Here is a 55,087-nt window from a genome sequence, read left to right as displayed (position 1 = left end):
GCCGCGCAGGGTTTCCAGGAAGCGGTCGGCGCGTTCGCGCTCGCGGAACAGGCCGAGCGAGACCGTGAATGACTCCGGATCGTCGCTGTTGACCACCGAGACGTCCGTCACCTTGCGGCGGCGCAGTTCGGCGAGCTTGCGGTCGGCGTTCTCGCGCGTGGCCTGGGCGGGCAGGTGCACCCACCAGCGCACCTGTTCGCTGCGTTCGAACTGGTCCACCGGCAGCGCGTTGCCGGCCGCGATGGCGGCCAGGTCGTCGCGGGCGCGCAGCACGGTCTGGGCCGTGAAGCCGCCCATTTCCATGCAGGTGCCGGCCGGCGCCGAAGCCAGCGTCACGGTACCCGGGGCGGCACTGCGCGGCGCCGGAGCGGCCGGCGCCGGAGCGCCCTCGCGCGGCAGCAGCTCCATGCGCTCGCCGCGCACCTGCTGGTCCACGCGCTGGGGCTCGCGCTGGCTCTCGAACAGGCCCGACAGCGGCTCGGGGCCGTACGCGCCCAGCAGGCCCGCCAGCAGCAGGACATTGGCGATCAGCAGGGCGATCAACAGGATCTTCGAGCCTCTGGGGGACATGAGGTTTGCGCAGGTTGGTCAGAGTGTTCAGGCGGGCTGCGCCATCGCATGCAACCCAAGCAACACAAGATTATCGTGCATCTCGTACGGCATCGCGAGCGCTCCGGCCACCGCGTGGCGCGCTCCGCCCGACAGCAGGCAGCGCACCGGCCCCCGTTCGGCCAGCACACGCCAGCTGCGCTCGATGGCACCGGCCTGCGCGGCGAGGCAACCGGCGGCAATCGCGTCGTGAGTGTTGTCGGCGCCCAACGCCCGCACGGCCCGGGCGGCCCCCGCGCCGGTATCGAGCACGCCAAGTTCGGGCAGTTGCGCGGTGTTGCGGGCGAGCGTGCCGAGCATCAGCGCCAGCCCTGGCAGGATCAGCCCGCCCTCGAAGCGCGCGCCGCCGGGCGTGGCCGTGACGATATCGAGCGTGGTGGCCGTGCCGGCCGTGACCACGAGCAGCGTCTCGCCGGGCAGCCAGCGGTGCGCGCCGATGCTGCCGACCCAGCGGTCCACGCCCAGTTGCGCAGGCTCGCGGTAGCCGTTGGCCAGCGTGCCGTGAGCGCTGGCGGTGCGTACCCATTGCAGCGGCACGTGGCCAAAGGTCTCAACCAGCAACGCGCCGACTTCGCCCGCCAGCGCGGCGCCCGCCACGTTGGCGATCCAGATGGCCGGCGCCCGGCCGGTGCCCAGCAGGTGCCGCCAGGTGCCAACCAGCGCGGCGCGCTCGGCCGGGGCCGCATGGGCGGCCGCGCCGGCGTGGCGCCACGGCGTGGGCAGCGTGGCCGCGTCCGCCCGCGATGGCGGAGGCGGGCCGTCGTCGCACCATGCCCACTTGAGCCGGGTATTGCCGATATCGATCAGCAGCGCGCTCATGCCGTGGCTCCGCGCAGCGACACCTCGCCGCTGGTGATCCGCTGCAGTCCGCTGGCCGTCTCCAGCAGCAGGTGGCCGTCGCCGTCTACGCCGCGCGCCAGCCCCTCGGCCAGCACCGCGCCGTCGTGCAGCAGCCGCACGGGCTCGTCGCGGAACGCGTCGCGCGCCGACCACGCCGGCGCCAGCGGCGCAAAGCCATCGGCCAGAAAGATCTCGCGCATCGTCGCCAGCCGGTTCAGCACCGCCCCGAGGACGCGCGTGGGATCGCGATGCGGATCGAAGCCCGGCAGCACCTCGGCCACGCCGGCCAGTTCGCGGCCCAGCGCGGCCTCCATGCGCGCATCGCGCACCAGGTTCAGGCCGATGCCGATCACGGCCCACAGCCGCTGCGGCCCGGCCGGGACCGATTCGATCAGGATGCCGGCCAGCTTGCGGCCGTCCACCTGCAGGTCGTTGGGCCACTTGAGCCCCACCCGCGCCGGGGGCGCCACGCTGCAGTCGTCCAGCGCCTGCGCCACGGCCAGCCCCACGGCCAGGCTCAGCCCGCTCAGGCGCGCCGGGGGCAGCGCCAGCGGCAGGGCCACCGAGAACGTCAGCCCGGCCTGGCCCTGCCAGGGCCGCCCCTGCCGTCCGCGCCCGGCGGTCTGTCGGTAGGCCACCCGTACCCGGGCCTGCGGGGCCATGGCCTCGGTCCAGGGCGCCACGCGACACGCCTGCGTCAGGTCGGCGTTGGTCGAGCCGGTCTCGGCCACGACGTCGACCTGCCAGCCGCGTGCGGCGCCGGCGTCTAGAGTGCTTCGCAAGACGCTTTCCGCGATGCGCCAGGCGGGCAGCGCGGCGGCGTCGTCGGTCAGGGTGGCGATGGAACGGTCAGGCACGGCGGGCATTGAGAGAAATCCGAAAAGCGAACCGCTGGGATGCGGCTCCCGGGATTGTAGCCGTGGCCGTGTCAGAGGATGCCCGGTCGCAACACTTCGGCGGGTAGCATAGAATCGGGACTCCGCCATCACATCGCCGCCTCTTTTGGAACGCCCTCCGCCGCCCGCCATCGACATTTCGCGCCAGGACGGCGCCTGCAGCGTCAACCTGCAAGGCGACTGGACCGCGCTCGCGCTCGCCGGCTGCCGTGAGGCCCGCGGCCTGCGCGCGCAGCTCCAGAAACTGGCCGGGGCGCCCGACGACACCCGCTGGTCGCTGTCCGGCGTGACGCGGCTGGACCATATCGGCGCGCAACTGATCTGGCAGGCGTGGAACGGCCGCATGCCGGCGCAGGTGGCGCTCAACGACGGCCAGCGCCGCGTGTTCGACCGCATTGCCACGCTGCGCACCGACGGCTGGAAGAAGAAGATGGTGGACCGCTTCAACCCGGTGACCCTCCTCGGTGCCCGGCTGCTGTCGTTCTTCGCGCAGCTGGCGGTCGGCGTGACGATGCTGGGCCAGCTGACGTTCGATTTGCTGCGCTTCCTGCGCGCGCCCCAGCGCGGCCCGTGGCGCGAGATCTCCGCCAATATCTATAACGTCGGCTACAAGGCGCTCGGCATCACGGCGCTGGTGGGATTCCTGATCGGCATCGTGCTGTCGTACCTGTCGGCCAACCAGTTGCGGATCTTTGGCGCCAGCACGTTCATCGTCAACATCCTCGGCATGGCCGTGATCCGCGAACTCGGGCCGGTGCTGGCCGCGATCCTGATCGCCGGGCGCTCCGGCTCGGCCATCACGGCGCAGATCGGCGTGATGCGCGTGACCGAGGAACTCGACGCGATGAGCGTGATGGGCATTTCGCACGGTTTCCGGCTGATCATGCCGCGCGTGATCGCGCTGGGCATTGCCATGCCGCTGCTGGTGGCGTGGACCGACCTCATGGCGCTGCTCGGCGGCATGACCGCCGCGCGCTTCCAGCTGGGCATCAGCTTTGCATTCTTCCTGCGCCAGTTGCCCGAGGCGGTGCCGGTAGCCAACCTCTGGCTGGGCCTCGGCAAAGGCGTGGCGTTCGGCATGCTGATCGCACTGACGGCCTGCCACTACGGGCTGCGCATCAAGCCGAACACCCAGAGCCTGGGCGAAGGCACCACGGCATCGGTGGTGACGTCGATCACGGTGGTGATCCTGGCCGACGCGATCTTCGCCATCCTGTTCAAGGACGTGGGCCTATGACCGATCCCGTGCAGCGCGGCACGCCGCGCGAGACCATCATCGAGGTGCGCAACCTGGTCAAGCGCTACGGCGACAACGTGGTGCACGACGGGCTGAACCTCGACGTCTATCGCGGCGAGGTGCTGTCGATCGTGGGCGGCTCGGGCACCGGCAAGACCGTGCTGCTGCGCCAGATCGTCGGGCTGGACCGGCCTACCTCGGGCTCCATCCGCGTGTTCGGCGAGAACCCGGCCAGCCTCCGGCCGGCGCAGTTGCAGGCGCTGCGCAACCGCTGGGGGCTGCAGTTCCAGCGCGGCGCGCTGTTCTCGGCGCTGTCGGTAATCGACAACATTGCGCTGCCGCTGCGCGAGATGCGCGCGCTGCCCGACAACCTGATCTGCCAGGCCTCGCTGCTCAAGCTGCAACTGGTGGGGCTGTCGGCGAAGGATGCCGACAAGATGCCGTCGGACCTGTCCGGCGGCATGATCAAGCGCGTGGCGCTGGCGCGCGCGCTGGCGCTGGAACCCGAACTGGTCTTCCTGGACGAACCCACGGCGGGCCTGGACCCGATGGCCTCCGACGACTACGTGGACCTGATCCGCGAACTGCGCCGCGAGCTGGGGCTGACCGTGGTCATGATCACGCACGACCTGGACACGCTCGTGGCGCTGTCCGACCGCGTGGCCGTGCTGGCCGACCACAAGGTGCTGGCCGCCGCGCCGCTACCCGAGGTGGTCAAGGTCGACCACCCCTTCATTCGTGAATATTTCCTGGGCGACCGCGCCCAGCGCGCGCTGCAGGCGCTGCCCGCCCCGCAAGGGGCCGGCGGCGCGGCGGCGCCCCGTGGAGACACCTGATGGAAAACAAATCGAACGCCTTCCTCGCTGGCGTGTTCACCATCGGCCTGGCTGTGCTGGTGCTGTTCTCGCTGTTCTGGTTCAGCAGCGACCATGCCGTGCGGGTGCCGTACGACCTGATCACGCGCTCCACGGTCAACGGTCTCGGGCCGCAGGCCGATGTGAAGTATCGCGGCCTCGACGTCGGCAAGGTGGTCTCGATCAAGTTCGATCCCCAGGTGCCCGGCCAGATCATCGTGCGCATCACCGTCAACCAGGACACCCCGATCACGCGCACCACCTACGCCACGCTGGGCTTCCAGGGCGTGACCGGCATCGCCTACGTGCAGCTGGACGACACGGCGCGCGAGGAAGGTGCCTCCACCAACTCCCCGCGCCTGGCCACCTCGGCACGCGAGCCGGCGCGCATCGTGATGCGGCCCGGCTTCTTCGAGGAACTGGAGAAGCGCGGCGACTCCCTGCTGACGCAGACCGAGACGCTGATGGCGTCGCTCAACGAGATGTTCCAGACCACCAACCGCGACGAACTGATGGCCGCGATCAACTCGGTGCACCAGACCGCCGCCGACTATTCGAAGCTCGCCAACTCGCTGCAGCCGGCCGTGAGCCAGTTGCCCAAGGCCGTGGAGAACCTGAACGCCACGCTGGCCTCCACGCGCCGGCTGGCCGACGATCTGGCCAATCCGAACGGCACCGTGATGTCCACCGTGAACCGCGTGGGCGAGAACATGCAGGGCGCCGCCGATTCGGTGCAGAAGGCCGCCGGCATCTTCACGCAGGAGACGCTGCCGCAGCTCAACGGCCTGGCCCGCGACGCCCGGCAGACCGCGCGCAGCATCGACCGCGCCGCCGGCCAGTTCAACGACCAGCCCAGCAGCGTGCTGTTCGGCGGCCCGTCGCCGACGCCGGGTCCGGGCGAGCCGGGCTTCGCTGCGCCCTGACCCACATCCGCCGAACATGCCGAACCCGCTGAACTCGCCGACACCCGCCATGACCGCCTCTTTCGCCCTCCCCTTCCGCCTGGCCGCCGTGGCCGTGCTCGTCACGCTGGCTGGGTGCGGCGTGCTGCCCTCGTCGCGCGGCAGCACCACCACCTTTGACCTCGGCCCGCTGGCCGCCGCCCCGTCGCAGCCGGCGGCGCGGCTGCCCAAGCTGCGCGTGGCCGAAACCGACGGTCCCACCTGGATGGACGGGCGCGGCATCTATTACCGGCTCCAGTACACGCAGGCGCAGCGGCTGCAGTCGTACTCGACGCAGCGCTGGGTAGACGCCCCGACGCGGCTGTTCGACGACCGGCTGCGCGATGCGGTGTCCGGGCGGGGCGAGCTGACCTGGTACGGCGACACCAGCGTGCCGGCGCTCAAGGTGGACCTGCTCGGCTTCGAGCAGGTCTTCGATACCGCCACCAGCAGCCGGGGCGTGGTGCGGGCGCGCGCCACGGTGTTCCACAAGGGGTTGATCGGCCAGAAGACCTTCGTGGCCGAGCAGCAGGCCGCCAGCGCCGATGGTGCGGGCGGGGTCAAGGCGCTGTCGGCGGCCAGCGACGCGGCGATTGCCGCCATCCTCGACTGGACCGCCTCGCTGCCGCTCGACGCGGCGGCCGCCACCGGCCCGGCCGCCCTGCCGCGCGCCAACCCGCCGGGCCGCGACAGCGTGCCGCTGCCGACCGCCGATACCCCGAAGGCCGCGCCGCCGCGCCAATGAGGCGTACAGTAGACGGCAGGCCGTAAGCGCGACCCCATGCTGCTGGAAAAAGTCCCTCCTCCCTCGCCGCCCCCCGAACCGCGCCAGCCGGAACTCGAAGGCTGGCTGCCCCGCCACTCGCCGCTGGCGCGCGTGGGGCTGGTCTGCTTCACGCTGCTCGTGGCTTACGCGAGCCTCTACCCGTTCACGGGCTGGGCCAACAACGGCATCTCGCCGTTTGCGTTCCTGACCGCGCCCAAGCCGCGCTACATCACCGAATTCGACCTGCTGACCAACGTGATCGGCTACTGCCCGTTCGGGGCGCTCGTGGTGCTGTCGCTGCATCCTCGCGTGTCGGGGGCGCGCGCCACGCTGATCGCATTCGTGGCCGGCGCGCTGCTCTCGGCCGTGATGGAGGCGCTGCAGACGTGGCTGCCAACGCGGATCTCGTCGAACATCGACCTGATTACCAACGCGCTGGGTGCGCTGCTCGGCGCCGCAGTGGTGGCGCCGTTCACGGGCGCGCTGATCGACCGGGGCACGCTGACCCGCCTGCGCACCGCGTGGTTCGAGCCCCATGCGAGTTTTGCGATCGTACTCGTCGTACTTTGGCCATTTGCGCAGATCTTTCCGCAGGAGCACCTGTTCGGCATGGGCGGGATCGTGCGCGAGTGGCTGACCGATCCGGATTCGTGGCCGATGGCCTGGGTGCAGGCCTACTTCCCGGCGCTGATCGCGTGGCAGGACAACGTCGGCTTTCGTACCGACGACATGCAGATGCAGCTGCTGCTGGAGACAGCCGTCACGGCGTCGAGCTGGATCGGCACCGCGCTGTTCGCGTCGATCGCCATGCGGCGCACCGCGCCGATGCTGCGCATCCTGGCGGCGCTGCTGACTGCCGCGCTGATCATCAAGGCCACGGTGTCCGAGCTGCAGTTTCCTGATGACAACGCGTTCAACTGGCTGTCCGAGGGCGGCCGGTTCGCGCTGCTGACGAGTTCACTGGTGCTGGTGCTGCTGCTGCGCCTGCCGCGCTGGCTGCGCGCCGTGCTGGCGGTGGTGGCGCTGGGCGGGCTGGTGGTGCTGACCAATATCCTGCCGTCGAATCCCTACGCGTGGATCTCCGAACAAGGCTGGCGCATGGGCCGCTTCATCCACTTCAACAGCCTGGCGCAATGGCTGGGCTGGCTCTGGCCGTTCATGGCCTTCTTCTATGTGGTGTGGCGCTTCGAGCAGATCAGCCTGCGGCGCCGGTTGCAGCGTCGTGCCCACCGCCGCGCCACGGCGCGCGCCGTGGCGGCCGCCACCGACAGCCGCCGCGCCTCGAAGCAGCCCTGACCCCCACCGCTCAGTGCAGCTGGCCGCCCTGCTCGCGGATATCGCCCTCGGTCGAGAGCGTCGTGGCAACGGCCACGCGCAGGCCGGCGATCAGCGTGTCGAGCGCCAGACTCGGCGCGCCGGGATGCCGCGCCGCCTGTTCGGGCAGGTAGGGGATGTGGATGAAGCCGCCGCGCACCGTGCCCGCCGTGCCGCGCGCCAGCGTGTGCATCAGGCCGTAGAACACATGGTTGCAGACGAAGGTGCCGGCGGTCTGCGACACCAGCGCCGGCACGCCAGCCGCGCGCAGGTCGCGTGCGATGGCCTTGATCGGCAGCGACGAGAAATACGCCGCCGGGCCGTCCTCGGCAATCGTGACGTCGATGGGCTGGGCGCCCACGTTGTCGGCCACGCGCGCATCGTCCACGTTGATCGCCACGCGCTCGATCGACATCTCCGTGCGCCCGCCTGCCTGGCCCACCGCGATCACCACGTCGGGACGTAGCTGTTCGACGAGTTGGTTGATCGCCTCGATGGCCTTGCCGAACACGCACGGCAACTGGCGCGCCACCACCACGGCATCGCCGATCCGCGCGCCATCGAGCGCCCGTACCGCCTCCCATGACGGGTTGATCGGTTCCTGTTCGAACGGCTCGAAGCCGGTCAGCAAAACGGTACGGGGCATCGTAGTTTCCTTAAATCCTTACATCAGGAAGTAGAGCAGGAAGATATTGGCCACCAGGATTGCCAGCGCCGTGGGCACCTGGGCGCGGATCACCGCGTTCTTGTCCTGCAGTTCGAGCAGCGCGGCCGGCACGATGTTGAAGTTGGCCGCCATCGGCGTCATCAGCGTGCCGCAGTAGCCCGAGAACATGCCGATGGCCGCCATCACCGCCGGGTTGCCATGGAACATGCCCACCAGGATGGGCACGCCCACGCCGCCGGTCATGACCGGGAACGCCGCGAAGCCGTTGCCCATGATCACCGTGAACAGCGCCATGCCGATGCAGTACACCGCCACCGCCACGAACTTGAAGTCCATGTTGATATAGGCGGTGGTCAGGTGCGCCACGGCCTTGCCCACGCCGGCATCGGCAAACACCAGGCCCAGCATCGCCAGCATCTGGGGCAGCACCAGCGCCCAGCCCAGCGATTCGATCAGCCGGCGCGATTCGCGCATGCCCTGCACCGGCGTGTCGCGCGTCAGCCAGCACGTGACGAACAGCGACACCAGGCAGCCGATACCGAGCGATACGAACGTCACATTCTTCGGATCGAGCAGCGCCAGGCCGCCAATCTTGACGTCCTTGAACAGCACCGTGCCCATCACGGTAATCAGCGGGATCAGCAGCGCCGGAATGAACAGCTTGTTGCCGAGGCGCTGCGCGCTGGCGCGCCGCTTCTCTTCGCTGAGCGTGCCGTGCTTGCCCAGGCCCACGCCGCCAAACCCGGCGATCAGCGCCATCACCACGGCGGCCACGCCCACCACGGCCGGCGGAATCTTGTCGCCGACCAGGAAGATGATCGCGTAGAGCAGCCAGAACAGGCCCGTGGACAGGCGGCGCGGGTGCGCCTTGTCCGAGAACGTCATCAGGGCCGTGATCAGCAGGATGAAGCCGGCCAGCCAGTAGAGATAGTTGATCGAGACAATCATCGCTTACTCCCCCTTGGCGCCAGCGGTGGCCGGCGTGCCGGCCGGCTGCGCGCGGCCCAGTTCACGTTCCAGCCACATGTCCAGGCGCTTGAGGCGCACCGCGTGGATCAGGAACGCGCAGATCGCGGTGGGGATGCCCCAGACGGCGATGTGCAGCGGCTCCACGTCGATGTTCGACGCCAGCAGGAACGTGTGCATCAGCGCGATGGCGCCGAACGCCACGAAGATGTCCTCGCCGAAGAACAGGCCCACGTTGTCGGTGGCGGCACAGAACGCCAGCACGCGCTGGCGCACCGGCTCGGGCAGGTGGCCGAAGCGGTTCTCGGCCGCGCCTTCGGCCATCGGGGCCAGCAGCGGACGCACCATCTGCGGATGGCCGCCGAGGCTGGTCAGGCCCATGGCGGCGGTCAGCTCGCGCACGGCCAGGTAGACGATCAGCAACCGGCCCACCGTGGCGGACTTGATGCGCGCAATCCACGCCTGGGCATGCTCGCGCAGCCCGTGGCGCTCCAGCAGGCCGATCACGGCCAGCGGCAGCAGGATGATCAGCGGTAGGCTGCGCGCCTTGACGAATGCCGTGCCGATCGCGGTAAAGATCTGCTCCACCGGCATCGATGCGGTCAGCCCCGTGACGATGGCGGCTGCCGCCACCACCATCATGGGATTGAACCGGAAGACAAAGCCGATGACGATGACGCCGACCCCGAGCAGGGGCCAAAAATTGACAGCCGATTCCATGGGAAACACCTGGTAGCGCGTGAAAAGTGCGTGAAGACTGCGTGAGATCACGCCGGTGCCGGGCGGGGCGAACCCCGTCAGGCGCCGGCCTGGATGGCGATGCCCTCCGCGCCGAGCCGATCCCGGATGCGGCGCGCGAAGGCAAGCGCGTGGGCGCCGTCGCCGTGCAGACACACGGTTTCGGCGCGAATCGGGACCCAGCTGCCGTCGATGGCCTGCACGCGCTGGTCGCGCACCATCGAGAGCGTCTGGTTCAGGGCCACTTCCTCGTCCTCGTGCAGCGCGCCCGGCGTGCCACGTTTGACGAGCGTGCCGTCGGGGTTGTAGCCACGGTCGGCGAAGACTTCCTCCTTGACCTTCAGGCCCGCCTCGCGCGCCATCGTGATCATCTGGCTGTTGGCCAGGCCGAAGAAGACGAGATTGGCGTCGTAGTCCTTCACGGCGCGCACGATGGCCGCGCAGAGCTTCGCGTCGCGCACCGCCATGTTGTAGAGCGCGCCATGCGGCTTCACGTGGGCCAGCCGGCCGCCTTGCGCGCGCACCATGGCGTCGAGCGCGCCGATCTGGTACAGCACATCGGCGTAGACCGCCTCGGGATCGCGCTGCATCTCGGTGCGGCCAAAATTCTCGCGGTCCGGAAAGCTCGGATGCGCGCCGATGGCGACGTTCTTCTCCAGCGCCCACTTCACGGTCTGGAGCATCGTGGCGGCATCACCGGCATGCCAGCCGCAGGCGACGTTGGCCGAACTGATCAGCGCGATCAGCGCCTCGTCGTTGCCGCAGCCTTCGCCAAGATCCGCGTTGAGGTCGATTTGCATGAGCGTTCTCCGTGTATGGGGACGATATTTCTGGAGGAATTACGATGTCGCCGGCAGGCTCAGGCGACGAAGCGCGTTGACGTGCGGCGGCGCGCGGCTATCTGCATGCCGTCGCCCTGCCAGCGCAGCGCCTGGTCCAGTTGCCGCAGGTAGCGGTCCACTTCGGCCTGCGCCGCGGCCGCCTGTTCGAGCGTGACTTCGGCAAAGCGCACCGTGGCACCCAGCGGCACCTGCGCCAGCCGCCACAGGTCGGCGCCAATCACGGTGCCGATCTTCGGGTAGCCGCCCGTGGTCTGCGCGTCGCTCATCAGCGCGATCGGCTGGCCGTTCGGCGGCACCTGCATCACGCCGGGCATCACGCCGTGCGACAGCAGATCGGCCGAGCGCTCGGCGCGCCGTGCCAGCGCGGGGCCTTCGAGGCGCAGCCCCATGCGGTTGCTCTGCGGCGTGATGGTCCAGTCGGCAGACCACAGCGCCTGCTGCGAGGCCGGCTCGAAATCGGGGTACTCGGGCCCCGGCAGCAGCCGGATCGTCAGCGCGTTGCCGGCCCGGTTGGCGGGCAGCGCCCAGCCCGGCGCCGATACACCCACCCAGTCGCGCGGCTGGTCGATTCCCGGGCGGCCCGCCGACAGGCGGTCGCCCTCGCGCAGCACGCGGCCTGCGAAACCACCGAAGTTCGACTTCAGGTCGGTGCTGCGCGAGTTCATGACGAGCGGCACGTCGATGCCGCCAGCCACGCAGAGGTAGGTCCGGGTGCCGCCGCGCGGTGCGGGCAGCGTCAGCGTTTCGCCACGGCGCACGTCGAACGCGTGCCACGACCACACCGGCACGCCGTCGAGGTTGGCGCTGCACTCGGCGCCGGTCAGCGCCACGCGCATGTCGGTCTCGAACCGCAGTGCGGCACGGCCCAGCGTGAATTCGATGGCCGCCGCGCCCGGCTCGTTGCCGAGCAGCCGGTTGCCCACCTGCAGCGCCAGCCCGTCGGCGGCGCCGGAACGTCCCACGCCAAAGCGCCGGAAGCCCACGCGGCCCAGGTCCTGCACCGACGCCTGCGCGCCGGGTCGGATGATCTCGATCACAGCAGCACCTCCTCGGCGATAAAGCGCACGGTATCGCCGGGCGCGAACAGCGACGGCGGATCGCGGTCGGCCACGAACAGCTGCGCCTCGGTATGGCCAATCAGCTGCCAGCCGCCCGGCAGCACGGCCGGATAGATGCCGGTCTGCTCGCCGCCGATGCCCACGGCACCGGCCGGCACCGCCAGGCGCGGCTCGCGGCGGCGCGGCGTGGCCAGTTCGGGCGCCAGCCCGCCCATATAGGCAAAGCCCGGCTGGAAGCCCAGGAAATAGACCACGTATTCGCCCGCCGCGTGGCGGCGCACCACTTCCTGCGGCGACAGCCCCGTATGCGCGGCCACATCGGCAATGTCCGGCCCGAACTCGCCGCCGTAGCGCACCGGGATCTCCACGAGCTTGCCGGTGGCATTGCGCGTCTCGCCTGACGCCCAGGCCAGCTTCAGGTTGCGTTCGAGCGCGTCGACATCCGCGTTTTCATCGAAGGACAGCGTGAGGTTGTTCATGCCCGGCACCACATCCACCACGCCGCGCCAATCCGCGGCGCGCTCCGCCATCGCCCAGATGCGGCGCTGGACGTCGAGCGACGCCGGCGGCGCGACGCTGTAAAGCAGGGCCTGCTCGGCCAGGCGATGAACGGTGCATTGGGGCATGAGGAAACCGGTGTTTGTCGCGTTGGGGATGCAAGTAGTGTAGGCACCACAGCAAGCCGCCGCAGACGTCGCCAATGAACCGAAAGTGACTCAATCGAATTTCATTGACGATTTATCGATAAATTCATGGTATCGAAACATGGGCACGCACGGCACTTCGGGTGAACCCTTAGTAGATATGCACCGTTAGCGGCAAGTTGGCGCAGGATTGGGGCGTTTGTAACGCATGCGTCACTCACACGGAAAGGCGCCTGAAAGCTGCGATGCAGACATCCAGGACGAAAAAAAACCGGCCAGCAGGGCTGACCGGTTTTTTTGCCGCGGGTGGCCGCTACGGGTGCTCAGGCAAACCCGGCCTGATGCGCCTGCTGGTCGGCGTGGTACGAGCTGCGGACCATGGCGCCAACGGCGGCGTGGGTGAAGCCCATCTTGTAGGCCTCGTCCTCGAACATCTTGAAGGTGTCCGGGTGAACATAGCGCATCACCGGCAAGTGGTGGTTCGACGGCGCCAGGTACTGGCCGATGGTCAGCATGTCGATGTCATGGGCGCGCATGTCGCGCATGACTTCGAGGATTTCCTCGTCGGTCTCGCCCAGGCCCACCATCAGGCCCGACTTCGTCGCCACGTCCGGGTTGCGGCGCTTGAATTCCTGCAGCAGCTTCAGCGAATGGGCGTAGTCGGCGCCGGGACGGGCCTGCTTGTACAGGCGCGGCACCGTTTCCATGTTGTGGTTCATCACGTCGGGCGGGGCGCTCTGCAGGATGTCGAGCGCCTTGTCCAGGCGGCCGCGGAAGTCAGGCACCAGGACCTCGATGCGCGTGTTCGGCGACAGCTCGCGCGTCTGCGAGATGCAATCGACATAGTGCTGGGCACCGCCGTCGCGCAGGTCGTCGCGGTCCACGCTGGTGATCACCACGTAGTTCAGGCGCAGCTGGGCGATGGTGCGGGCCAGGTTGCCCGGCTCGTTGACGTCGAGCGGATCGGGACGGCCGTGGCCCACGTCGCAGAACGGGCAGCGGCGCGTGCATTTGTCGCCCATGATCATGAACGTGGCCGTGCCCTTGCCGAAGCACTCGCCGATGTTCGGGCAGCTGGCTTCCTCGCACACCGTGACGAGGTTGTTCGCGCGCAGGATGTCCTTGATCTCGTAGAACCGCGAGTTACCGGTGGCCGCCTTGACGCGGATCCATTCCGGCTTCTTGAGCCGCTCGGCCGGCACGATCTTGATGGGGATGCGCGAAGTCTTCTCGGCCGACTTCTGCTTCTTGGTCGCGTCGTATTCGGCGGGGGATTGCGGGGCTTCGCTGGACGTGGCGATCAGTGCGTCGCTCATACTGTTCTCCGCACGCGCGGCCGCGTGCATGGGTGGCGTTGATACAGGGCCGGGCGTGCCATGTCAGGCGGCCTCGGCGGCGGCGTTCCCGGGGGCCTGGGCGCACTGCTCGCGCGCGGCCAGGACCTCGCACAGGGCCGCCGCCAGGCGGTGTGCGATTGCGGGTTGTTGTGCCGCGGTAACCGGCGATGGCTCCGCGCCGGCATCGTCCGCCTCCGTGAAGGAGGCGCCCGCGGTGGCCATGTCGACCGTTTCCAGCCCGGCATAGCCGCAGGGGTTGATGCGCAGGAACGGGTTCAAATCCATCTGCACGTTGAGGCTGACGCCGTGATAGCTGCAGCCATTGCGGATCTTCAGGCCGAGCGCGGCGATCTTGGCGCCCTGGTGCGGTCCATCGGACAGATAGATGCCAGGCGCGCCGGGCTTGCGTTCGGCTGCGAGATTATACGCCGCGAGCGTGTCCAGCACGGCTTGCTCGATGTCATTGACCAGCTCGCGCACCATCAGGCGGCGGCGGCGCAGGTCCAGCAGCAGATAGGCCACCACCTGGCCCGGACCGTGATAAGTGATCTGTCCGCCACGATCGATCTTGACGACCGGAATCGCCTCGTCCGGGGCCAGCAGGTGTGCGGGATCGCCGGCCTGGCCGAGCGTGTAGACCGGCGGATGCTCGACCAGCCAGATCTGGTCGGGGGTGTCGGCGGTACGGGCGGCGGTGAAGTCCCGCATCGCGTCGAAACAGGGCGCATACGGCTGGCGGCCCTGGTCGATGACTTGGATCGGATGCATGCCCGAGAGTGTAACGAAAAGGGCCGGCCTGCGCTGGGCAGGCCGGCCCCGGTGTCAGGGCTGGCGGTCGGACGGCGGCCACACCAGCCGGATGTGCCGCCGGGGGTCCGGATCAGGCTCGGACCTTGTCCTCCGCCGGCGTCCATTCGGTGCCTCGAACCAACCGCTTCCCGGCGCGCAACACCAGGTGGGGTACGTCGGCCAGCGTCAGGGCCGGGCGCCGGGCCTCGGCAATCAGCGCCAGCCGCACCGGGCCCGCCGCACGCGGATCGACGCTGAGCACCACTTCGTCACCGCGCCGCAGCAGCAGGCTGCTGCCGCAGCGCAGCCAGTAGTCTTCCGAATCATTCTCGCGGGTCACCCACAGATCGAGGCCTTTGGCATCTTCCACGAACAGGCGCTGGGCCGTGTGCAGCGACAGCGCGGTGACTTCGCCGGGGGATAGCGTGAAGACGGTCGTTGTGAGCAAGGCTTTCATGATGGCTTCTCCGTGAGTCCGGGGGCCGCCGTATTGTCGGAGTGGGCAGGACTGGCTTGGTGGTCAGACCAGAACAGTTCGGCGCGTTGTTTGGCGGGGTCCGGTGCATTGGATTCTAGTGATTGGCCCGGTGCCGTCAAAACGATATATATTATTGAGTCTTGTTAGCCAAACTCACATAAAGAGATAAATCATGGCGTGGAACGGTGGCTGGGAGCCCGATGACGTCCGCAACTGGAAGCGCGAATTCCCCCGCCTGCCGGCGCTGGCCGCGCTGCGCACCTTCGAGGCCGCCGCGCGCCACGAGAGCTTTTCCCGGGCTGCAGCCGAACTGTTCGTGACCCATGGCGCGGTCAGCCACCAGATCCGCGCGCTCGAAGAGGAGCTGGGCCAGCCGCTGTTCGAGCGGCGCGGCAAGCGCGTGGTGCTGACCGGCAGCGGCCGGCTCTACGCCGAGCGCGTGCGCGACGCACTGTTGCAGATTGCCGACGCCACGCGCGTGCTGCAGTCCGGCAACCGTGACAAGCGCCTGACCATCAGCACCATGCCGTCGTTTGCCGCGCGTTGGCTGACGCCGCGCATCGGCAGCTTCATCGAGCAGCATCCCGAACTGGAAGTGGAACTGCTGTCCTCGAACACGCTGGTCGATTTTTCCACCGAGGAGGTGGACGTGGCGCTGCGCATGGGCGCCGGCCAGTATCCGGGCCTCTACACCGAGCGGCTGGTCGAGGATGTGTTCTTCCCGGTCTGCAGCCCGGACTTCAACGGCGGACGCCTGCCCGAACAGCCCGCGCACATGGCCGGCATGCCGCTGCTGCGCGGCGAGGGCGACCCGTGGAAACCGTGGTTCGAGGCGGCCGGACTCGACTGGGCCGAGCCCACGCGCGGCCTGATGCTGCAGGATTCGTCGCTGCTGCTGCAGGCGGCGGCCGAGGGCCAGGGCGTGGCGCTGATCCGCTCGACGCTGGCCTACAACGACCTGCTGGCCGGGCGCGTGGTGCGGCTGTTCAACGTCAGTATCCCGTGCCCGTGGCTGCTCTACTTCGTCTCCACCCACGCCAGCCTCGAAAAACCCAAGGTGCAGGCGTTCCGGCAGTGGCTGCTGCCCGAGATGGAGCGCTTCAAGAACATCCTGTCGCAGTGGAAATAAGGGCAGCAGGAAGGCAGGCGGACGCTCCGCCTGCTCGCTGCCTGCTTGCCGCCTACGTGCCGCCTGCGTCCTCGTCTTCGTCCCCCTCCTCGTCCGGGCGCCTGGCAACCGGCGCCGCTGGCGGCTTGCGGCGCCCGGCGCGGGGATGGGCCTGGTCGTAGACCTTGGCCAGGTGCTGGAAATCGAGCGAGGTATAGACCTGCGTGGTGGCCACGCTGGCATGGCCGAGCATCTCCTGCACGGCGCGCAGGTCGCCCGACGACTGGAGCACGTGCGTGGCGAACGAATGACGCAGCATGTGCGGATGCACGTGGCTCGGCACGCCGGCGGCCAGCGCCTGCTGGCGGATGCGCTGTTGCACGGTGCTCGGCGCAATGCGCCGGCCGCGCGTGCCGAGGAACAGCGCGCTGGCATCGTCCGGGGAGGCATCGGGGCGCAGCAGGGTCTGGCGTACGTCAAGCCAGGCCCGCAGCGCCTCCACCGCCTTGCTGCCGACCGGCACCGAACGCCGCCGCGATCCCTTGCCGATGACGGTCACCTCGGCGCTGGCCAGGTCGAGCCAGCCGTCCGAACGGTGTTCGGCGGTTTCCGTATAGCGCAGGTCGAGCTGGATCAGTTCGGACAGCCGCAGCCCGCTGGAATAGAACAGCTCGAACATCGCCTGGTCGCGCACCGCCTCGGCGGTATCGCCGGTCCGATGCGCCACCAGCGCCACCGCATGCTCCACCGACAGCGCCTTGGGCAGCGGCTGGCCGCGCCGGGGTGCGCGCACGCCATCGACCGGATTGGCCGTGACGCCGTGCCCGTGCCGGGCGGCCCAGAGGTAGAAGCCGCGCCAGGCCGACAGCGTGCGGGCTATGGTGCGGGCGGACAGCCCGCCGCCATGCATGCGGGCGGCGAACGAGCGGATATGGCGGGTTTCGAGCGAGAGCAGCGGCACGCCGGCGGCCAGGCGCGTGGCGTGCTCCTGCAGCACGGCCAGGTCGTGGCCGTAACTCGTCAGTGTGTGGTCGGCCAGCTTGCGGTTGGTGGCCAGCCAGTCGAGGTAGCGAACAACCAGCGGGTCAGGCGCCGGCTTCGGGGAGTCGGCCTCGGCGGCACCTTCGTTGCGCTGGCGGCCCATGGCGCGGGAGGATCAGTCGCGCAGGCGGTTCAGCGCGGCACCCGCCACTTCGCCGATCTGGGCCAGATAGGCCGTACCCATGCCCTCGTGGAAGCGGCGCGTCTCGGGCGAACCCAGCACCAGCAGGCCGAATGCCGGGCCGGCACCTTCCTCGCCCGCCCGGGCCGGCGCGCGCAGCGTGACCATGGCCAGCGAGGCGATATCGTCGCGTTCGAGCAGCGCGGCGGCCTCGAAGCCGCTGTTCGGGCCGCAGTACGGGGCGCGCAGGCCCTCGGCGAACAGCCGCAGGTCGTCGCTGGCGGCCTGGGCCACTTCCATGTGCGCGAAGTTCTCGCCCACGGCCCACAGGCGCAGGGCCACCGCGGGCACGTCGAACACCTGCTGCAGGCCGTCCTGCACCGCGTACGGCAGTGCGTGCGAATCGGCCTCGGCCAGCAGGCGCAGTTGCCAGTCATGCAGGCGCTGCTGGGTGCGGTCGTTCTCGTGGCCGTGGCGCACCAGATCGGCCAGCTTCAGCTCCAGGCCCTTGTTCTTCTCGCGCAGGATTTCCATCTGGCGCTCCTGCAGCGAGACCGCGCGGTGGCTGTGCGGGCTGGTCAGCTGCACCGTGGCCAACAGCTCGGCGTGGTCCTCGAAGAACTGCGGGTTGCTCTGCAGGTAGGCGGCGACGTCTTGGGCGTTCATAGGCTTCTACGGATACCGATCGAATTCGTATTTTTGCGATGCGCAGTGTAGCAAAGTGACCTGGGCGTCAGGTCTGGATCAGCCGCTTCTGCCGGGAAATGCTCATCAGGATGCCGATGCCCATGCCCAGCGTCACCAGCGCCGTGCCGCCATAGCTCAGCAGCGGCAGCGGCACGCCCACCACGGGCAGGATGCCGCTCACCATCCCCATGTTCACGAACGCATAGGTGAAGAAGATCAGCGTGATCGCCCCGGCCAGCAGCCGCGAGAACAATGTCGGCGCGTTGGCGGCAATATAAAGCCCCCGGAAGATCAGCAGCAGGAACAGCAGCAGCAGCACGGCGTTGCCGATCAGCCCGAATTCCTCCGAGTACACCGCGAAAATGAAGTCGGTGTGCTTCTCCGGGATGAACTCCAGGTGCGTCTGCGTGCCCTTGAGCCAGCCCTTGCCGGTTACCCCGCCCGAGCCGATCGCAATGATCGACTGGATCGTGTGGAAGCCCTTGCCGAGCGGATCGGTAGTCGGGTCCAGCAGCGTGCAGACCCGGTGCTGCTGGTAGTCGTGCAGCACGGGCCAGTTCACGCCGGGCTTGCAGATGTCGGCCTCGTAGGCCACCAGCAGCGAGATCGCCACCACGCCGATGCCGAGCAGCGGCAGGATGATCTTCCACGACAGCCCCGCGAAATAGATCACGTACAGGCCGGCGGCCAGCACCAGCAGGCCGGTGCCGAGGTCGGGCTGCTTGGCGATCAGGCCCACCGGGATGCCCAGGATCACCAGCGCCACGATGAAGTCGAACCACCGGATCACGCCTTCGCGCTTCTGGAAATACCACGCCAGCATCAGCGGCATCGAGATCTTCATGATCTCGGACGGCTGGATCACCATGCCCACGTTGAGCCAGCGCCGCGCGCCCTTGCGGATCAGGCCGAACATCGCCACCGCGATCAGCAGTGCCACGCCCACCGTGTAGAGCGGCACCGCGATCCGCATCAGCAACTGGGTCGGCATGTAGGCAATCACGATCATCACCGCGTACGACAGCAGGATGTTGCGCAACTGGTCTTCCACGCGGCCCGGCATGTCGATGGCGGCCGAGTAGAGCGCCACGATGCCGGTGGCGAACAGCAGGAAGACGATCAGGGCCAGCGGCTTGTCGAAGCCGGTCAGGGCGGTGCGGATCGTCGAGATGACGCGGCGTTTGTCCATGGCGCGCCTCCTTTACTGTGTGGCGTTGTTGCGGCTCGCGCCGGTGTCCGCCACGTTGGCGGGCTTGACCGGGCGTGCACGCGGCTTGGGTGCCGGCGCGGAGGCCGCGGCCGGGGTGGCCTTGGCCGGAGCCTGCGGTGCCGGCGCCGGCTTGCTGTGGCCCAGCGCCTGCAGCATGCGGGCATCGAGCGTGGCCACAGCCGAGGCCGGCGCAATGGCGGCCGGGTCGAGCTGGGCGGCAATCGTGTCAGACGCCGAGCGTGCCGCCGGCACCGATCCGGCAGCCACCGTGCTGGCCGCGCCCGGTGCGCTGGCCCCGGCCGCCGACGCCTCGGCCACCGCTACAGGTGCCGTTTGCATCACCGTGGCCGATGCCGCGTTGGCCGTCAGGCCCGTCGTGAACACGCTCGGCGTATCCACGGGCGGCCGGCCGCCGGCGCGCTCGCGCTCCTCGGGCGGCGGCGCGCTGGCCTGCAGGTCTTCGGGCCACTTGCGCAGCAGGTAGTAGTCCATCACCTTGCGCGCGATCGGGGCCGCCACCGCCGCGCCGAAGCCGGCGTTCTCGACGATCAGCGCCAGCGCGATCTTGGGCTTGTCCGCGGGCGCGAAGGCCGTGTAGAGCGAGTGGTCGCGCTTGCGCTCTTCCAGCGCGTGGTGGTTGTACTTCTCGCCCTTGGCCAGCGTGTAGGTCTGCGCCGTGCCGGTCTTGCCGGCCGATTCGTACGCCGCGCCCGCGAACACGCGCGCCGCCGTGCCATTGTGGGTCACCGCCACCATGGCCTTCTTGATCACGTCGATATCAGACTGCTTGAACGGCAGCCGGTAGCTTTCCTTGGGCACGGTCAGCGTGCGCTGGCGCGTGACCGAGTTCTCCACCGCCTTGACCAGGTGGGGCTTCATCGCCGCGCCGTTGTTGACGATGATCGACACCGCGTTGGCCAGTTGCAGGATCGTGAAACTGTTGTAGCCCTGCCCGATCCCGAGCGAGATCGTCTCGCCGTCGTACCACTTCTGCTGCTCGGGCTTGCGGTACGCCTTGCGCTTCCAGTCGGTGGACGGCAGGATGCCGCGGCTTTCGCCCTCGATGTCGATGCCGGTGATCTGGCCGAAGCCCAGCGGCTTCATGAAATCGTGGATCGCATTGACGCCCATGTCGCGCGCCAGTGCGTAGTAATAGGTATCGCAGGACTGGACGATGGACGTCTGCATGTCCACCCACCCGTGGCCGCCCGGCTTGTCGTCGCGGAACGTGTGGTTGCCGAGCGTGAAGAAGCCCGGGTCGTGCATGCCCCATGCCGCCGTACGCTTGCCCGTGGTCAGCGCCGCCAGCGCCATGAACGGCTTGTAGGTGGAGCCCGGCGGATAGGTGCCGCGCAGCGGACGGTTCAGCAGCGGCTTGTCGGGCGAGTTGTTCAGCTCGTCCCAGGTCTTCGAGTCGATCCCTTCGACGAACAGGTTCGGGTCGTAGGTCGGCTTCGAGACGAAGGCCAGGATGTCACCCGTTTCCGGCTCGATTGCCACCAGCGCGCCCCGGCGGTCGCCGAATAGCTGTTCCGCCAATTGCTGGAGCCGGATGTCGAGCGACAGGATCAGGTTGTTGCCGGGCGTGGCCGGCGAGGTGGACAGCGTGCGGATGGGCCGCCCGCCCGCGCTGACTTCCACTTCCTCGAAACCGGTCAGGCCGTGCAGTTCGTACTCGTAGCTCTGCTCCAGCCCGATCTTGCCGATGTAGTTGGTGCCCTTGTAGTTGTCGGCGTCCTTGCGCGGGTCGTACTTCGCGCCCTCGGCGTCGTTGGCCTCGTCGGTGGCCTCGATCCGTTCCTGGTCGCGCTGCGAGATCCGGCCGATGTAGCCCACCACATGGCTGGCCGATTCGCCCAGCGGATACTGGCGGAACAGCCGCGCGCGCACGTCCACGCCCGGAAAGCGGAAGCGCTGGGCCGAGAACTTGGCCACTTCCTCGTCGGTCAGCTGGCTGCGCAGCGGCAGGCTCTCGAAGCTGCGCGATTCCTCCATCAGCCGCTTGAAGCGGCGGCGGTCGCGCGGCTGGATGTCCACCAGCCCCGACAGCGCCTCGATCGTGTTGTCGAGCGTGTCGGTCAGCTTGGACGGCGTGATTTCGAGCGTGTACGCGGAGTAGTTGCGCGCCAGCACCACGCCGTTGCGGTCCATGATGATGCCGCGGTTGGGCTCGATCGGCGCCACGGAGATGCGGTTGTCCTCGGCCTTGGCCGAGTACTGGTCATGCTTGTACCACTGCAGCCACAGGAAGCGGGAGAACAGCAGGCCAAAGCAGATGACCGTGAACAGGGCGGCAGCCGCCACGCGGATGCGGAAGCGGCCGATTTCCAGTTCGACGTTGCGGATTTCGGTCATGGCGGTACTGCGCGCGGCGGTCTCAGGAGGTGGGGGCTAGATCGGACGCGTCTCGTCGACGTCGTTCGACCGGCGTTGCGGCGCCAGCAGCAGCGCGGTGGCCATCGGCCACAGCACCGCCTCGATCACGGGCGCCACCAGCAGCGGCCAGCCCGGCAGCGGCGCACCCATGGCCAGCCGGATCACCACCGGCACCGCATGGGCGATGAACAGCAGCGGCAGCACATGCAGCGCCTGCGTGTAGACCGAGAACCACAGCACGCGGCGATGGATCGTGATGGCAAAGTAGGCCAGCAGCGTGTAGGCCATGGCGTGCTCGCCCAGCAGCCGGGCGTCGTGCACATCCATCAGCAGACCTAGTAAAAACGCCACGCCCATGCCCACCTTGCGCGGCTGGTGGATGTTCCAGAACACCAGCACCAGCGCCACCATGTCCGGGATCCACAGCGTGGTGCCCCACGGCATCAGGTTGAACAGGAACGCCAGCACGAAGGTCAGCGCGATGAAGATGGGGTTGACCGGGCGCAGCAGGTATTGGGACGTCGTCACTGGGCGGACTCCGGAGATTTCTGCTTGTCGGCCTTCTCGGCCTTGTCAGCCTTGTCGGCGGCCTTCTGCTCCGCCCCGGCCCGCGCGGCGGCCGAACGGGCGCCCTTCTCGGCCTTGACCGGCGTGCTGGCTTCTTCCGGACGCGGCGCCAGCCCCGACTCGTAGCGCACCACCAGCAATTGCCGGTGCGAGCGCACGCCCGCCACCGGCTCGCAGTAGACCCGCGAGAACGCGGTATCGGCCTTGCGCTCGATCTGGACGATCTTCGCCACCGGCAGGCCCGGCGGATACGTGCCATCCAGCCCCGACGTGACCAGCAGGTCACCCTGCTGCAGGTCGGCCGAGGCGGCCATGAAACGCAGGTCCAGCAGGCCGGCGCGCGAGCCGCCAAAGGCCACGCTGCGCAGCCCGTTGCGCACCACCTGCACCGGAATGGCCTGGTCCTTGTCGGTCAGCAGCGTCACTTCGGACTGGAACGGCGACACGCGCGTCAGCTGGCCGATCACGCCGCGTTCGTCGATCACCGGATAGCCGGCGCGCAGGCCGTGCGAGCTGCCACGGTCGATCACGATGCGCTGGCTGTACGGGTCGCGGGCGTCGTAGAGGATTTCGGCGGCCGTGACCGGCGTGGCCGACTGCTGTTCGAGGTTCAGCAGCTTGCGCAGCTGGCCGTTCTCGGCCTCCAGCTGGGCCTGGCGCACGGCCGCGTTGGCCTGCTCCACGGCACTGCGGCGCAGTTCGCGGTTCTCGGTGGCCAGCGTGACGGACGACTGGGCGTAGTCGAACACGCCGCGCAGCGCGTCGCGCGGCACCAGCACGAGCCGTTCCACCGGCATCAGCACGGTGGCGGCCACCTGGCGCGCGATGCGCATGGCGTCGAAGCGCGCGTCGACGATCAGCAGCGCCAGCGCGATCGCCACGAAGACGACCAGGCGCGCAACGGCCGATGTGCCTTGCTTGAAGAGCGGCGGTGGAGAGTAATCCATTTACCGGGGCGCGGGCGAAACCATTCCGCCAGCGCGTCCCAGCGGCCCGGAAAGGGCACGCCGGAACGGGCTGGCGGGGGAAGACATCAGGGAGTGGAGAGGGGCGGCGACGCTAAGCACCACGTGGCGCCCCCGGCCTCGTGTTACTCGTACGAGAAAATGCTGCCGAGCTTGTCCATGCGTTCCAGCGCCATGCCCGAGCCGCGCACCACGCAGGTCAGCGGATCTTCGGCCACCAGCACCGGCAGGCCCGTTTCCTCGGCCAGCAGGCGGTCCAGGTCGCGCAGCAGCGCGCCGCCACCGGTCAGCATCATGCCGCGCTCGGCGATGTCGGCGCCCAGTTCCGGCGGGGTCTGTTCCAGCGCGATCTTCACGGCCGAGACGATCTGGTTCAGCGGATCGGTCAGCGCTTCGAGGATTTCGTTCGACGACACCGTGAACGCACGCGGGATGCCTTCGGACAGGTTGCGGCCCTTGACTTCCATCTCGCGCACTTCGGAACCCGGGAAGGCCGAGCCGATTTCCTTCTTGATCGCTTCGGCGGTCTGCTCGCCGATCAGCATGCCGTAGTTGCGGCGGATGTAGTTGACGATGGCCTCGTCGAACTTGTCGCCACCCACGCGCACCGAACCCTTGTAGACCATGCCGCCCAGCGAGATGATGCCCACCTCGGTGGTGCCGCCGCCGATATCGACGACCATCGAGCCCGACGGCTCCGACACCGGCAGGCCCGCGCCGATCGCGGCCGACATCGGCTCCTCGATCAGGTACACCTGGCTGGCGCCGGCGCCCAGCGCCGATTCACGGATGGCGCGGCGCTCGACCTGGGTCGAGCCGCAGGGCACGCAGATGATGATGCGCGGGCTCGGACGCAGCAGCTTGGTGTCGTGCACCATCTTGATGAACTGCTTGAGCATCTGCTCGGTCACGGTGAAGTCGGCGATCACGCCGTCCTTCATCGGGCGGATGGCCTCGATGTTGCCCGGCACCTTGCCCAGCATCTGCTTGGCTTCCTTGCCCACCGCCGTGATCGTCTTCTTGGCGTTGGGGCCGCCTTCCTGACGGATCGCCACGACCGACGGCTCGTCCAGGACGATGCCCTTGTCGCGCATGTAGATCAGGGTGTTGGCGGTGCCCAGGTCGATGGCCAGGTCGTTGGAGAAATAGCTACGGAGAAATCCGAACATCAGGAATCCTGTCTTCTGTTGGTTCGCGGGTATGCGAAGCGGCCGGCGCCGCGCGCGGCCCGGCCATGAATACGTTTGCGAGGGTGATGGTTCACGGCCCCCAAGGTGCGGGCGGCACTTGCCAGCCCGGCCCCGGCACGCCCCGTTGCCATCGGGACGGCAAGCCCCGGGCACCTGCGGCGATCCGCGCGCCGGCGTGACCTGCACGCCGGACCTACGGGAACCTTTGATTAAACTCTGCGCGAAAGTTCGCCGCCAGCGGGCCAGCCAGGCAAAAAAGCCTGACGATGCAGAAGCCTAATCGGAGGAACCTGTTCGTTACGACTGAAAAAACGATGAAAACCGGCCGTTAATCCGCGGGCCAGCCATGGAGCAGGCACTCTACTGTTGCGTACTGTTGCAAGTCCGCGACGCCGGGCCATCCGAGGCGCCGGAATCCGCACTGGCCGGGCCGCCCGGGCGCCGGCTTCGGAATGCCGTCGCTGTGCCGGTCGCGCCACCGCCCGCCCGCCTTGCCGCAACCCAAGTGGAGAGTGCGCTGCGGGAAGACTGCAGCGCGTAATGATACCTTATAATTCACGCTGTTTCGGGGCGTTCGGGCCCTGAAAAACTTGTAACTTCGACGATCCTGGGGTGTCTCCCGGGCGCACCCGTCCGGCACGCCGTGGCCTCCGCCATGCTGGCCGGCGCATGACGCCCTTCCGGCACCCCGACGGCCGTCCGGACGTGGCAAGGTGACCGCCGGCCTCCTGCCCGCGCTCCCGCCGCGCCGGCGCGGCCGCAACACCTCCGGTCCTCCGTGACCGAACCGGGCGCTTCCGGCGCCGCACCAAGCCATGGCTCTCGAACTTTCCGACGTCAAGCGCATCGCGCACCTGGCCCGCATCGAAACCACCGATGACGAGGCCGCCCAGACGCTTGTCCAGCTGAACAATTTCTTCTCCCTCGTCGAACAGATGCAGGCCGTGGACACCACCGGCATCGAGCCGCTGGCCCACCCGCTCTCGGCCGTGCGCGACATCGCCCAGCGCCTGCGCGACGACGCCGTGACCGAGGCCGACCGCCGCGCCGACTACCAGCGCCCGGCCCCGGCCACCGAGAACGGCCTCTACCTCGTGCCGAAGGTCATCGAGTGACGCACGCGCCGGCGCCCCGCGCCCCGCGCCCGTCCGTCCCCCATCCAGACGCCATCTGACCCGACATGACCTTTTCCGCTGATTCCGTGACTTCCCTGCGCCAGATCGCCGACGCGCTGGCCGCGCGTACCGTCTCCGCCGAGGAACTCGCGCGCGACTACCTGGCCCGCATCGACGCCGCCAGACACCTCAACGCCTTCGTCGACGTCAATCCGGACCTGACGCTGGCCCAGGCCCGCGCCGCCGACGAGCGCCGCGCCAACGGCCAGGCCGCCCCGCTGACCGGCGTGCCGGTTGCCCACAAGGACGTCTTCGTGACGCGCGGCTGGAAGTCCACCGCCGGCTCGAAGATGCTGGCCGGCTACGAGAGCCCGTTCGACGCCACCGTGGTGGCGCGCCTGGGCGCCGCCGGCATGGTGACGCTGGGCAAGACCAACATGGACGAGTTTGCGATGGGTTCGTCCAACGAGAACTCGTACCAGGGCGTGGTGCGCAACCCGTGGGACAACAACCGCGTGCCGGGCGGCTCGTCGGGCGGCTCGGCTGCCGCCGTGGCCGCCGGCCTGGCGCCGGCCGCCACCGGCACCGATACCGGCGGCTCGATCCGCCAGCCGGCCTCGTTCTCGGGCATCACCGGCATCAAGCCGACCTACGGCCGCGTGTCGCGCTTCGGCATGATCGCGTTTGCGTCGTCGCTGGACCAGGGCGGCCCGCTGGCCCATACGGCCGAGGACTGCGCGCTGCTGCTCAACGCGATGGCCGGCTTCGACCCGAAGGATTCCACGAGCCTGGCGCCCGAGCAGGGCGGCGTGGACGAGGACTTCACGCGCCTGCTGGGCCAGCCGCGCGCCGGCGCCAGCGCCGCGCAGCCGCTGGCCGGCCTGCGCATCGGCCTGCCGCGCGAGTACTTCGGCAAGGGGCTCTCCGCCGACGTGGAGAAGGCCGTGCGCGCCGCGCTGGCCGAGTACGAGAAGCTGGGCGCCACGCTGGTGGACGTCTCGCTGCCCAAGACCGAGCTGTCGATCCCGGTGTACTACATCATCGCGCCGGCCGAGGCTTCGTCGAACCTGTCGCGCTTCGACGGCGTGCGCTACGGCCACCGCGCCGCCGAGTACCGCGACCTGCTCGACATGTACAAGAAGAGCCGGGCCGAGGGCTTCGGCACCGAGGTCAAGCGCCGCATCATGGTGGGCACGTACGTGCTCTCGCACGGCTACTACGACGCCTACTACCTGCAGGCGCAGAAGATCCGCCGCATCATCGCCGACGATTTCCAGCGCGCGTTCGCCGAGTGCGACGTGATCATGGGCCCGGTGGCGCCGAGCGTGGCGTGGAAGCTCGGCGAGAAGACCGCCGACCCGGTGCAGATGTACCTGGCCGATATCTTCACGCTGTCCACCAGCCTGGCCGGCCTGCCCGGCATGAGCGTGCCGGCCGGCTTCGGCGAGGGCAACATGCCCGTGGGCCTGCAGATGATCGGCAACTACTTCGACGAAGCGCGCCTGCTGCAGGTGGCCCATGCGTTCCAGCAGGCCACCGACTGGCACCTGCGCCGCCCGGCCTGAGCGCCGCCCTCCGAGCCATGACGCGCCTTTCCACCCTCTCCGCCGTTTTTCGTAGAAATACGATGTCGGCCCGGCTCGTGGCCGCGCTGCTGCTGACGGTCACGCTGGCCGGCTGCCAGATTCCGTTCATGGGCCGCTCCACGCCCATCGCGGCACGCGATATCGACCTCGTGGGCGACTGCCGCCGCACCGAGGACGACGGCTTCCGGGAAGACGCGCAGCTGCGCGTGGTGGACAACACCGTGCAGCAGCTGCAGTGGAAGCTGTGGGTCGGCAAGCGCGGCTCGTGCAGCTTCAACCTGGCCGAGTTCCGCCAGGTCCGCAAGACGCCGCACATCGAACTGCGCGCCAATGACGGCAGCGCGTGCAAGCTGATGGTCTGGCAGGACCCCCGGCGTATCACGCTGGCCCACGCCGGCTGCCAGGCGCGCTGCACGCCGGGCATCTACGAGGAAGCCTGGCCCGTGATGTTCGAGCCGGGCACCGGCGCCTGCGCGTCCACGCGCTGACCGCCCTCGCCGCCATCCATCGCCACCATGCCGCGCCAGCTTCCGCCCTCGCCCGCCACCCCGCCGACGATTCCGTCCCCGGCGGGACGCTGGCTGCGCGGCGCGCTGGCCGTGCTGGCCATCGGCGTGGCGCTGACGCCGACCGCACCGGCCCAGCCGGCCGTGTCGATGGCACCGGTCACGCCGCCGACGCCGCTGACAGCGCCCGTCGACGGCGCCGCCTCGGTATCGGCATCGGTATCGGCATCGGCCGAGCCCGCCGTGACGCTGGTACGCCTGCCCGCCGAACCGGGCATGCCGGCGCTGACCGCCTACTGGTTCACGCCGCGCGAGGGTTCGCTGGCGCGCAGCCAGCCGCTGCCCGTGGTGGTGGCGCTGCACGGCTGCGGCGGGCTGGTGGACATGCGCGTGGCGGCGAAGCGCGCCGGCACCATCGAGGAAGTGATCGACCCGGCCGCCGCGCTGCAGAGCCGCTACCGCGAGTACGCCCACTGGCTCACCGAGCGCGGGTATGCGGTGCTGATGCCCGACAGCTTCAGCCCGCGCGGCAAGGCGCAGGGCATCTGCACCGAGGCGCTCGACGCCCGCGCGATCGATGACCGCACGCGCCGCGCCGACGCGTTGGCGGCGCTGCGCTGGGTGGCAAGGCAACCGATCATCGACACGCGCCGCATCGTGCTGCTGGGCTGGTCCAACGGCGCGCAGGCGGTGCTGGCGACGATCGACGCCAGCCGCCCGTGGCCGTCCGGCACGCCCACGGTGGATCGTGCCGTGGCGTTCTACCCCGGCTGCAAGCGCGCGGTGCAGCAGCACGACTTCCGGCTGCGCACGCCGCTGCTGCTGCTGATCGGCGGCGCCGACGACTGGACGCCCGCCACGCGCTGCGCGATGCTCCAGAACGCGGTGCAGTCCCGCCAGCCCGGCGCGCGCTTCCGGCTGGAGATCTACCCCGGTGCGTACCACGGCTTCGACGGCACCAGCGAACTTCACGTGCGGCGCGACATCGCCGCACGCCACGGCACCGGCGTGACCGTGGGCGGCGATGCCGTGGCCCGCGTGGCCGCCCTCGCCCAGCTCGACTCCTGGCTCGCGAGCCCCGATCCCTGACACCGGGGTTGGAAGCGACGACGCCCGGCACCAGATACTTAGATACAGCAAGACTCAAACAGGAATACCGCCATGCAATGGGAAGTGGTGATCGGCCTGGAGACGCATACGCAGCTCTCCACGGCCTCCAAGATTTTCTCCGGCACCTCCACCGCGTTCGGGGCCGAGCCCAACACGCAGGCCTCGCCCGTGGACCTGGCGCTGCCGGGCGTGCTGCCCGTGCTGAACAAGGGCGCGGTCGAGCGGGCCATCCAGTTCGGCCTGGCCATCGACGCCACGATTGCGCCGCGCAGCATCTTCGCGCGCAAGAACTACTTCTACCCCGACCTGCCGAAGGGCTACCAGATCAGCCAGTACGAGATCCCGGTGGTGCAAGGCGGCAAGATCACGATCCAGGTGGAAGGCAAGCAGGGCGTCTACGAGAAGACCGTCAACCTGACGCGCGCCCATCTTGAGGAAGACGCCGGCAAATCGCTGCACGAGGACTTCGCCGGCATGACCGGCATCGACCTGAACCGCGCCGGCACGCCGCTGCTGGAAATCGTGACCGAGCCCGAGATGCGCAGCTCGGCCGAGGCCGTGGCCTACGCCAGGGCGCTGCACTCGCTGGTGGTCTGGCTCGGCATCTGCGACGGCAACATGCAGGAAGGCAGCTTCCGCTGCGACGCCAACGTCTCCGTGCGCCCGGTGGGCCAGGAGAAGTTCGGCACGCGCCGCGAGATCAAGAACCTGAACTCGTTCCGCTTCCTGCAGCAGGCCATCGACTACGAAGTGCAATGGCAGATTGCTGAAATCGAGGACGGCCGCGAGATCGTGCAGGCCACCGTGCTGTTCGACCCCGACACCGGCGAGACGCGTGCGATGCGCACCAAGGAAGACGCGCACGACTACCGTTACTTCCCCGACCCGGACCTGATGCCGCTGGAAATCGACGCGGCCTGGGTCGAGCGCGTGCGCGGCGCGCTGCCCGAACTGCCGGCGGCGATGCAGGCGCGTTTTGTCTCGCAATACGGGCTGTCGGCCTACGACGCCAGCACGCTGACCGCCACCAAGGCCCAGGCCGCCTACTTCGAGGCCGTGGTCGCAGAGGTGGGCGCCGCCAGCGCCAAGCCCGCCGCCAACTGGCTGATGGGCGATGTGGCGTCGCAACTGAACCGCGACGGCATCTCGATCGAGGCGGCCCCGGTGAGCCCGGCCAAATTGGCGAAACTGCTATCCCGCATCGCCGATGGCACGGTCTCGAACAACACGGCCAAGAAGGATGTGTTCCCGGCAATGTGGGCCGGCGAGTCCGATGGCGACGCCGACGCGATCATCGCCGCCAAGGGCCTGAAGCAGATGTCCGACACCGGCGAGCTGGAGAAGATCATCGACGACGTGCTGGCCGCCAACGCCAAGTCGGTCGAGGAGTTCCGTGCCGGCAAGGAAAAGGCGTTCAACGCGCTGGTGGGCCAGGCCATGAAGGCCACCAAGGGCAAGGCCAACCCGGCGCAGGTCAACGAACTGCTGAAGAAAAAACTGGGCTGACCGGCGTCTTCCGTCACCCGGCATCGTAAAACGGCCACGCTTCGCGCGTGGCCGTTTTACTTGTCAGTCACAGCCTTCCAGCCGCGCGATGCGGGCTTCGAGCCGGTCCAGCAGGCGCTCACCGGTGTCCATTTCGCGTTCGAGGGCATCCACCTGACTGCTCAGCCGCCGGGCCAGTTCGCCGAGTTGCCGGTTGGTGGCGTGGAGCTGGCTGCCGTTGATGGCGTCGGTACTGGTGGCCGACACCGCACCGGCGCGCATGTAGATGATGGCGCGTTGGCTCTGGGCGCTGCCGACCGACACCGTATCGTCGCGGTCAGCCACGCTGCTTTCGCCCAGCGCCACGCTGCGTGCGCCGGTGGCCGAGCTGTACGGCCCCAGCGCCATGGCGCGCGCGGCGGTGGCCGTGGCCTCGATGCCCATCGCCACGGACCCGACACCGGACGCCACCGCATTCACGGCCAGCGCCACGGCATCGTAGCCGCTGGCATGGGCGCCATGACCCACCGCAATCGCGTTGTTCTCGCCGCTGGCCACCGCGTCGGCGCCCACGGCGATGTTGGCGCCGCCCGAGGCCCGCGCGCCGGGGCCCGCGCTGACGCTCTGCCCCGGCCCGGTCGGATTCGCGGTACTGCTTCCCACCCGGAAGTAGATGCTGTCGGCGGTGTTGTCCACCACGTTGCCGATGGCGGCGGACAGTTCGGCGAGGTGCGTGTCCGTGGCGTGCAACTGGCTGCCGTTGATGGCGTCGGTGCTGGCGGCGGAGACCTCTCCGGGGGCAACGTGCCGGATCACGCGCTGCAGGTCATCGTTGCCGACCGACACCACATGGTCGGCGGAGGCGCTGCTGTGGGCGCCCAACGCAACGCTGCCCTGGCCCGTGACGGTGCTCTCCCGGCCCAGCGCCACGGCGCCCTCGATCAGGCCGGCGGCCCGGCTGCCCAGCGCCACACTGTTGACGCCGGACGATTCCGCCAGATAGCCGAAGGCGAGGCTGTTGTTGCCGAACGCCTTGACCGTGGAGCCGATGGCCACGGCGCCCGCATTGCCGCTGCTGGCGAGCATGCCCACCGACAGGGCGTCGCCCGGGCCGGACGTTGTGGCATTGAGGCCGATTGCCAGGCTGTTGTTCCCATCCGCGACCGCACGCGGCCCGATGGCCACGCTGTCCCGGCCGTTGGCGGTGGCGTCGTCTGCCGAGCTGTTGGCCCGGAAGTAGGTGGTGCCGGTCTGGGCCAGCGCCGCCTGCTCGTCGTCCGCGCGGCCCGTCTGTGCTGTCTCTGTCATGTTGCTGCTCCATGGGTTGGCCCGCAGCGGCGGCTGTCGGGCGGGGTCCGTCATGCCGAATTGCCTCAGCGCGCCGCCTCCAATGCCACGAGCCGCCTGAACAGCGCCTCGCGGCGTTGCCGGCTGGCGGCCAGGCTGCCGCGCAGTGTGTCCACGCGCTGCGCCAGCGTGCCGGCCAGCGACTGAAGCTGCTGGTTGATCGCATGCAGTTGGGCGCCGGTCACGGCCTCGGTGCTCGTGGCCGAGATCACGCCGGCGCGCGCCGACGTGACGATGCGCTGGCGTTGCGCGCTGCCTGCCGAGACCGCATCGGCATGGTCAGCCGTACTGCTCTCGCCCAGCGCCACGCTGCGCGCGCTCCGGACCAGGGTATGGGCGCCGAGTGCCACGGTCCGGGTCGTGCCGGCCTGCGCCGAGAGGCCGAGCGCCACGCCGGCCGTCAACCCTGCCTGCGCCCTGGCGCCCACTGCCACGGTGTAGTACGCCGCAGCCAGCGCGCCCGGCCCCAGCGCCAGCGCGTTGTGCGACGCGCTGGCAACCGCCCCGGCCCCGACCGCGATGTCCGCTCCGGCGGCTGCCCGGGCAGCAGGCCCCATGCTGACCATCGTCGCCCCGGACGATGCATTGGCCGCCTCCGAGCCCACCTGGAAGTAGGCGGCGGACGCGGCGGCAGCTTTCACGGCGTCGGCGTCGGCCGAGAGCGCGGCCACCTGCACCCGCGTGGCATGCAGCTGGCTGCCGGTGACCACCTCGGTGCTGCTCGCCGACCTCGCGCCGGGGGCGACGTGGACGATGGCGCGCTGCAGCGCAGCGTCGCCAAGCGAGACCACATAGTCGGCTTCTGCCCGGCTCTGCGAACCCAATGCCACACTGCCTTCGGCCGACGCCACGGCGGCTGCCCCGAGCGCGACTGACTCCCTGCCGTGCGCCACGGATCTGGCACCCGCCGCCACGCCGCCGAAATCGATGGATTCGGCCCGGTAGCCGAAGGCAAGGCTGTTGCCACCCACTGCCCGCGCGCTGGCGCCGATTGCCACGGTGCCGCTGGACGAGGCACTCGCGCCGTAGCCCAGCGCGATGGTGTCCGGCGCCGCGGCGTGGGCATCGAGGCCCAGCGCCAGCGCGCCCTGGCTGTCGGCTACCGCGCGCGGGGCGGCGGCCACGCTGTTGGGCCCGGTCGCCGACGCATCGGCCGCGGTGCTGTTGGCCCGGAAATAGGTGATGCCGGCCTGGAGCGGCGCTGCGGTGAACGCGTCGCCGGGAACCTCTACATGCTCTGTCATGGGAGTCTCCATGGAGGATGCGCCCGCGCAGCGCGGCGCGGCGCGGGCGATGACACGTCAGCCGTTGGCTTCGAGCGCGGCGATCCGCCTGCGCAGGAGGTCCAGGTCCCGCTTGCTGTCCGCGAGGCTGGCCTTGAGCGTGTCGAGCTGCTGCCGCTGCGCCACGGACTGCTGCATCAGATTGGTGACCGCCAGGTTGGTCGCGTAGAGCTGGCTGCCGTTGACGCCATCGGTACTGTCCTGCGTCAGGATGCCCGCCGCCATGTAGGCGACCGTGCGTTGGCGGTCGGGACTGCCGACCGAGACGGAGTCATCGCGGTCGGCGACGCTGCTCTCGCCGAGGGCTACGCTGCGTTTGCCGGTCACGTTGCTGTAGGCGCCCAGCGCGATGGAGCGCACGCCGGTGGCCTTCGCCTGCAGGCCGATGCCGATGGCGGCCACGTTGAAGACCACCGTATCCGTGCCGAGCGCAATGGCGTAGTGCAGCGCCGACGACGAGTTCCGGCCGATCGCAATGGCGTCGATGTCACCGGAAGCACTGGCCAGATGGCCGATGGCGATGCTGCCCGACTGGTGGGCCACCGCTTCGGGGCCAACCGTTACCATGGTCCGGTCGGCGCCTGGGTTGACCTCCTTCGAGCCGACGAGGAAGTAGGGGGTGCTGGCGGTATCGCTCTGCAGCGCGGCCACATCGGCCGCCAGCTTCTCGGCTTCCTGCTGCGTGGCGTGCAACTGGCTGCCGGTCACGGCCTCGTTGCTGGTGGCCGACAGCGCGCCCGGCGCCACGTTGACGATGGGACGCTGGCGTTGCGCGTTGCCCACCGACACCACGTAGTCGTCGTCGGCCACGCTCTGCGCGCCCAGCGCCACGCTGCCCAGGCCGAATGCCGTGCCGTGCGCGCCCAGCACGGTGGACAGCTCGCCCTGGCTCGACGCATTGCCGCCCAGCGCCACGCCGTCCGCCTCACCCGCGACGGCGAGATAGCCGATGGCCACGTCGCCCCGCGCCAGTGCCTTGGCATCGGCACCGATGGCGATCGTCGACGTATTGAAGCTCGACGCGCGATAGCCCACGGACACCGAGTTGCCCTCCCCGATCGCCCGGGCATCGAGGCCGAGCGCCACGCTGTTGGTGCTCTCCGAGACCGCGCGCGGCCCGATTGCCACCGTATCGGTGCCGGTGGCCGATGCGTCGGCGGCCAGGCTGTTCGCGCGGAAGTATGTGAAACCCGATTGTCCCGGCGCGGCGACTTCTGCCGCGCCGGATTCCTGTACTGATTCTGTCATGTGCTGCTCCCAAGAGTGGCCCGCGAAGTGTTGCCGGGCAGGGCCATCATTCCAAACCGGGAGCAGCCGGGGAATGGATTGGCTAGCTTCTGGCCTCCAGCGCGGCGAGCCTGCTCTGGAGCCTTTGCAGGGCCTCGCTGACCGCCTGGAGCTGGCCGAGCGTGGCGGCGTCGGAGGGGTCTGTTCCGTCTGCCACGTTGGTCAGTTGCCGCCGCAAATCGGATCTGCCGACCGATACCGATGCACTGCGGTCGGCGGCGTCCTCGCTCCACCCCGTATTCACGCGGAAAAACTTGATTCCCTGTTGTGCGATGACGTGCTCCTGGATTGCCCGTCGAAAGGAAGATCACCGGCGGCAGCCGGGCTTCGGCGGCCTTGCCAGACGAGTCCATCCTTTCAGACAACCGGAGGCCGGGCCATGGATTGCGGCCCTTCCATCGCTACATCTGCGACTTGCCACGCAGGCCCTCTTCCAGCAGCGAGCGCAGCTTGGCCAGCGCGCCGGGGTCGCCATGGGCGGCGGCGCGGGCGTACCAGATCTTGGCCTGTTCGACGTCGCGCTCGACGATGCCCGGATAGCCGCGCTCGTAATAGCTGGCGACGATGTACTGCGCGCCGCCGTCGCCGGCCGTGGCCGCCTTCGAGTACCAGGCGAACGCCTGGCCGTAATCGCGCGGCACGCCGCGTCCGGTGAAGTAGTTGGTCGCCAGCGCCATCTGGGCTTGCGTATGCCCGCCCTGCGCGGCCCGCTCGTACCAGCGGTTGGCCTCCTCCAGCGATTTCGGCACCAGCCCGCCGCGTTCGTGGAGGTCGCCCAGCGTGAACTGGGCATGCGTCATCTGGTTGTCGGCAGCGCGCCGCAGCCAGACCAGCGCCTCCTGCGGCTTCGCCGTGGTCCCCTCGCCGCGCAGCAGCATCATCGCGTAGTTGAACTGCGCCAGCCGGTTGCCCCGCTGCGCGGCGGCGGCAAAGCCCTGCAACGCGGCGTCGAAGTGGCCCGCCTCATAGGCGGTCACGGCGTCACGGGTCTGGGATTGGGCGGGAGCCGGCGTTTCGGGGGCGGCGACGGCTGGCAGGCCGACCGCCATGGCAAGGACGAGGGCGGCCAGGCGGATCGGGGGAAAGGACATGACGTGGCTCCGGAATCCTGCAGCTGGCGCGGAAAAGCCAGGCTCGTCTTCAGTGTAGGATGCCGGCAAACGGATCCATATCATCCAGATGGATATCTATAGCTCATAATTACATATCGACATCGATATCATGAATACAGGCCGCATTCCTTTGCGGGCGGCGGCCTGAACAGCGGATACAGCCTCAGTTCTCCTTCTCGATCGCCGCCAGCCGCGCATCGAGCGCGTCGAGCCGCTGGTCCAGCGCAGCGACCACGTCCGCCAGCATCTGGCGCAACTGCTCGACGTTGACCGCATCGGTGCCGTCCGTGCCTGCGCCGACATGGACGATCTGGCGCGTCGCCTCCTGCGTGCCCACCGATACGGCGCGCTTGCGGTCGCACACCGAGCCGGCGCCCAGTGCCACGCCATCCACCGCTTCCGCCCGTGCGTCGCTGCCCAGCGCCGCACCCCGGTCGGCAAACACCTTGGCGCCACCGCCGATCGCCACCCCTCCCGGCGCGGCCGCTGAAGCCTTGGTTCCCATCGCCACGGAGGAGTCCTCGCTGGCCGCGCTGCCCGTGCCGATGGCGAGGCTATAGAAGCCCGTCGCCTTGGCGGAGCGTCCGAACGCGCTCGCGCCCTCGTCGGCAGCGCTTGCCCGGGTGCCTACGGCGGTCGAGAACGTTGCCGGCGCGCTCGCGGAGCCGCCCGCCGCCAGGCTATGGTCGCCCTCGGCGACGGTCTCGGCACCGAGCGCGGTCGCTCGCGGCCCGGCAGCCAACGCGCCGCGCCCCACGGCCACCGTGTAGTAGCTCGACGCGTGCGCGGTCGTGCCGATGGCCAGGCCGTTGTGCTCGCCGTCGGCAATGGCCTCGGTGCCGATGGCAATCGCGTCGCCCACCTGGGCATTCGCGGATGTACCGACGGCAATGGCGCCACCGCCCGACGCCGACGCATCGGGGCCGTTGCTGTTCGCCCGGAAGTATGGAATGCCGGATTGGGCTTGTGCTGTCTGAGTGGTTCGCTGAGTCATCGCTTCGCTCCGGATATCAGGGATCGGGAATCGCCGGCGGCACGGCAAGCACCGTACCGTGGCGGAAGCATCGTTTCAGACCCCCGATGGGAGGTACATGGAGCAGAACCGGTCAACCCCGATCCGTGTGGCCCGCCAGCGGCCTACCCCGCAAACCGGTAGCCCACTCCCACCTCGGTGAGCAGGTGTACTGGCTGCGCCGGATCGGCCTCCAGCTTGTGGCGCAGGTGCCCCATGTAGACGCGCAGATAGTGGCTGCTTTCCGAATGTGACGGCCCCCACACCTCCCGCAGCAGCTCCCGGTGCGTCATGACCTTGCCGCGATGGGCGATCAGCACGGCCAGCAGCCGGTATTCGATCGGGGTCAGGTGCACGGCGGCCTCGCCGCGCGTGACCAGCCGGTTGGCCAGGTCCACGCGCACCTCGCCGAACTGGATCTGGGGCGTGCCCTGGGGATTGGCCTTGGCGTGGCGGCGCAACAGCACCCGCACGCGCGCCACGAGTTCGCCCACCCCGAAGGGCTTGGTCAGGTAGTCGTCGGCGCCGGCGTCCAGCGCGGCGATCTTGTCGGCCTCGCCGGTACGGGCCGAGAGCACCAGCACCGGCACCTCGGTCCACGTACGCATCTCGCGGATCAGCGTCATGCCGTCGCCATCGGGCAGGCCCAGGTCCAGCACGACGATGTCGGGCTGGCGGGTGCCGGCGTCGATCAGGCCGCGCTTGAGCGTCTCGGCCTCGTGCACGGTGCAGCCTTCGGCCTGCAGCGATTCGCGCACGAAGCGTCGGATATGGGGTTCATCCTCGACCAGCAGGACGGTCGGCGAGAAATCGAAAGGCATCGCGGGCGGACTCAGTGCGGAAAGTGAAGGGTTTCGTCGAGCGGCTCGGGCTCGATGGCCGGCGGGTTGCCGCGCGGCAAGGCCACGATGAAGCGGGCGCCGGGCGTGGCGGGCTCGACCCAGATCCGGCCGCCGTGCGCCTGCACGATGGCCTCGCAGACCGCCAGTCCCAGGCCCACGCCAGCCGTGGCCGATTCGCGCTCGCCGCGTGTGAATTTCTCGAAGATATGGCGCGCCTGGCCGGCCGGCACGCCGGGGCCCTCGTCCTCGACGATCAGCCGCACCTCGTCGCTGGCCTCGCTGCCGGTCACCTCGCCGCGCACGCGCACCACCGTGCCCGGCGGCGTGTACTTGGCGGCGTTCTCGAACAGGTTGCACAGCACGCGCTCCATCAGCACGCCGTCGCACTCGACCAGCGGCAGCGCGGAGAGGTCCGCCACGTCGATGCGGTGGCCCGCCAGCGTCTCGCGCATCGACGCCAGCGCCGCGCCCACCAGTTCCTCCAGCGATTGCCAGCCGCGCTGCAGCGTGACGTCGTGCTGCTGCAGCCGTGCCATGTCGAGCAGATTCACCACCATCGTGCGCATGCGCTGCGCCTGGGCATGGATCGCGTCCACCGTGTCGGCCACGTCGCGGGCCAGCGGCGGCTCGGCGCGCTGCAGCGTCTCGGCCATGCCGAGCAGGCCGGTCAGCGGCGTGCGCAGGTCGTGCGACACCGCCGCCAGCAGCGAACTGCGCAGCCGCTCCGATTCGATCGACAGCAGCGCGCGCTGCGCCACGTCCACGTAATGCAGCCGCTCGATGGCAATCGCCATCAGCGTGGCGAAGACATCGGCCTGCCGGCGCAGCGCGGGCTCGGCCAGCGCGTGCCAGGCGCGCGGCTCCACGGCCAGCACGCCGCGCGTCTGCATCGGCGCCTTCAGCGGCAGGTACAGCACGGTGCTGCCCGGTAGCGTATTGGTGCCGGTGCCGGCCGGCTCGCCGTGGTCGAACACCCACTGCGCCAGCACGGTATCGGTGGCTTCGCCCTTGGGTGTGCGCGGGCCGCTGTCCGCCGATGCCGGCGGCGCGGGCGGCGACATCGGGACCAGCCGGCGGCTGTCGTTGACGAGGAAGAACGTGGCGTGCGCATCGAACGCCGCGTGCAGGAAGCGCCCGCCGATCTCGACGATCTGGGCGGTGGTGAGCGCCGCCGACAGTTCGCGCGCCAGTTCGTAGAGCGTGCGCGCGTCGGTCTCGCGCCGTACCGAGACCTGCGCCTGCTCGCGCAGCCCTGCGGTCAGCTGGCCGATGACCAGCCCGACCGCCAGCAGCACGAAGAACGTCAGCAGGTACTGCACGTCGCTGACCGCGAACGACATGCGCGGGGCCACGAAGAAGAAATCGAACGACGCCACCGACAGCACCGACGCCACCGCCGCCGGCCCGCGCCCGTGGCGCAGCGCCACCACGACCACGGCCACCAGGAACAGCATCGCGATGTTGACCTGGTCGAACCATGGCCGCGCGAGCATCGAGACAGCCGTGGCCACCCCGCACCACGCCACCGCCCAGCCGTAGTCGCCGCTGCGCAGCGTCGCGGTACCGGCCGCCGCTGCGCCGTCGTGCCCGGGGCGGGCCGGGCGGCTTTCGGGGCGCATATGGTCGCGCACGGTATCGGCGGCCACCCGCATCACATCGACCTCGGGGCACCCCGCCGCCAGGGCATCGGCAAACGACTGCCGGCCGATCAGCCGGTTGCCGGCGCCGAGCAGCGGCGCGATGGCCCGCGCCAGCCACATCCGCGCCCGTTCGACGAGCCCCCCTTCGGCGCGCCATTCGGTGCGCGCCCTGCCCACCAGCACCTTGGTCAGGTTGTGACGGCGGATATAGCCGGCCACGGCCTGCACCAGATCGTGGCCGGCAAGCGTCTCGGTGCGGGCGCCCAGCGATTCGGCCAGTTGCATCGCCGCGCGCAGGCGCACCCGCAGCGTGTCGGCGGGCGGCACGAGGTGGGACGCGGCGATGGTCACCACGTGCCAGTCACAGTCGAGCTGGCTCGCCAGCCGGTGCGCGCTGCGCACCACCTGCTCGGCATCGTCGCCCAGCCCGATGCACGCCAGCACTGCCTCGCGCGTGCGCCACACCGGCGCGATCGACTTGGCATCGCGGTACGCGCGGACATCGTCGTCCACGCGGTCGGCGGTGCGGCGCAGCGCCAGCTCGCGCAGCGCGATCAGGTTGCCCTTGCGGAAGAAATTGCGCGCCGCGTGGCGCGCCTGCTCGGGCAGGTAGACCTTGCCCTCGCGCAGCCGGCGCAGCAGTTCGTCGGCGGGGAGATCGACCAGCACCACCTCGTCGGCACCATCGAACACGGTATCGGGCACCGTTTCCCAGACCCGCACGCCGGTGATGCCGCCGACCGCCTGGTTCAGGCTGTCCAGATGCTGCACGTTGACCGTGGTCCAGACGTCGATGCCGGCGGCCTGCAGTTCCCCGATGTCCTGCCAGCGCTTGGGATGCCGGCTGCCGGCCGCGTTGGAATGGGCCAGCTCATCCACCAGCACCAGCGCGGGGCGCCGCGCCAGCGCGCCGTCGAGATCGAACTCGCGCAGCACACGGTCGCGGTACGGCACCTCGCGCAGCGGCAGGTGCTCCAGGCCCTGCACCAGCGCCTCGGTCTCGGTGCGGCCATGCGTCTCCACCACGCCGATCACCACGTCGGCCCCCTGCTCGCGCAGCGCCCGGGCGGCGGCCAGCATCGCAAAGGTCTTGCCTACGCCAGCCGACGCGCCAAAGTACACCCGCAGCTTGCCGCGCGCGGCGCGCACGTCCTCCGCCTGCATGCGTTGCAGCAGCGCGTCGGGATCAGGACGAAGGGGGTCGGTCATCGTGCGGCGATTGTGCCATGTGGGCGGGGAATTTGTTTTTAAGCTGCCCTCGGTTTTCTCCCCTCTCCCGCGAAGTGGGAGAGGGGGCGCAAACACGCGCTACTTGATGTCATCCAGCGCCAGATTCAGCTTCAGCACATTGACGCCCGGCTCCCCCAGCACGCCCAGCCCCGGTCCCTCGGTGTTCGCCTTGACCAGCGCCTCGACCCGCAGCGTCGGCAAGCCGCGCAGGCGCGCCACGCGGGCCACCTGGTATTGCGCCGCCGCCACGCTGATATGCGGGTCGAGGCCGCTGCCCGACGCCGTGACCAGATCCACGGGGATCGGCGCGCGGTTGCCGGGATCGGCTTCGTGCAGCGCGTCGATGCGGCCCTTGGCGGCGTCGGTCAGCGCGGGGTTGGTCGGGCCGAGATTCGAACCTACCGACGCCGCACCGTTGTAGGGCATCGGCGCGGTGGCCGAGAGGCGGCCCCAGAAGTACTTCGGGTCCGAGAACGGCTGGCCGATCAGTTCCGAGCCAACCGTCTCGCCATGGCGGACGATCAGCGAGCCGGCGGCCTGATGCGGGAACACGGCCTGGGCGATGCCGGTGACCAGCCCCGGATACAGCAGCCCGGTAACGACCGACAGCGCAACGAACAGGGTCAGCGCCGGGCGCAGCATGCCGGGCTGGCTGGCCGGCGTTTCCAGCTTGAGATGGCCTTGTGCGGACATAGCAATTCTCCTAATTTCAGATCCAGCCGACCATCGTCAGCAACATGTCGATCAGCTTGATCCCGGCAAACGGCACCACGATGCCGCCCAGGCCGTAGATCAGCAGGTTGCGGCGCAGCAGCACGGCCGCGCCGAGCGGGCGGTACGTGACGCCGCGCAGGGCCAGCGGAATCAGCGCCACGATGATCAGCGCGTTGAAGATCACGGCCGACATGATGGCCGACGCCGGCGTGGACAGATGCATCACGTTGAGCAGGTTCAGCTGCGGATACGTGGTGGCAAACGCGGCCGGGATGATGGCGAAGTACTTGGCGATGTCGTTGGCCACGCTGAACGTGGTCAGCGAGCCGCGCGTCATCAGCATCTGCTTGCCGATCTCCACGATCTCGATCAGCTTGGTCGGGTTGCTGTCGAGGTCCACCATGTTGCCGGCCTCGCGCGCCGCCTGCGTGCCGCTGTTCATGGCCACGGCCACATCGGCCTGGGCCAGCGCGGGCGCATCGTTGGTGCCGTCGCCGGTCATCGCCACCAGCCGCCCCTGCCCCTGGTACTCGCGGATCAGCGCGAGCTTGGCCTCGGGCGTGGCTTCCGCCAGGAAGTCGTCGACGCCGGCCTCGGCCGCGATCGAGGCCGCGGTCAGCCGGTTGTCGCCGGTGATCATCACGGTGCGGATGCCCATCTTGCGCAGTTCGCCGAAGCGTTCGCGGATGCCGGTCTTGACGATGTCCTTGAGCTCCACCACGCCCAGCACGCGCACGCTGTCCTCGGTGCCTTCCGACACCGACTCGCAGACCACCAGCGGCGTGCTGCCGGCGCGCGCCACATCGTCCACGGATTGCATCACGGCTTCCGGAAACTTGCCGGCGCGTTCGGTCACGTAGCGGCGCAGCGCATCGGCCGAGCCCTTGCGCACGCTGCGCACCAGGTTGCCGCTGGTCATGTCCACGCCGCTCATGCGCGTCTGCGCGGTGAACGGCACGAACACCGGCGCACCCATGCCACGCGTGGTCAGCTCCGGCGCCGCCGTGCCGGGACGCTGGCGCGCCAGCGTGACGATGCTGCGGCCCTCGGGCGTCTCATCGGCCAGCGACGACAGCCACGCGGCCTCGGCCAGCTGGCGCTCGGTCACGCCGGGCGCGGCGATGAAGCGCGCGGCCTGGCGGTTGCCGTGGGTGATCGTGCCGGTCTTGTCGAGCAGCAGCACGTCCACATCGCCGGCCGCCTCCACCGCGCGGCCCGACGTGGCGATCACGTTGGCTTCCATCATCCGGCTCATGCCGGCCACGCCGATGGCCGACAGCAGCCCGCCGATGGTGGTGGGGATCAGGCAGACCAGCAGCGCCACGAGCACCGTCACTGACACCGGCACGCCGGCCTTGGTCACCAGCACCGCGTAGAGCGAGTACGGCTGCAGCGTGGCGGTGGCCAGCAGCAGCACCAGCGTCAGGCCCACCAGCAGGATGGTCAGCGCCAGCTCGTTCGGCGTCTTCTGGCGCTTGGCGCCCTCGACCATGCCGATCATGCGGTCGATGAAGCTCTCGCCGGGATTGGTCGTGATGCGCACCACGATCCAGTCCGACAGCACGCGTGTGCCGCCGGTGACCGACGAGAAGTCGCCGCCGGATTCGCGGATCACCGGCGCGGATTCGCCCGTGATGGCGCTTTCGTCCACCGACGCCACGCCTTCGATCACCTCGCCGTCGCCGGGAATCATGTCGCCGGACTCCACGAGCACGATGTCGCCCCGGCGCAGCTCGGTGGCCGCGCGTGGCTCAGTGGCACCCGTGGCACGGGCGTCGGTGCGGCCCGCGCGCACCACGCGGGCCATGGTGGTGGTCTTCAGGCCACGCAGCGCGGCCGCCTGCTGCTTGCTGCGGCCTTCGGCCAGCGCCTCGGCAAAGTTGGCGAACAGCACCGTGAACCAGAGCCAGACGGACACCGCCAGGATGAAGCCGGCCGATTCGCTGGCGCCCTGCTCCGGCGCCAGCCAGGCGCGCAGGAACAGGATCGTCGTCAGGATGCTGCCGGCGTAGACCACGAACATCACCGGGTTGCGCAACTGCGCACGCGGCGACAGCTTGCGCAGCGCATCGACGACGGCCGGCTTCACCAGCTCGGCCGAGAACATGCTGCGCGGCGGGCGCGGGAGCGCCTGGGCCTGCGGGGTGGCGGGGCCGCCGTTACGCGACGGCGCGGCATTGGCGGCACGATCGGCGGCACGCGTCGCCGGGGATTGTTGTTGCATGCGAATTCTCCGCGGATTACTTGGCAGCCGCCGTCACGGCGGCAGGCTGCAATTGCTCGGCAACCGGCCCCAGGGCCAGCGCGGGCACATAGGTCAGCGCGCCGACGAGCAGCACCGAACCCACCAGCAGCGTCACGAACAGCGGGCCGTGCGTGGGCATCGTGCCCGCCGAGACCGGCGTGCGGCGCTTGGCGGCCAGCGAACCAGCCATCGCCAGGACCGGCACGATGATCCAGAAGCGTCCGAACCACATCGCGGCAGCCAGCAGCACGTTGTAGAACGGCGTGTTGGCGGACAGCCCGGCAAACGCGCTGCCGTTGTTGTTGGCCGCCGACGAGAGCGCGTAGAGCACCTCGGAGAAGCCGTGCGTACCCGGGTTGAACACCCCGGCGCGTCCCGGCTCGACCATGATGGCGATGGCCGTGCCCACCAGCACCAGCAGCGGCGTGACGAGGATCGCCACGGCGGTCATCTTCATCTCGTACGCCTCGATCTTCTTGCCCAGGTACTCGGGCGTGCGGCCGATCATCAGGCCGGCGATGAACACCGCCAGCACCGCGTAGACCAGCATGCCGTACAGGCCCGAGCCCACGCCGCCGAACACCACCTCGCCCAGCTGCATCAGCAGCATCGGCACCAGTCCGCCGATGGCGGTGAACGAGTCATGCATGGCGTTGACCGCGCCGCACGACGCCGCCGTGGTGATCGTGGCAAACAGCGCGCTGGCCGAGATGCCAAAGCGCACTTCCTTGCCTTCCATGTTGCCGCCGGCCTGCAGCGCCGACGCCACGTGGTCGATCGGCAGCCCGGCCAGCGCGGCGTTGAACTGCTGCTCGGACACCATGGCCGCCACCGCCATCACGACGAAGATCACCGTCATCGACGCGATCACGGCCACGCCCTGGCGCCGGTCCCTGACCATCTCGCCAAACGTGAAGCAGAGCGCGGCCGGGATCAGGAAGATCGCCAGCATCTCCAGCAGGTTCGAGAACGGCGTGGGGTTCTCGTACGGATGGGCCGAGTTGGCGTTGAAGAAGCCGCCGCCGTTGGTGCCCAGCATCTTGATGGCTTCCTGCGAGGCCACCGGACCCATGGCCAGCGTCTGGCGGTCGGTCTTCGCCGCCTCGGTGACGGGCTTGCCCCCGGCATCGAGCACCGGCTGCCCGGCCGCGTCGACCTTGGGCTGCGTGTACTCGACGGCGGTGACCAGGTGAACCTCCTTGTAGCTGTCGAAGTTCTGGATCACGCCCTGGCCGACCAGCGCCACGGCCAGCACCACCGACAGCGGCAGCAGCACGTAGAGCGTGGTGCGCGTCAGGTCGACCCAGAAGTTGCCGATGGTGCGCGCGCCGTGGCGGGCAAACCCGCGAATCAGCGCGAATACCACCGCAATGCCGGTGGCCGCCGAAACGAAGTTCTGCACCGTCAGCGCCAGCATCTGCGTCAGGTAGCTCATGGTCGATTCGCCGGCGTAGCCCTGCCAGTTCGTGTTGGCCACGAAGCTGATTGCCGTGTTGAACGACGAATCGGGCGAGACCGCACCGAAACCCTGCGGGTTCAGCGGCAGCACGCCCTGCAGGCGCTGGATGGCGTATACGGCCACGACCCCGATCACGTTGAACACGATCACGGCCACGGCGTACTGCTTCCAGTTCATCTCGGCGTCGGCGCGCACGCCCGACAGGCGGTAGAGACCACGCTCGAACGGCCGGCCCCAGGCGGTCAGCCGGTAGTTGCCCTCCTCGACGGCGCAGCGCATGTAGCGGCCCAGGAACGGGCCGACCACGAACAGGATGGCCAGGAACAGGACCAGAAGTCCTGCAAATTCAGAAAACGGCGATGTCGACATCAGAATTTCTCCGGCCGGAACAGCGCGACGAGCAGATAGACGAAGATGGCGACGGCCAGGCCGCCGCTAAGCAGGTCGGTCCAGTTCATCAGAGCCCCCTGTCGCTGGCCGAATGCTTGGCCGACGCGCCGTCGTCCACGCTGCCGCGCCCGGCGGGAAGATTGGCGCCCAGCGCGGCGCACAGGGCCAGCAGCGCGCCCGTCAGCGCGCCAAAGGCCAGCAATACGAGGAAATAGATCCCGTCCATGACATGTGTGCAGGCATGGCGCCTGCCGAGTGATTCACGGACTGAAGGGTAGGGATCGGGGGGTAAAAACGGGGTAGAGAGGCGGGAGGGGGGTGTAAACGAGATATAAAAATGGGGCGGACCGCGAGCGGGTCCGCGCGCCGGTGCCTACAACCACCCCGCCTTGTGCAGCTTGTTCCAGAGAAACCCGCAGGCCGTCACCGTGACGCCGATCACGGCCGGGTAGGCCAGATGCCATTTCAGCTCGGGCATGAACTCGAAATTCATCCCGTAGAGTGAAAAGACCACGGTCGGCACGGCCAGGATGGCGCCCCAGCCGGCCAGGCGCTTGACCACCTCGTTCTGGGCCACGGTCACCAGCGCCAGGTTCACCTGCACGGCCGTGGTCAGCATTTCGCGCACCACGTCGAGCGAGCGGACGATGCGGCTGCAGTGGTCCTCGATGTCGCGGAAGTAGGCGCGCAGCTCCTTGGGTACGAGGTCCTCGTGCAGGCGGATCAACTGCCCGCACATGTCCTCGACCGGATAGACCGCGTTGCGCAGCCGCAGCACCTGATGCTTGACGTGGTAGAGCCGTTCGATCGCCGCGCGGTCGAATTCGTCGCGGAAAATGCCCTGCTCCAGCGATTCGAAGGTGTCCTCCAGCCGGGTCAGGATCGGCAGGTAGTGGTCGACCACGAAATCCATCAGCGCGTAGAGCACGTAGCCGGGGCCGTTGGCCAGCCCGTGCGGGTCCAGCTCGCAGCGCTCGCGCACCGGGGCATAGGTGGAACTGGCGCCGTGGCGCACCGACACCACGTAGTTGGGGCCGACGAACAGGTGCGTCTCGCCCACCACCACTTCCTCGCCCACGAGCTGGGCGGTGTTCAGCACCACGAAGACCGAATCGCCATAGCTTTCGAGCTTGGGCCGCTGGTGGGCGTCCAGGGCGTCCTCCACGGCCAGGTCGTGCAGCCCGAACGCCTGCTGCACGCGGCGCAGCAGCGCCAGATCGGGTTCGTGCAGGCCCAGCCAGACGAAAGTACCGGGCTCGGCAAGCGCCCCGCCGATGGCGTCGAACTCGACCGGGCCGAGCTTCTTGCCGTTCCGATAGGCTGCGCAGTTGACGATGGCGCCCATATGCACTCCGCTGTGAGGGTGCGACATGCTAGCAAGTCCGCGCGACCGGTGCAGCGCGTGCCACGCGCCCGCGCCATATGGTCCGCATCGTCCACCCCGCGCCAATGACCCAATATTTGTTACAGTTCGCGCGAAATCCGACGTTAGAATGTCCCATTTCCACGGTCACCGACTATGTCTCAGAAGAAATCGCCACGCTTCGAGCTGCGCAGTGGCAATGTCGACGCCCTCCTTCTCGCACTGAATACCGCCGATACGGACGCGCTGCGGGACGACCTCCTCTCCCGCTTCGAATCGACCCCCGATTTCTTCTCCGACGACGTCGTGGCGCTGGACCTGCGCCGCCTTGACGGCGACGGCGCCGTGGCGCTGGACCGCGTGATCGAGACCCTGACCACCCTGAATGCGCGCGCCATCGGCGTGGTGGCCCGCGCCGCCCAGCGCGACTGGGCCGGCGGTTTCGGCCTGCCGCTGCTCGACAGCCAGAGCCGCCGGGGCGGCCGCGACGAATCGCCGAAAGCGGAATCCGAGCCGGCCGAGGCGGCGGCCACCCCCGGGCAAACCCTTGCCGAGCCCCCGGCCGACGGCATTGCCGAAGCCAATGGCACGGCCAATGGCGCCAGCGCCGACATCGCCGAGATCATGGCCGCCGCCACGGCCGCAGCCGGTCCGCGCGCCATCCCCACCCTGATGATCGACAAGCCGCTGCGCTCGGGCCAGCAGATCTACGCCCAGGGCGACGTGGTGATCCTGGACCTGGTCAGCTACGGCGCCGAAGTCATCGCCGAGGGCAACATCCATATCTATGCCCCGCTGCGCGGCCGTGCGCTGGCGGGGGTCAAGGGCAACCCCGACGCGCGCATCTTCTGCACGTGCCTGGAGCCCGAACTGATTTCCATCGCCGGCATCTACCGGACCGCGGAGCAGACCCTCCCGGCCGAGGTGCTGGGCAAATCGGCCCAGGTTCGCCTGGCAAACGAAAAGTTGATCCTCGAACCGCTGCGGATGAAATAAGCTGCGCCGATCGGGGAACGAAATCCACTCAAACCGGACCATAGAGCCATGGCAAAAATCATCGTAGTGACCTCCGGCAAGGGGGGCGTTGGCAAAACCACCACCAGCGCGAGCTTTGCCGCCGGCCTGGCCCTGCGCGGGCACAAGACCGTCGTGATCGATTTCGACGTCGGCCTGCGCAACCTCGACCTGATCATGGGTTGCGAGCGCCGGGTGGTCTATGACCTGATCAACGTCGTCCAGGGTGAAGCGAACCTGAACCAGGCGCTGATCAAGGACAAGAAGTGCGAAAACCTGTTCATCCTGCCGGCCTCGCAGACGCGCGACAAGGACGCGCTGACCCGCGACGGCGTGGAAAAGGTCATCAATGACCTCAAGGCCATGGATTTCGAGTACATCGTCTGCGATTCGCCGGCCGGCATCGAGACCGGGGCGCTGATGGCCATGTACTTCGCCGACGAGGCGCTGATCGTGACCAACCCCGAGGTGTCCTCGGTGCGCGACTCGGACCGCATCCTCGGCATCCTGGCCTCGAAGACCAAGCGCGCCAGCGAGGGCGACCCGATCCGCGAGCACCTGCTGATCACGCGCTACAACCCGAAGCGCGTGCACGGCGGCGAGATGCTGTCGCTGACCGATATCCAGGAAATCCTGCGCATCAAGCTGATCGGCGTCATTCCGGAATCGGAAGCCGTGCTGCACGCTTCGAACCAGGGCACGCCGGCCATCCACCTGGACGGCACCGACGTGGCCGACGCCTATGGCGACGTGGTGGACCGCTTCCTGGGCAAGGAAAAGCCGCTGCGTTTCACCGATTACCAGAAGCCGGGGCTGCTCTCGCGCATCTTCGGCAACAAGTAAGGAGGACCCATCCACATGTCGATCCTGTCCTTCCTGCTGGGGGAGAAGAAGAAGTCCGCTTCGGTTGCCAAGGAGCGGCTCCAGATCATCCTCGCCCATGAACGCACCGGCCATTCGGCCCCGGCCGACTACCTGCCCGCGCTCCAGCGCGAACTGGTGGCCGTGATTTCGAAATACGTGAAGATCAGCGACCAGGATCTGCGCGTGAGCCTGGAGCGCCAGGACAATCTCGAAGTGCTCGAAGTGAAAATCGAGATTCCGCAGGCCTGATAATCGGCCGCCGGTTTCGCCCGGTCCCGATTGGCGCGATTCCCCGCGCCAATCGCAATATCTTTAAATATCCCCGGCTCATTATCGCGGCCGATCAGGGATAACCCTCCCCTCTCCCGCAGGGGACCTCGCACCGCAACAGCCGTCCCGTGAGACGGCTGCGTGGCGTGCCACCTCCCTCCCCGCTCCGCCTTTCCCCGCTTGCCATGCACCAGTCTGGCGCGTGCTGCCATGCACCATTTACACAGCTTTATGACAATTTGTAGCGGCAAACCAACGGAATTGCACCAAATGTCTCTTCGAGGGCGCGCTCCAGTTCGGTTTTATGTCCGAGTCAGCCGCCTTTTGTTAAATTTTCGCGGCGTTGAGAGCAAACGTCATTCAAATGGACGCGCCGTGATCCGGTGCAGTCCAACCACAAGACAGAAAAGGAGCACCATGAAGAAATCGCTATTGGCCCTGGCACTGGGTTCGCTGTTTGCCGGCAGCGCCTTCGCACAAACGTCCGTGACGCTGTACGGGATCGTCGACCAGAGCGTCCGCTTCCAGACCAACGCCGACGCCGCCAACCACAGCCAGACGCAACTGACCAACGGCGCGATCACCAACAGCCGCTGGGGCCTGAAGGGCAGCGAAGCCCTCGGCAACAACCTGAAGGCGATCTTCCAGCTGGAAAACGGCTTCGATCCGGATACCGGCCGCGCCAACCAGGTCAGCACCGCCAACCCGGGTGGCCGCCTGTTCGGCCGCCAGGCCTACGTCGGCCTGGCCGGCGACTTCGGCGCGATCAAGCTGGGCCGTCAGTACACCGAGGGCTTCAACCTGTTCGGCGACTTCGACCCGCTGACCATCGGCAACTACGACAACAACGCCTGGCCGTTCTTCCTGACCCAGTTCCGTGCCGACAACGTGGCCAGCTACTCGGGCTCGTTCAAGGGCCTGAACGTGGGCGCCAGCTACGGCTTCGGTGAAGTCGCCGGCAGCATGACCAAGAACCAGTACTGGGGCACGCGTGCTTCGTACGACTTCGGTCCGTTCGGCATCGGCGGCGTGTACCAGGAAGTGCGTAACTCGGCCAGCGAGAAGCAGCAGATGTGGGGCCTGGCCGGCAAGTACAGCATCGGCGCCGCCAAGGTGTTCGTCGGCTACGTGGGTGGCCGCGACGCGACCGGCACGATCGACAACGGCTTCATGAACCGCTCGGCCGCCAGCACCACGCCGGCAGCCCAGGCCGCTACCGCAGCCGGCGCCGTGAACACCCCGCGCAAGGACACCATCGGCTACGTCGGCCTGACGTACCAGGTGACCCCGGCCCTGGCCGTGACCGGCGTGTTCTACGGCGACCACATCGAAGACAAGAACGGCGCCAGCAACAGCGGCAACCGTTACACCGGCGTCCTGCTGGCCGAGTACTCGCTGTCCAAGCGTACCCAGGTCTACGGCACGATCGACTACAACAAGGTCACCGGTTCGGCTCAGTCGGAAATGCCTGGCAAGAACAACCAGACCGGCGTCGCCGCTGGCATCCGCCACATTTTCTGATCGGCTTTTCAGATCAGCTGATTTTGGGAAAGGCACCTTCGGGTGCCTTTTTTTTCGCCCTCACGCGCCCCCGCCGCCCCCTCGTCACCGGCTGGCCGTGCTCGTCGACGCGTTCCAGCCTGTAGCCGTAGGTGTACACGGGCTGCACGCGCACACCGTTTTCGTCCCATAGTCCGAGCTTGTTGCGCACGCGCGAGATGTGGGTGTCGATGGTGCGGGACATCGGCGGGATATCGCGGCCCCAGATCGCCAGCACCATGTGTTCGCGCGGCACGACGCGGCCCTCGTTGCGGAACAGCAGCAGCGCCAGTTCGAACTCCTTGGGCGTGAGCGTGATGACGGCGCCGTGGCGCGTGGCCTGGCGGGCCAGCACGTCGAAGGTGAAGGCGCCGCACGTGATCAGGCTGTCGCCGCAGGCCCCGATATCGGGATACGCGCGCCGCAGCAGCGCGCCCACGCGGGCGGCCAGCTCCACAGGGCGGATCGGCTTGAGCATGTAGTCGTCGGCCCCGGCCCCGAGCGCCGCCGCGATGTCGGCCTCGTCGTCGTGGGCGGCCAGGAACATCACCGGGATGCGCGGATCAAGGTGGGCCCGCGCCCACTCCAGGATTTCCATCCCGCCCATGCCGGCCACGCGCCATTCCAGCAGCAGCAGGTCGAAGCTGACGCGGCGCAGGGTCAGCAGCATGCGCCGCCCGTCGGAGAACGTCCGGCACTCGTGGTCTGCGCGGGCGGCCATGTCGCGGATGCTCCGGGCATGCGCCGGGTTGCCTTCGAGCGCCGCGATCCGGAAACGCGTCCGGTCTTCGCTGTCCTGTTTCTGCGTCCTGGCTGTGCTGCGTGTCCTTGTCATGCGTCGGCATGCCCGCTGCGGGCACGGTAGTTAGGCATGACGTCCATTAGAGGCGTTGTGCGCCACAAAGCATATGAGACGGTTCTCATTTTGCGGTCGGGCACAAATGTTTACTTCGTCCTTACGGCCGCGCGGCCTAACATGGCCCGCGTTGCCTGACGTCCAGGCAGCCAGGCAAACCGAGGAAGCGAAGGAAATACGATCGTGAAGATTGCAGCGCTCGAAGACAATCCGGCGCGCGCCATGGTGCTGGAGCGCGCCCTGCACCCGGGCGGCCATAGCGTGGCGCGGTTCCGCTGCGGGCCGAGCCTGGTCGCGGCGATTCATCGCGAGCCGTACGACATGCTGCTGCTCGACCGCGACGTGGTGGGTACCGACGCCGAGAAGCTGCTGGACTGGATCCGCCGCACGCTGGGCAGCGGAGTACCGGTGATGATGCTCGGCGCGAGCGATGCCGAGCACGATGTGGCGCGGTGCCTGACGGCGGGCGCCGATGCCTACGTGCCGCAGCCCGCCCGCCAGGCTGAGCTGCTGGCCCGGATCGAGGCGCTGGGCCGGCGCGCGGCGGCCTCGGTCGGGCTGACCGTGACCGTTCCGCCCGGCCCGCCCCGGCTGGAGGCTGAGGCGGAGCTATCCGATCCGCTGGTATGCGGTGCGTTCCGCTTCCTGGTCGGCCAGCGCGAGGTCCATGTCCATGGCGAGCGGGTCACGCTCTCGCCCAAGGAGTACGCGCTGGCGCTGCTGCTGTTCCGCCACCTCGGCGCGCTGGTGTCGCGGCAGATGATGATCGAGCAGGTCTGGCACAACCCCGGCATGCAGGAGCAGGCGCGCACCATCGACAGCCACCTCTCGCGCGTGCGCACCAAGCTCCGGCTCTGGCCGTTCAACGGGGTGATGCTGCGCACCGTCTACCGGCTCGGCAGCCGGATCGACTACGTCTGACGACGCGTCGGCTCAGTCGGCCCTGATGCCGGCTTCCTTGACGATGCGTGCGTTCTCGGCCGATTCCGCGCGGATGGCCGTGGCGAACTGGGCCGCCGTGCCGCCGGTGGGCACCTCGCCGCCGCGCAGCAGGCGGTCGCGCACCTCGGGCTCGGCCAGCGCCTTGTTCAACTCGGCGTTGAGCTTGTTGACGATGGCCGCCGGCGTCTTGCCCGGCGCGAAGATGCCGAACGTCGAGGTCAGGTTGGCCTTGGGGTAGCCGAGTTCGTCGAAGGTCGGCACGTTGGGCAGCGCTTCCAGCCGCTTGGGCGCCCCTACCGCGATGGCGCGCAGCCGGCCGGCCTGCATGTGCTGGGTCAGCATCGGGCTGGCATTGGTGCTCATGACCTCGAACTGGCCACCCAGCGCATCGTTCATCTGCTGGCCGGCACCCTTGTACGGGATCAGCGTGACATCCGCCTTCGACTTCGCCTTGACCTGCTCCAGCATCACATGGCCCACCGTGCCAAGGCCCGAGGTGGCCCAGCGCACCGAGCCCGGCTTCGCCCTGGCCTGTCCGATCACGTCCTGGAAGGTCTTGCCGGCAAACGCTGGCGTGGCAACGACCAGCACCGGCGAGTACATCACACTCATCACGGGCGCCAGGTCGTGCTGGGGATCGTAGTTGACGCGGCCCACGTGCGGGTTCAGCGTCAGCGGGCTGGTCGAGGCGAAACCAAGCGTGTAGCCGTCCGGGGCGGCCTTGGCCACCGCGTCGATGCCGATCGAACCGCCGGCGCCTGCCTTGTTCTCGACCACCACCGAGGTGCCCATCTGGAGCGACAGCTTCTCGCCCAGCGCGCGCGCCACGGCATCGCTGATGCCGCCCGTCGGGTAGGCCACGATCATGCGGATCGGCTTGCTCGGGTAGGCGTCGGCGGCCATGGCGGGGGCCGTCAGGGTGAAGGTGGCGGCAAGCGCGGCGGCAAGCAGCGGCAGGGATCGGATCGCGGCCATGGGATGGGATGTGGGGCGTGGAGGGATATGGACGGGCGCCATTTTAGCCGAACGGCCATGGCACCCGCGCAGCGGGCGCGGCTATCGCACCAGCGGATGCTCGGGCACCCACGACACGAACAGCTCGTTGGCGCGATCGTAGAGGCGCCAGCCGGTGCCGCACTCGCGGCAGGTGAACGCCATCATGCTGAACGGCACGCCGGCCGCGCTCTGGCTCACCAGCGGCGCGGTGGAACGCAGGGCCAGGCAGGGATGCGGCTCGCGGCGGCGCGAGTCATCGGCCAGGTCGCGGCAATGGGCGCAGGCGGGGCGGGCAGGCATGGCGGGCTTGGGGAGCGGTGGCACGGCGGACGTCATGACCGTGATGATGCCGCAAAACCAGTGCCAGGGTCGTTGCACACCGGACGTGCGGCGCGCGCCCCCTGCTCCGCGCGCCCCGGCCGCCCGCCCCGGGGCGTCAGGCCGCCCGGGCCTTCTCGCGCAGGTCGGGCAGGAACACCGCCAGCAGGCCCAGCAGCGGCAGGTAGGCGCACAGTGCGTACACCGTCTCGATGCCGTGCGCGTCGGCCAGGCTGCCCAGCACGGCGGCGCCAATGCCGCCCATGCCGAACGCAAACCCGAAGAACAGGCCCGACACCATGCCCACCTTGCCCGGAATCAGTTCCTGCGCGAACACCAGGATGGCCGAGAACGCCGACGCGAGGATGAAGCCGATGATCACCGTCAGCACCGCCGTCCAGAACAGGTTGGCATGCGGCAGCATCAGCGTGAACGGCGCCACGCCGAGGATCGATGCCCAGATCACGCGCTTGCGGCCGATGCGGTCGCCGATCGGACCACCCAGGATGGTGCCGGCCGCCACGGCAAACAGGAACAGGAACAGGTAGATCTGCGAGGTCTGGCGCGCCAGGCCGAACTTCTCCATGAGATAGAACGTGTAGTAGGTGTTCAGGCTCGCCATGTAGAAGTACTTCGAGAAGATCAGCATCAGCAGCACGGCGATGGCGCGCACCACCGTGGCCGTGGGCAGCTTCACGGCCGGCGCGGCGCCCTTCTTCTTCGCCGCGCGCTCGGCCAGGTGGCGCGCATACCAGCCGCCGATCTGCCACAGCACCGCAATGGCCAGCACCGCCGCCAGCGAGAACCACGCCACGCTGCCCTGCGAATGGACGATCCAGGCGGCCAGCAGCGGCCCCATGGCGCTGCCGCCATTGCCGCCCACCTGGAAGATCGACTGTGCCAGCCCGTGCTGGCCGCCCGAGGCCAGCCGCGCCACGCGCGACGACTCCGGGTGGAAGATCGACGAGCCGGTACCCACCAGCGCGGCGGCCACCAGCAGCACGCCGTACGTGGGCGCCACCGACAGCAGCAGCAGTCCGCCCAGCGTGAAGCCCATGCCGATGGCCAGCGAGTGCGGCTTCGGATGCTTGTCCGTGTACAGGCCGACGATCGGCTGCAGCAGCGACGCGGTGATCTGGTACGTCAGCGTCAGCAGGCCGATCTGCGTGAAGCTGAGGTTGAAGCCGCCCTTGAGCATCGGATAGATGGCCAGGATCAGCGACTGGATCATGTCGTTGAGGAAGTGCGCGAAGCTGATCGCGTAGAGCACGCGGAAGCGCGTGCCTTCCTCGCGCTGGACGGGTGCCTGGGAGGTGGAATTGAGAGTCGTACTCATGGTGCGGGGGCGCATTGGCCAGTGGTCGGTCCGGAACGTTCCCCGATACCTCGACGTAACGCGTGCTTTCGGGAAAGTACGATGATGCTAATTGGCAAAGCCGCGCCTGTCCTGCGAGAATGAGGCCGCAACCTTCTCAAAAAGGACATTTCGACGATGCCCGGTGCGCCGCACGACTCCTCCGCGGAGAAACGCTTCGACACCCACGCCGCGCGTCCCGCCTACCTGCAGTACGACCGCAGCGAGATGCCGGTCACGGCGATGGCGGCGGACTACGTGCCCGGCCATGTGACCCGCCCGCACCAGCACCCGCACGCCCAGCTCGTGCATGCGGTGCAAGGCGTGATGGTGGTGTCGACCGCCGAGGGCCAGTGGATCGTGCCGCCCACGCGCGGCATGTGGATGCCGGGCGACGTGGTGCACTGGATCCGGATGGTGGGCCGCGTGCAGATGCGCACCGCCTACATCCGCCCCGACGCCGCACCGGACCTGCCCACGCGCTGCACCGTGCTCGGCATCTCGCCGCTGCTGCGCGAACTGATCCTGGCGGCCATCGACATCCCGCCCCAGTACGCGCCCGACTCGCGCGATGGCCGGTTGGCGCGGCTGCTGCTCGACGAGGTCAAGCTGGTGCCCACCCTGCCCCTGCACTTGCCGCGCCCGGCCGACGCCGGCCTGCGCCAGATCTGCGACGAGATCCTGGACAGCCCCGACACCGGCCTGACGCTGGCCGACTGGGGCGCAAGACTGGGTGTCGATCCGAAAACGATCCAGCGGCGCTTTGCGCGCGAAACCGGCATGACATTCGGCCGGTGGCGCCAGCAGGCGCGGCTGCTGGCCGCGCTGCAACGGCTGGCCGCCGGCAACAAGGTGGTGGATGTGGCGCTCGACATGGGCTATGGCAGCCCCAGCGCCTTTGCGACGATGTTCCGGCGGCAGTTCGGCATGCCGCCTAGTGCTTTCTTTAAATAACGCGCTGCGACGT

Annotated in this window: 54 protein-coding genes (1 of these 54 only partly in view); 17 read left to right on the top strand and 37 right to left on the bottom strand. The window is 68.8% G+C overall.

Annotated elements, in window-relative coordinates:
- The 3 genes in view from EV147_RS14885 to EV147_RS14875 are tightly spaced (at most 27 nt apart) and all read right to left on the bottom strand, a layout consistent with a single transcriptional unit that may run on beyond the window.
- Positions 1–570, bottom strand: the 5' portion of a protein-coding gene (locus EV147_RS14885; protein WP_130391985.1) for an SPOR domain-containing protein. Its footprint begins 195 nt before the window's first position; 570 of the gene's 765 nt are visible here — the first part of the coding sequence; its start codon is at positions 568–570; its stop codon lies off the left edge, out of view.
- Positions 571–597: 27 nt separating this feature from the next.
- Positions 598–1,428, bottom strand: coding sequence for a type III pantothenate kinase (locus EV147_RS14880; protein ID WP_130391984.1), 831 nt, complete (start codon positions 1,426–1,428; stop codon positions 598–600).
- Positions 1,425–2,315, bottom strand: a complete 891-nt coding sequence (locus tag EV147_RS14875) for a biotin--[acetyl-CoA-carboxylase] ligase (RefSeq protein WP_130391983.1) — start codon at positions 2,313–2,315, stop codon at positions 1,425–1,427. The genes EV147_RS14880 and EV147_RS14875 overlap by 4 nt, the downstream gene beginning before the upstream one ends.
- A gap of 136 nt (positions 2,316–2,451) precedes the next feature.
- Here EV147_RS14875 and EV147_RS14870 point away from each other — a divergent pair, with 136 nt between their 5' ends.
- From EV147_RS14870 to EV147_RS14850, 5 genes are read left to right on the top strand one after another with little or no spacing between them, the layout of a single operon-like run.
- Positions 2,452–3,582, top strand: a complete 1,131-nt coding sequence (locus tag EV147_RS14870) for an MlaE family ABC transporter permease (protein ID WP_130391982.1) — start codon at positions 2,452–2,454, stop codon at positions 3,580–3,582.
- Positions 3,579–4,418: an ABC transporter ATP-binding protein gene (locus tag EV147_RS14865; RefSeq protein WP_130391981.1), complete on the top strand. Its 840-nt coding sequence runs from the start codon at positions 3,579–3,581 to the stop codon at positions 4,416–4,418. Before EV147_RS14870 ends, EV147_RS14865 begins: the two co-directional genes overlap by 4 nt.
- Complete coding sequence (locus tag EV147_RS14860; protein WP_198680258.1) at positions 4,418–5,359, top strand: MlaD family protein; 942 nt, start codon at positions 4,418–4,420, stop codon at positions 5,357–5,359. The genes EV147_RS14865 and EV147_RS14860 overlap by 1 nt, the downstream gene beginning before the upstream one ends.
- Before the next feature lie 49 nt (positions 5,360–5,408).
- Positions 5,409–6,122 (top strand): ABC-type transport auxiliary lipoprotein family protein, encoded by a 714-nt coding sequence (locus tag EV147_RS14855; RefSeq protein ID WP_130391979.1) that lies wholly within the window; start codon positions 5,409–5,411, stop codon positions 6,120–6,122.
- Positions 6,123–6,158: 36 nt separating this feature from the next.
- Complete coding sequence (locus EV147_RS14850; protein WP_130391978.1) at positions 6,159–7,439, top strand: VanZ family protein; 1,281 nt, start codon at positions 6,159–6,161, stop codon at positions 7,437–7,439.
- Positions 7,440–7,449: 10 nt separating this feature from the next.
- Here EV147_RS14850 and pcp read toward each other — a convergent pair whose 3' ends face one another.
- The 9 genes from pcp to EV147_RS14805 all read right to left on the bottom strand — a co-directional run bounded on the left by pcp (position 7,450) and on the right by EV147_RS14805 (position 14,955).
- Positions 7,450–8,103: a pyroglutamyl-peptidase I gene (pcp, locus tag EV147_RS14845; protein ID WP_130391977.1), complete on the bottom strand. Its 654-nt coding sequence runs from the start codon at positions 8,101–8,103 to the stop codon at positions 7,450–7,452.
- 18 nt (positions 8,104–8,121) lie between these two features.
- Positions 8,122–9,072, bottom strand: coding sequence for a DUF979 domain-containing protein (locus tag EV147_RS14840; RefSeq protein ID WP_130391976.1), 951 nt, complete (start codon positions 9,070–9,072; stop codon positions 8,122–8,124).
- A 3-nt stretch (positions 9,073–9,075) separates the two neighbouring features.
- Entirely contained in the window at positions 9,076–9,810 is a 735-nt protein-coding gene (locus tag EV147_RS14835; RefSeq protein WP_130391975.1) for a DUF969 domain-containing protein, read from the bottom strand.
- Positions 9,811–9,887: 77 nt separating this feature from the next.
- Positions 9,888–10,628: a 5-oxoprolinase subunit PxpA gene (pxpA, locus tag EV147_RS14830; RefSeq protein WP_130391974.1), complete on the bottom strand. Its 741-nt coding sequence runs from the start codon at positions 10,626–10,628 to the stop codon at positions 9,888–9,890.
- Positions 10,629–10,687: 59 nt separating this feature from the next.
- A complete protein-coding gene (locus tag EV147_RS14825) occupies positions 10,688–11,707 on the bottom strand; it encodes a 5-oxoprolinase subunit C family protein (protein WP_130391973.1) in 1,020 nt (339 codons plus the stop codon).
- On the bottom strand, positions 11,704–12,354 hold the full coding sequence (gene pxpB / locus EV147_RS14820) for a 5-oxoprolinase subunit PxpB (RefSeq protein WP_130391972.1): 651 nt from the start codon (positions 12,352–12,354) through the stop codon (positions 11,704–11,706). Before pxpB ends, EV147_RS14825 begins: the two co-directional genes overlap by 4 nt.
- A gap of 341 nt (positions 12,355–12,695) precedes the next feature.
- The gene (gene lipA / locus EV147_RS14815) at positions 12,696–13,688 is read right to left on the bottom strand and encodes a lipoyl synthase (protein ID WP_130391971.1); all 993 of its coding nucleotides are present in this window, start codon (positions 13,686–13,688) and stop codon (positions 12,696–12,698) included.
- 63 nt (positions 13,689–13,751) lie between these two features.
- Complete coding sequence (lipB, locus tag EV147_RS14810; protein WP_130391970.1) at positions 13,752–14,477, bottom strand: lipoyl(octanoyl) transferase LipB; 726 nt, start codon at positions 14,475–14,477, stop codon at positions 13,752–13,754.
- Between the two features lie 112 nt (positions 14,478–14,589).
- Positions 14,590–14,955, bottom strand: coding sequence for a DUF2917 domain-containing protein (locus tag EV147_RS14805; RefSeq protein ID WP_130391969.1), 366 nt, complete (start codon positions 14,953–14,955; stop codon positions 14,590–14,592).
- A gap of 193 nt (positions 14,956–15,148) precedes the next feature.
- On the opposite strand from EV147_RS14805, the gene EV147_RS14800 reads away from it, so the two are divergent.
- Entirely contained in the window at positions 15,149–16,105 is a 957-nt protein-coding gene (locus tag EV147_RS14800; protein ID WP_130391968.1) for a transcriptional regulator GcvA, read from the top strand.
- 52 nt (positions 16,106–16,157) lie between these two features.
- On the opposite strand, the gene xerC is transcribed toward EV147_RS14800, so the two are convergent.
- From xerC to EV147_RS14765, 7 genes are all read right to left on the bottom strand, one after another.
- On the bottom strand, positions 16,158–17,228 hold the full coding sequence (xerC, locus tag EV147_RS14795) for a tyrosine recombinase XerC (protein ID WP_130391967.1): 1,071 nt from the start codon (positions 17,226–17,228) through the stop codon (positions 16,158–16,160).
- Between the two features lie 12 nt (positions 17,229–17,240).
- Positions 17,241–17,912, bottom strand: coding sequence for a DUF484 family protein (locus EV147_RS14790; RefSeq protein ID WP_130391966.1), 672 nt, complete (start codon positions 17,910–17,912; stop codon positions 17,241–17,243).
- Positions 17,913–17,979: 67 nt separating this feature from the next.
- Positions 17,980–19,122: a rod shape-determining protein RodA gene (gene rodA, locus EV147_RS14785; RefSeq protein WP_130391965.1), complete on the bottom strand. Its 1,143-nt coding sequence runs from the start codon at positions 19,120–19,122 to the stop codon at positions 17,980–17,982.
- A gap of 12 nt (positions 19,123–19,134) precedes the next feature.
- A complete protein-coding gene (mrdA, locus tag EV147_RS14780) occupies positions 19,135–21,498 on the bottom strand; it encodes a penicillin-binding protein 2 (protein ID WP_130391964.1) in 2,364 nt (787 codons plus the stop codon).
- A 36-nt stretch (positions 21,499–21,534) separates the two neighbouring features.
- Entirely contained in the window at positions 21,535–22,047 is a 513-nt protein-coding gene (gene mreD / locus EV147_RS14775; protein ID WP_130391963.1) for a rod shape-determining protein MreD, read from the bottom strand.
- Positions 22,044–23,033, bottom strand: a complete 990-nt coding sequence (mreC, locus tag EV147_RS14770; RefSeq protein ID WP_130391962.1) for a rod shape-determining protein MreC — start codon at positions 23,031–23,033, stop codon at positions 22,044–22,046. The genes mreD and mreC overlap by 4 nt, the downstream gene beginning before the upstream one ends.
- A 143-nt stretch (positions 23,034–23,176) precedes the next feature.
- The gene (locus tag EV147_RS14765; RefSeq protein WP_019450345.1) at positions 23,177–24,220 is read right to left on the bottom strand and encodes a rod shape-determining protein; all 1,044 of its coding nucleotides are present in this window, start codon (positions 24,218–24,220) and stop codon (positions 23,177–23,179) included.
- 836 nt (positions 24,221–25,056) lie between these two features.
- On the opposite strand from EV147_RS14765, the gene gatC reads away from it, so the two are divergent.
- The 5 genes from gatC to gatB all read left to right on the top strand — a co-directional run bounded on the left by gatC (position 25,057) and on the right by gatB (position 30,064).
- A complete protein-coding gene (gene gatC / locus EV147_RS14760) occupies positions 25,057–25,356 on the top strand; it encodes an Asp-tRNA(Asn)/Glu-tRNA(Gln) amidotransferase subunit GatC (protein WP_130391961.1) in 300 nt (99 codons plus the stop codon).
- Between the two features lie 65 nt (positions 25,357–25,421).
- Positions 25,422–26,921, top strand: a complete 1,500-nt coding sequence (gene gatA / locus EV147_RS14755; RefSeq protein WP_130391960.1) for an Asp-tRNA(Asn)/Glu-tRNA(Gln) amidotransferase subunit GatA — start codon at positions 25,422–25,424, stop codon at positions 26,919–26,921.
- A gap of 62 nt (positions 26,922–26,983) precedes the next feature.
- Positions 26,984–27,430 (top strand): hypothetical protein, encoded by a 447-nt coding sequence (locus EV147_RS14750; protein ID WP_130392222.1) that lies wholly within the window; start codon positions 26,984–26,986, stop codon positions 27,428–27,430.
- Between the two features lie 27 nt (positions 27,431–27,457).
- Positions 27,458–28,537, top strand: coding sequence for a dienelactone hydrolase family protein (locus EV147_RS14745; protein ID WP_130391959.1), 1,080 nt, complete (start codon positions 27,458–27,460; stop codon positions 28,535–28,537).
- 72 nt (positions 28,538–28,609) lie between these two features.
- The gene (gatB, locus tag EV147_RS14740) at positions 28,610–30,064 is read left to right on the top strand and encodes an Asp-tRNA(Asn)/Glu-tRNA(Gln) amidotransferase subunit GatB (RefSeq protein ID WP_130391958.1); all 1,455 of its coding nucleotides are present in this window, start codon (positions 28,610–28,612) and stop codon (positions 30,062–30,064) included.
- A gap of 63 nt (positions 30,065–30,127) precedes the next feature.
- On the opposite strand, the gene EV147_RS14735 is transcribed toward gatB, so the two are convergent.
- From EV147_RS14735 to EV147_RS14675, 14 genes are all read right to left on the bottom strand, one after another.
- Positions 30,128–31,351, bottom strand: coding sequence for a hypothetical protein (locus EV147_RS14735; protein ID WP_198680257.1), 1,224 nt, complete (start codon positions 31,349–31,351; stop codon positions 30,128–30,130).
- 65 nt (positions 31,352–31,416) lie between these two features.
- Complete coding sequence (locus EV147_RS14730) at positions 31,417–32,634, bottom strand: hypothetical protein (protein WP_130391956.1); 1,218 nt, start codon at positions 32,632–32,634, stop codon at positions 31,417–31,419.
- A gap of 57 nt (positions 32,635–32,691) precedes the next feature.
- Positions 32,692–33,921, bottom strand: coding sequence for a hypothetical protein (locus tag EV147_RS14725; RefSeq protein ID WP_130391955.1), 1,230 nt, complete (start codon positions 33,919–33,921; stop codon positions 32,692–32,694).
- An 82-nt stretch (positions 33,922–34,003) separates the two neighbouring features.
- Positions 34,004–34,117 carry a hypothetical protein gene (locus EV147_RS26475; protein ID WP_198680256.1) on the bottom strand — a complete coding sequence of 38 codons (114 nt, stop codon included), beginning with the start codon at positions 34,115–34,117 and terminating at the stop codon, positions 34,004–34,006.
- Positions 34,118–34,361: 244 nt separating this feature from the next.
- The gene (locus tag EV147_RS14715) at positions 34,362–35,051 is read right to left on the bottom strand and encodes a tetratricopeptide repeat protein (protein WP_130391954.1); all 690 of its coding nucleotides are present in this window, start codon (positions 35,049–35,051) and stop codon (positions 34,362–34,364) included.
- Positions 35,052–35,235: 184 nt separating this feature from the next.
- Complete coding sequence (locus tag EV147_RS14710) at positions 35,236–36,066, bottom strand: hypothetical protein (RefSeq protein ID WP_130391953.1); 831 nt, start codon at positions 36,064–36,066, stop codon at positions 35,236–35,238.
- A 143-nt stretch (positions 36,067–36,209) separates the two neighbouring features.
- Positions 36,210–36,905, bottom strand: a complete 696-nt coding sequence (kdpE, locus tag EV147_RS14705) for a two-component system response regulator KdpE (RefSeq protein WP_130391952.1) — start codon at positions 36,903–36,905, stop codon at positions 36,210–36,212.
- Positions 36,906–36,916: 11 nt separating this feature from the next.
- Positions 36,917–39,775, bottom strand: a complete 2,859-nt coding sequence (locus EV147_RS14700) for a sensor histidine kinase (RefSeq protein ID WP_130391951.1) — start codon at positions 39,773–39,775, stop codon at positions 36,917–36,919.
- Between the two features lie 99 nt (positions 39,776–39,874).
- Complete coding sequence (gene kdpC / locus EV147_RS14695; RefSeq protein ID WP_130391950.1) at positions 39,875–40,489, bottom strand: potassium-transporting ATPase subunit KdpC; 615 nt, start codon at positions 40,487–40,489, stop codon at positions 39,875–39,877.
- Between the two features lie 16 nt (positions 40,490–40,505).
- Positions 40,506–42,734 carry a potassium-transporting ATPase subunit KdpB gene (gene kdpB / locus EV147_RS14690; RefSeq protein ID WP_407923237.1) on the bottom strand — a complete coding sequence of 743 codons (2,229 nt, stop codon included), beginning with the start codon at positions 42,732–42,734 and terminating at the stop codon, positions 40,506–40,508.
- 16 nt (positions 42,735–42,750) lie between these two features.
- Positions 42,751–44,583 carry a potassium-transporting ATPase subunit KdpA gene (gene kdpA / locus EV147_RS14685; protein ID WP_130391949.1) on the bottom strand — a complete coding sequence of 611 codons (1,833 nt, stop codon included), beginning with the start codon at positions 44,581–44,583 and terminating at the stop codon, positions 42,751–42,753.
- On the bottom strand, positions 44,583–44,672 hold the full coding sequence (gene kdpF / locus EV147_RS14680; RefSeq protein WP_130391948.1) for a K(+)-transporting ATPase subunit F: 90 nt from the start codon (positions 44,670–44,672) through the stop codon (positions 44,583–44,585). The genes kdpA and kdpF overlap by 1 nt, the downstream gene beginning before the upstream one ends.
- Positions 44,672–44,830, bottom strand: a complete 159-nt coding sequence (locus EV147_RS26105; protein WP_198680255.1) for a hypothetical protein — start codon at positions 44,828–44,830, stop codon at positions 44,672–44,674. Before EV147_RS26105 ends, kdpF begins: the two co-directional genes overlap by 1 nt.
- A gap of 147 nt (positions 44,831–44,977) precedes the next feature.
- On the bottom strand, positions 44,978–45,949 hold the full coding sequence (locus tag EV147_RS14675) for a magnesium and cobalt transport protein CorA (protein ID WP_130392219.1): 972 nt from the start codon (positions 45,947–45,949) through the stop codon (positions 44,978–44,980).
- A gap of 174 nt (positions 45,950–46,123) precedes the next feature.
- On the opposite strand from EV147_RS14675, the gene minC reads away from it, so the two are divergent.
- The 4 genes from minC to EV147_RS14655 all read left to right on the top strand — a co-directional run bounded on the left by minC (position 46,124) and on the right by EV147_RS14655 (position 49,636).
- Entirely contained in the window at positions 46,124–46,963 is an 840-nt protein-coding gene (gene minC / locus EV147_RS14670; RefSeq protein ID WP_130391947.1) for a septum site-determining protein MinC, read from the top strand.
- 48 nt (positions 46,964–47,011) lie between these two features.
- Positions 47,012–47,824 carry a septum site-determining protein MinD gene (minD, locus tag EV147_RS14665; protein WP_130391946.1) on the top strand — a complete coding sequence of 271 codons (813 nt, stop codon included), beginning with the start codon at positions 47,012–47,014 and terminating at the stop codon, positions 47,822–47,824.
- Positions 47,825–47,839: 15 nt separating this feature from the next.
- Positions 47,840–48,094 carry a cell division topological specificity factor MinE gene (gene minE / locus EV147_RS14660; protein WP_061959726.1) on the top strand — a complete coding sequence of 85 codons (255 nt, stop codon included), beginning with the start codon at positions 47,840–47,842 and terminating at the stop codon, positions 48,092–48,094.
- Between the two features lie 438 nt (positions 48,095–48,532).
- Positions 48,533–49,636 (top strand): porin, encoded by a 1,104-nt coding sequence (locus EV147_RS14655; protein WP_130391945.1) that lies wholly within the window; start codon positions 48,533–48,535, stop codon positions 49,634–49,636.
- A 13-nt stretch (positions 49,637–49,649) separates the two neighbouring features.
- Here the strand turns inward: EV147_RS14655 and EV147_RS14650 are convergent, their stop codons facing one another.
- Positions 49,650–50,375 carry a response regulator transcription factor gene (locus EV147_RS14650; protein WP_235844759.1) on the bottom strand — a complete coding sequence of 242 codons (726 nt, stop codon included), beginning with the start codon at positions 50,373–50,375 and terminating at the stop codon, positions 49,650–49,652.
- A gap of 318 nt (positions 50,376–50,693) precedes the next feature.
- Here EV147_RS14650 and EV147_RS14645 point away from each other — a divergent pair, with 318 nt between their 5' ends.
- Positions 50,694–51,431: a response regulator transcription factor gene (locus EV147_RS14645; RefSeq protein WP_130391943.1), complete on the top strand. Its 738-nt coding sequence runs from the start codon at positions 50,694–50,696 to the stop codon at positions 51,429–51,431.
- 12 nt (positions 51,432–51,443) lie between these two features.
- Here EV147_RS14645 and EV147_RS14640 read toward each other — a convergent pair whose 3' ends face one another.
- The 3 genes from EV147_RS14640 to EV147_RS14630 all read right to left on the bottom strand — a co-directional run bounded on the left by EV147_RS14640 (position 51,444) and on the right by EV147_RS14630 (position 54,102).
- Positions 51,444–52,427, bottom strand: coding sequence for a Bug family tripartite tricarboxylate transporter substrate binding protein (locus tag EV147_RS14640; RefSeq protein ID WP_130391942.1), 984 nt, complete (start codon positions 52,425–52,427; stop codon positions 51,444–51,446).
- An 81-nt stretch (positions 52,428–52,508) separates the two neighbouring features.
- Positions 52,509–52,793 carry a hypothetical protein gene (locus tag EV147_RS14635; protein WP_407923244.1) on the bottom strand — a complete coding sequence of 95 codons (285 nt, stop codon included), beginning with the start codon at positions 52,791–52,793 and terminating at the stop codon, positions 52,509–52,511.
- Between the two features lie 91 nt (positions 52,794–52,884).
- Positions 52,885–54,102: an MFS transporter gene (locus EV147_RS14630; protein WP_130391941.1), complete on the bottom strand. Its 1,218-nt coding sequence runs from the start codon at positions 54,100–54,102 to the stop codon at positions 52,885–52,887.
- Between the two features lie 156 nt (positions 54,103–54,258).
- On the opposite strand from EV147_RS14630, the gene EV147_RS14625 reads away from it, so the two are divergent.
- A complete protein-coding gene (locus EV147_RS14625) occupies positions 54,259–55,074 on the top strand; it encodes an AraC family transcriptional regulator (RefSeq protein ID WP_130391940.1) in 816 nt (271 codons plus the stop codon).
- The last annotated feature ends 13 nt before the right edge of the window (positions 55,075–55,087 follow it).

The organism is Cupriavidus agavae, from assembly GCF_004217045.1.
GTDB classification, from domain to species: Bacteria; Pseudomonadota; Gammaproteobacteria; order Burkholderiales; family Burkholderiaceae; genus Cupriavidus; species Cupriavidus agavae.
Note: the sequence above shows the minus strand (reverse complement) of the source record. Positions and strands in the feature narration are given on the sequence as shown.

What these genes read in the sequence shown, in the direction of transcription:
- EV147_RS14625 (WP_130391940.1), top strand. Translation starts at nt 54,259, where the DNA reads ATGCCCGGTGCGCCGCACGACTCCTCCGCGGAGAAACGCTTCGACACC.
- EV147_RS14835 (WP_130391975.1), bottom strand. Translation starts at nt 9,810, where the DNA reads ATGGAATCGGCTGTCAATTTTTGGCCCCTGCTCGGGGTCGGCGTCATC.
- minC (WP_130391947.1), top strand. Translation starts at nt 46,124, where the DNA reads ATGTCTCAGAAGAAATCGCCACGCTTCGAGCTGCGCAGTGGCAATGTC.
- EV147_RS14880 (WP_130391984.1), bottom strand. Translation starts at nt 1,428, where the DNA reads ATGAGCGCGCTGCTGATCGATATCGGCAATACCCGGCTCAAGTGGGCA.
- EV147_RS14860 (WP_198680258.1), top strand. Translation starts at nt 4,418, where the DNA reads ATGGAAAACAAATCGAACGCCTTCCTCGCTGGCGTGTTCACCATCGGC.
- rodA (WP_130391965.1), bottom strand. Translation starts at nt 19,122, where the DNA reads ATGGACAAACGCCGCGTCATCTCGACGATCCGCACCGCCCTGACCGGC.
- gatB (WP_130391958.1), top strand. Translation starts at nt 28,610, where the DNA reads ATGCAATGGGAAGTGGTGATCGGCCTGGAGACGCATACGCAGCTCTCC.
- kdpC (WP_130391950.1), bottom strand. Translation starts at nt 40,489, where the DNA reads ATGTCCGCACAAGGCCATCTCAAGCTGGAAACGCCGGCCAGCCAGCCC.
- pxpB (WP_130391972.1), bottom strand. Translation starts at nt 12,354, where the DNA reads ATGCCCCAATGCACCGTTCATCGCCTGGCCGAGCAGGCCCTGCTTTAC.
- kdpF (WP_130391948.1), bottom strand. Translation starts at nt 44,672, where the DNA reads ATGAACTGGACCGACCTGCTTAGCGGCGGCCTGGCCGTCGCCATCTTC.
- lipA (WP_130391971.1), bottom strand. Translation starts at nt 13,688, where the DNA reads ATGAGCGACGCACTGATCGCCACGTCCAGCGAAGCCCCGCAATCCCCC.
- EV147_RS14765 (WP_019450345.1), bottom strand. Translation starts at nt 24,220, where the DNA reads ATGTTCGGATTTCTCCGTAGCTATTTCTCCAACGACCTGGCCATCGAC.
- EV147_RS14875 (WP_130391983.1), bottom strand. Translation starts at nt 2,315, where the DNA reads ATGCCCGCCGTGCCTGACCGTTCCATCGCCACCCTGACCGACGACGCC.
- lipB (WP_130391970.1), bottom strand. Translation starts at nt 14,477, where the DNA reads ATGCATCCGATCCAAGTCATCGACCAGGGCCGCCAGCCGTATGCGCCC.
- EV147_RS14850 (WP_130391978.1), top strand. Translation starts at nt 6,159, where the DNA reads ATGCTGCTGGAAAAAGTCCCTCCTCCCTCGCCGCCCCCCGAACCGCGC.
- minD (WP_130391946.1), top strand. Translation starts at nt 47,012, where the DNA reads ATGGCAAAAATCATCGTAGTGACCTCCGGCAAGGGGGGCGTTGGCAAA.
- EV147_RS14800 (WP_130391968.1), top strand. Translation starts at nt 15,149, where the DNA reads ATGGCGTGGAACGGTGGCTGGGAGCCCGATGACGTCCGCAACTGGAAG.
- EV147_RS14710 (WP_130391953.1), bottom strand. Translation starts at nt 36,066, where the DNA reads ATGACTCAGCGAACCACTCAGACAGCACAAGCCCAATCCGGCATTCCA.
- minE (WP_061959726.1), top strand. Translation starts at nt 47,840, where the DNA reads ATGTCGATCCTGTCCTTCCTGCTGGGGGAGAAGAAGAAGTCCGCTTCG.
- kdpA (WP_130391949.1), bottom strand. Translation starts at nt 44,583, where the DNA reads ATGTCGACATCGCCGTTTTCTGAATTTGCAGGACTTCTGGTCCTGTTC.
- EV147_RS14725 (WP_130391955.1), bottom strand. Translation starts at nt 33,921, where the DNA reads ATGACAGAATCAGTACAGGAATCCGGCGCGGCAGAAGTCGCCGCGCCG.
- mrdA (WP_130391964.1), bottom strand. Translation starts at nt 21,498, where the DNA reads ATGACCGAAATCCGCAACGTCGAACTGGAAATCGGCCGCTTCCGCATC.
- EV147_RS14790 (WP_130391966.1), bottom strand. Translation starts at nt 17,912, where the DNA reads ATGAACGCCCAAGACGTCGCCGCCTACCTGCAGAGCAACCCGCAGTTC.
- EV147_RS14655 (WP_130391945.1), top strand. Translation starts at nt 48,533, where the DNA reads ATGAAGAAATCGCTATTGGCCCTGGCACTGGGTTCGCTGTTTGCCGGC.
- EV147_RS14865 (WP_130391981.1), top strand. Translation starts at nt 3,579, where the DNA reads ATGACCGATCCCGTGCAGCGCGGCACGCCGCGCGAGACCATCATCGAG.
- EV147_RS14805 (WP_130391969.1), bottom strand. Translation starts at nt 14,955, where the DNA reads ATGAAAGCCTTGCTCACAACGACCGTCTTCACGCTATCCCCCGGCGAA.
- EV147_RS14730 (WP_130391956.1), bottom strand. Translation starts at nt 32,634, where the DNA reads ATGACAGAGCATGTAGAGGTTCCCGGCGACGCGTTCACCGCAGCGCCG.
- kdpE (WP_130391952.1), bottom strand. Translation starts at nt 36,905, where the DNA reads ATGCCTTTCGATTTCTCGCCGACCGTCCTGCTGGTCGAGGATGAACCC.
- EV147_RS14855 (WP_130391979.1), top strand. Translation starts at nt 5,409, where the DNA reads ATGACCGCCTCTTTCGCCCTCCCCTTCCGCCTGGCCGCCGTGGCCGTG.
- EV147_RS14640 (WP_130391942.1), bottom strand. Translation starts at nt 52,427, where the DNA reads ATGGCCGCGATCCGATCCCTGCCGCTGCTTGCCGCCGCGCTTGCCGCC.
- gatA (WP_130391960.1), top strand. Translation starts at nt 25,422, where the DNA reads ATGACCTTTTCCGCTGATTCCGTGACTTCCCTGCGCCAGATCGCCGAC.
- pxpA (WP_130391974.1), bottom strand. Translation starts at nt 10,628, where the DNA reads ATGCAAATCGACCTCAACGCGGATCTTGGCGAAGGCTGCGGCAACGAC.
- EV147_RS14700 (WP_130391951.1), bottom strand. Translation starts at nt 39,775, where the DNA reads ATGACCGACCCCCTTCGTCCTGATCCCGACGCGCTGCTGCAACGCATG.
- xerC (WP_130391967.1), bottom strand. Translation starts at nt 17,228, where the DNA reads ATGGGCCGCCAGCGCAACGAAGGTGCCGCCGAGGCCGACTCCCCGAAG.
- EV147_RS14735 (WP_198680257.1), bottom strand. Translation starts at nt 31,351, where the DNA reads ATGACAGAGACAGCACAGACGGGCCGCGCGGACGACGAGCAGGCGGCG.
- EV147_RS14675 (WP_130392219.1), bottom strand. Translation starts at nt 45,949, where the DNA reads ATGGGCGCCATCGTCAACTGCGCAGCCTATCGGAACGGCAAGAAGCTC.
- EV147_RS14745 (WP_130391959.1), top strand. Translation starts at nt 27,458, where the DNA reads ATGCCGCGCCAGCTTCCGCCCTCGCCCGCCACCCCGCCGACGATTCCG.
- EV147_RS14630 (WP_130391941.1), bottom strand. Translation starts at nt 54,102, where the DNA reads ATGAGTACGACTCTCAATTCCACCTCCCAGGCACCCGTCCAGCGCGAG.
- EV147_RS26105 (WP_198680255.1), bottom strand. Translation starts at nt 44,830, where the DNA reads ATGGACGGGATCTATTTCCTCGTATTGCTGGCCTTTGGCGCGCTGACG.
- EV147_RS14715 (WP_130391954.1), bottom strand. Translation starts at nt 35,051, where the DNA reads ATGTCCTTTCCCCCGATCCGCCTGGCCGCCCTCGTCCTTGCCATGGCG.
- mreC (WP_130391962.1), bottom strand. Translation starts at nt 23,033, where the DNA reads ATGGATTACTCTCCACCGCCGCTCTTCAAGCAAGGCACATCGGCCGTT.
- pcp (WP_130391977.1), bottom strand. Translation starts at nt 8,103, where the DNA reads ATGCCCCGTACCGTTTTGCTGACCGGCTTCGAGCCGTTCGAACAGGAA.
- EV147_RS14840 (WP_130391976.1), bottom strand. Translation starts at nt 9,072, where the DNA reads ATGATTGTCTCGATCAACTATCTCTACTGGCTGGCCGGCTTCATCCTG.
- EV147_RS14750 (WP_130392222.1), top strand. Translation starts at nt 26,984, where the DNA reads ATGTCGGCCCGGCTCGTGGCCGCGCTGCTGCTGACGGTCACGCTGGCC.
- EV147_RS14650 (WP_235844759.1), bottom strand. Translation starts at nt 50,375, where the DNA reads ATGGCCGCCCGCGCAGACCACGAGTGCCGGACGTTCTCCGACGGGCGG.
- kdpB (WP_407923237.1), bottom strand. Translation starts at nt 42,734, where the DNA reads ATGCAACAACAATCCCCGGCGACGCGTGCCGCCGATCGTGCCGCCAAT.
- gatC (WP_130391961.1), top strand. Translation starts at nt 25,057, where the DNA reads ATGGCTCTCGAACTTTCCGACGTCAAGCGCATCGCGCACCTGGCCCGC.